Here is a 57,671-nt window from a genome sequence, read left to right as displayed (position 1 = left end):
GGAGTTGTTGATCATGATGAAAAGAACAACATATGCTGGTCTAGTTGACGAGCAATACTTGGATCAAGAAATTGTGTTAAAGGGATGGGTACAAAAGCGTCGTGACCTCGGTGGTTTAATTTTCATTGACCTTCGTGACCGTGAAGGTATCGTCCAATTAGTTTTCAGTGAAGAATACAGCGAATCCGCTTTGGCGGTTGCTGACCAACTTCGTAACGAATATGTCATTGAAGTGAAAGGCCAAGTTGTTCGTCGTTCCGAAAAGGAAGTTAACAACAACATGCGTACGGGTAAGATTGAAGTTCGTGTGACTGAAATCAACCTGCTTAACAAGGCTAAGAACCCACCATTTTACATTCAAGACGACATCAATGTCTCAGACGAATTACGTTTGAAGTACCGCTACTTGGACTTGCGTCGTCCAGAAATGCAAAGAAGTTTGAAAATTCGGAATCGGATCACTCAATCAGTTCATAGTTACTTGGATTCTGAAGGATTCTTAGATATCGAAACGCCTAACTTGACGAAGTCGACGCCTGAAGGTGCCCGTGATTACTTAGTTCCTTCCCGAGTATACCCAGGCCACTTCTACGCTTTACCACAATCACCACAACTTTTTAAGCAATTATTAATGGGTTCTGGTTTCGACCGTTACTACCAAATTGCACGTTGTTTCCGTGATGAAGACTTGCGTGGTGACCGTCAACCAGAATTTACACAAATCGACTTGGAAACTTCTTTCTTAACTGCTGAAGAAATTCAGGACTTAACTGAAGGCTTGATTGCTAAGGTTATGAAAGACACGTTGGACATTGACGTGAAGTTACCATTCCAACGGATGGACTGGGACGAATCTATGGATCGTTTCGGTACAGACCAACCCGACGTTCGTTTCGGTATGGAATTGAAGAACCTGTCTGACATTATGAAGAACGTGGACTTCAAGGTCTTCTCAAACGTTATTGAAAATGGAGGCCAAGTGAAGGCCATTGCCGTTCCCGGTGGTGCTGATAAGTACTCACGTAAGGACATTGATGGCTACACGCAATACGTTGAACGTTTTGGCGCTAAGGGATTAGCTTGGTTAAAGGTCACTGAAGAGGGCTTCAACGGTCCAATCGCTAAATTCTTTACAGACGAAGCTATTAACCAACAAATCTTAACTGCAATGGATGCCAAGGTAGGCGACTTAATTCTCTTTGCCGCTGACAACAAGAACGTTGTGGCTGATACATTGGGTTACTTGCGTGTGGCAATTGCCAAGGAACAAAACATGATTGACGAATCTCAATTTGCCTTTCTCTGGGTTGTGAACTGGCCACTATTCCACTACGATGTTGACTTGAAGCGTTACGTTGCAGCGCACCATCCATTCACTATGCCAAACGAAGAAGACGTCCACTACCTTGACGAAGGCGAAGATCCACATAAGGCTTACGCTCAAAGTTATGACATCATCTTGAATGGTCTTGAATTGGGTGGAGGTTCAATCCGTATTCACACTCGTGAAATCCAAGAAAAGATGCTTAAGGCATTAGGTTTCACTAAAGAAAAGGCCCAAGAACAATTTGGCTTCCTCCTAGATGCACTTGACTACGGTTTTCCACCTCATGGCGGTTTAGCAATCGGTCTCGACCGTTTTGCTAGATTATTAGCTGGTCGTGAAAACATTCGTGATGTGATTGCGTTCCCTAAGAACTCTAAGGCAACTGAACCAATGACCGAAGCACCATCAACTGTTTCAGACAAGCAATTACAAGAATTAGATTTGTTTGTCACTAAAACAGATGAAGATTAAACATTAAATTTAATTTGTCTCGAAAGGACGTGACCAGCTTGGCTGGTCCGTCCTTTTTTGTCCTGATTTCAGGTGGTTCAGTCCGTCACAAAATGGTATTCTATTAGTGATAAATAACGGGGGCAAGATTTAAATGGATGATGTTCAAAAGTTACTTCGGCGACACCAATCAATTACAAAAGTATCAACGGCATTTATTTATGCGATTTTAGTTTCAATTGCGATGAATTTTTTCTGGACGCCAGGGCATATTTATTCCTCTGGGATCACGGGGTTGGCACAATTGCTGACCACGGTGTCTAGTCACTCATTTCCGTTTACGATTTCGACGGCGCTAGGGTTAGTTCTGTTGAATTTACCTTTGTTCTTGTTGGCTTGGCGCTCGATTGGCCGAAACTTCACGATTTTTACAATTATTTCGGTTGTATTGGCCAGTTTAATGATGAAATGGTTGAATCCGATTCATTTAACGTCAGATCCCATTATTTGTGCGATTTTTGGTGGGGCAGTGAATGGATTTGGAACAGGGACTGCCCTGAAAAATGGTATTTCGACGGGTGGTCTTGATATTTTAGGTCTCGTCATTCGTCGTAAAACGGGGCGTTCTATCGGAACGATTAATATTATTTTTAACTCCTTTATCGTGGTCGCTGCTGGATTTGAATATGGTTGGCCATATGCCTTTTATTCTGCACTGGGATTGGTGGTTAATGCCCGAATTATGGACATGGTTTATACCCGTCAACAACGGATGCAGGTGATGATTATTACGGATCGTCCTAAGACGGTGATCGATTCTGTCCAAAATCATATTCGGCGGGGGATTACGATCGTCCATGATGCAGAGGGAGCCTATCATCACGATACCAAGACAATTCTCTTTACGGTTATTTCTCGTTATGAAATGTCGGAACTTGAAGAGGCAATGGAAGAATCAGATCCAAGTGCGTTTGTCAGTATTTCAGATACCGTCAAAATTTTGGGCCGTTTTTACGAACCTAAGTTATAGTAATTAAGGTCTCCTAAAAACCCGTGGTACGGTAATACTTATGTGGTATAATACCAAAAGTGTCTTGAAGAATAGAAGAACTGGTGGTTTGTTGTGAAAGTCCTGTATCTATGGTTAATTCGTTTTGTTTCTAATTTAAGTCGGTTTAAACGTAAAAAGTTGATGATCTTTTTTGTGAGCTTTGACAATAATTTGGATTTAATTAAAGCTATGGCAAAGAAAATGCCTAACAAGAAACACCTTATTGTCTTTTACGAGCCTAGCATTGAAGCCGCAGCAACTGATCTTGCTGCCCGGGGAATCCGGACAATCCAATTTCGGAATAATTTAAGCTTCGTGTTTAAATACATTCCGCTGGTAATGCAAGCTCGCGTTTTGTTTTGCGATAATTACTACGCCTTTTTGGGTGGTTTGGCTCATCCGAATAGTATGAAGATTGTGCAACTTTGGCACGCAAACGGTGCCATCAAGCGATTTGGCTGGGAAGATAAAGCAACAGACAAACGTTCAAATGCTGATAAACGTCGCTTTCAAGCCGTCTATGATCATTTTGATGACTTTGTTGTGGCATCTGAAGCCATGGGGCAAGTCTTCCAAAATAGTTATCATATTGCGGATAACCACATTAAATTGCTTGGCTATCCACGTTCGGATCGGTTTTTACACGAAACCTGGATCAAACGGGCTCGAAATCGAGTTCAACGAGTGGCACCGGAACTGCTTGGACGACGTGTTATCTTTTATGCACCGACGTATCGGGAGGGCATTAAGTTCGAACTGCCTGATGGGATTATGGATGCTTTCAATGCAGACCCAGAAGCAATTGTGGTGATTAAACTACACCCGGTACTTAAGCAACAAGAGGCGCAGTTACGTCATTATAGTAATTCACGCATCAAGTTTTATGACCAGCTTTCGACCGCTGATATCCTAACGGTGACGGATACGTTGATTACGGACTACTCGTCTGTGGCGTTTGACTTTGCCTTGCTGAAAAACGCTAAGTCAATAATTTTCTTTATGTTTGATTTACCGGCATATGAGCAGAATCCTGGCATTCAAACTGACTTATTAGCAGGATTGCCAACGGAACCAGTTCAAACTGTCACCGGCTTAACTGCAGCTATTAAGGCAAATTCAACAACTGATTTTACTCGATTTAACGAGACTTGGAACACCTACAACGATGGGTTAGCAACCGGGCGGGTTGTCGACCATTACCAGAAACTATTAAAGAAAAAATAAGTGTATTAAAACAAGGGAGTGTCAGTGGCTTGAAAGAGGTCATTACGTTATTTAAGGAACAAATTAAGAATCTGGGTATCATTTTCCGGATTTCAAAATATGAGGATATGGCGAGTTATCAAAGCCATTATCTTGGTTTAGTTTGGGAATACTTATACCCATTAATTCAAATTGGAATTTACTGGTTAGTCTTTGGGGTTGGCCTAAAACACGGTGGATCATCTATGCATGGTATTTCATATTTGCCATGGATGATGATTGGAATTACGCCATGGTTCTTCATGAACCGGGCGATTTTAGATGCCTCGAAGAGTATTTTTCAACGAGTTGGAATGGTTTCAAAAATGAAGTTTCCAGTTTCAATTTTGCCAACAATTAAGATTGTCGGCAATTTGAACTCTTTCTGGACCATGCTAGTGATTTCTATTGTGGTAGGCCTGATGAATCACGTCACGCCATCAATCTATTGGCTCCAATTTGTCTATTACTTCTTTAGCATGATTATGCTGATGTTGGCCTTGAGCATTTTTAACTCAGCAGTTTCAATTTTAGTACGAGATTTCCACGTTTTACTTCAATCATTCATGAGAATGCTTTTCTACATGTCTGGTGTGCTGTTCAATTTTGAAACGGATTCTTTCCCAGCTATTTTCGTTCGAATCCTACAGTTAAACCCATTCTTCTACATCGTGTCTGGTTTTAGACAATCAATGGTGGGGAAGGTTTGGTTCTGGGAACAACCAACACTGACAATCGTCTTTTGGCTAATTGTCTTGTTCTTCCTACTAGTAGGTTCACACTTGCACTACAAGTTCAGATCTCGATTTGTTGACTTAATTTAGTAAGATCCAGTTGGAGGCCCTCAAATGCGGATGCAAAAATTAATTAACTTCATTAAAATAATCATTCGGGGCGGACTCATCGTTTTAAACGATGGGTTTATTTGTTTGCCCGTTAAAAAAGGTACCGTCATTTTTGAAAGCTTCAATGGCAAGGATATTAGCGATAATCCCGCCGCCATTTACCGCGCATTGGCCAGTCGACCAGAGGTAAAAGCGACACAACTTTACTTTGGAGTTAAGCCTCGGGTTTTTGCTAAGGTGCATCAAGAGTTTCCAGAGGTTCAGCTTCTTAAACGATTCTCGTTAAAGTGGATTTGGGTGATTGCCAGAGCAGAGTTTTGGGTATTTAACAGTCGGATGCCGTTGTGGTGGCATAAGAATCGGGGCACCACGTATATTCAAACCTGGCATGGCACACCCCTTAAGAAACTTGGAATCGATATTGAAGATGTCAATATTCCAGGGACAACAACTGCTAAGTACAAGCAACAATTTGCGGCCGAAGCAGGGCGTTGGCAATACTTGATTGCGCCGAACCAATACTCCAAGGAAATCTTTGCACGTGCGTTTGCATTCCAAGGCCAGTTTCTCGAAGTTGGCTATCCCAGAAATGATTATTTGTATCACACAAGTTCCAATGAAGTCAGTCAAATTAAAAAGCGACTAATCGGTAATACCACGACAAAAGTCATCGTTTATGCGCCGACTTGGCGTGATGACCAAGCGATTAAAACCGGGCAATATCAGTTCGAATTACCATTCAATTTGAAAGCTTTTTTTGAAACAGTTAGTTCGGATTATCATCTGATTATCCGCCCACATTATTTGGTAAAGGATTTAATCGATATTACTGGATTTGAGGATCGGGTCTCAATTGAAGCGGATATTGACATCAGCGAGTTGTATTTGATTGCCGATTTACTCATAACCGATTATTCATCTGTTATGTTTGACTTTGCAAATTTGAAGAAACCAATGTTATTTTACGCTTATGATTTGGCACATTATCGTGATCAGTTACGAGGCTTTTATTTCGATTATCAAACTGAAATTCCAGGGCCTTTAGTGACCGAGCAATCTGCATTTTATGAGTCATTGCGACAGTTTGCTGAACAGGGACGATTCCCGGAATACGAGCAAAAATATGCTGCTTTTTATGATAAATTCTGTAGTTTTGAAAATGGTGAAGCCAGTGAAAAATTGGCAGATTTGATATTAGGGAGGAATCAAAATGAGTCAGTTATTAATCGGATCACACGTTAGCATGAAGATGCCTAAGCAGTTTTTAGGCTCAGTAGAACAAGCTTTAGATTTTGGGGAAAACACGTTTATGATTTATACGGGCGCCCCACAAAATACACGACGTAAACCAATTGAAGAACTTAAAATTACTGAGGGGAAAGCTTTAGCCAAAAAAAATAGTATTTCGCCAGTGGTCGTTCACGCACCTTACGTGGTGAACCTGGGAAATACTACTAAACCGGAAAGCTTTGAATTTGCGGTGGCCTTTTTACGAGAAGAGGTTAAACGGGCTGAGGCACTCGGGGCAACACAAATTGTGCTGCATCCTGGAGCGCACGTGGGTGCCGGAGAAGAAGCAGCCATCGCTCAAATTGCAAAAGGTTTGAATCAAATCATTGATCCTGACCAAAATGTCCAAATCGCACTCGAAACGATGGCGGGTAAGGGAACTGAGGTCGGCACATCCTTTGAACAACTTAAGGCGATTATTGACCAAGTTGACCATGATGAAAAACTTTCAGTGTGTTTTGATACCTGCCATACTAGTGATGCGGGCTACGATATTAAAACAGATTTCAATGGCGTACTTGATCACTTTGATGAGGTCATTGGCTTGAATCGGCTAAAAGTGGTGCATTTGAATGATTCAAAGAACGAGCAAGGCGCCCATAAAGACCGTCACGAAGTTATTGGCTATGGCTTTTTAGGCTTTGACGTCTTAAATGAAATTGCCCATTCCGAGAGATTAGCGACTGTTCCCAAAATCATGGAAACACCATTTGTTGGTCCTGACAAGAAGCATCAATACTCGCCACATCCATATGAAGTCGCCATGTTTAAAGCTGGTCAATTCAATGAGAACTTAATGGATGATATTTTAAATCAAGCACCTATTAAGTGAAATCTTGATTATCAATATTTAGACTCTCCATAATGAGCGAAGCAGTTTCTTCGATGGACTTGTTTGCCACATTAATGATTAAGCAATTTAATTTCTTGTAGAGCTTTAAGGCGTAATCGAGTTCTTGCTTAATTTCTTCAGTATCAGAATAAGCACTTTCAGCTGGCAGCCCATACGAAATCATCCGTTCCTTTCGAATTTTACGCAGGGTGCCAGGATCATTTGTCAGACCGATGATCTTGCTAGAATCGACCTCCCAGAGCTCATCTGGTAATTGGGTTTTGGGTGCCAGTGGTAAGTTGGCTACCTTGAGCCCACGGTTAGCTAAAAAGAGTGAAAGTGGGGTCTTTGAGGTTCTAGACACACCTAAAAGTACGATATCGGCTTTTGCCAGTCCGGCGGGGTCTTTGCCATCATCATAGGTGACTGCAAATTCCATTGCGGCAATACGATCAAAGTAAGTTTCGGTCAAGTTATGATTTAGACTTGGAACCTCCATTGGTTCCTCTTCGGTTCGCCGTGCCACAGCGTTCAATGCGGGCTGGATACAATCAAAGTGGTCAATGTCGTTTGCGTCTGCGAAAGCATCCACAATGTTACTCAATTTTTGGGTGACTAGGGTGTGAAAAATGATGGCTTGCTTTTTTTGTGCAAGGTTTAAAATACTATGGAGTATCGACTCCGTTTGAATAAACGGAAAGCGTTGATATACGGGATGAACGCCGGGAAATTGGGCCATTGCCGTTTGAGCGATGGTGAGCGCGGTTTCACCAGATGAATCGGAAACAATAAACACGTCTAGATTTTTCATGAGGGCCTCCAGTAGGATTAGTTTTACTATTCTCTATTCTAACATGAGTCAAAATGAAAAATAATTCAAAATAACCTGAATAAATTCGTGCGTAACCGTTGACGAGTATAAGCTCATTATGTATAATTAATAAGAACTGTTAGGTGACGAACCGATAACAGTATACTAGAGCTCGGAGGGAGGGATTTTCATATGTCAAAGACAGTTGTTCGTAAAAACGAGTCTCTTGATGATGCTCTTCGACGCTTTAAACGTACAGTTTCTAAAAGCGGTACATTACAGGAATATCGTAAGCGTGAGTTCTACGAGAAGCCAAGTGTCAAAAAGAAGCTGAAATCAGAAGCAGCACGTAAACGTAAGAACAAGAAGCGATTCTAAGACAAAGCTCCTGGATACCAGGGGCTTTTTTGTTACTAAAAACCTAGGAGGCACGGACACAATGGCATTACAAGATCAATTAACGGCAGACTTAAAAACGGCGATGAAGGCAAAAGATAAAATCTCATTGAACGTTATTCGTTCAATCAAGACATCTTTGACTAACGAACGCGTCAAGCTCGAACATGATTTAACTGAAGATGATGAAATTGCTGTTCTTTCACGTGAGTTAAAGCAACGTAAAGAGTCTTTAGCTGAGTTTGACAAGGCGGGTCGTGAAGACTTGGTAGAACCTTTAAAGGAAGAAATCAAGATCGTTGAAAAGTATGCGCCGGCGCAAATGAGCCAAGAAGAAGTCGAAGCAATCGTTAAGCAAGCAATTGCTGATACGAATGCAGCGGGCATGGGCGATTTTGGTAAGGTCATGGGTAAAGTGATGGCTGCTGTTAAGGGCCGTGCCAATGGTAACGTTGTTAATCAAACAGTTAAGGATTTATTGAAATAACCCGTTATAAAGTCGTGATGCGTAAAGCGTATCGCGACTTTTTTGTGACAAAAAACCTTAACTTTCCTAAACTATCCAACGATTTAATTGCACCTTTTGGCCTAGTTAGATACAATTAACCATGTAAATAGAATGGCAATTTGTCTGTTTTTAACTAATACAAATAAAAGGAGCTCCCTATTTTTGGCAGATAATCCAAGCATTGAAAAAGAATATATATTAGAAAAGCCGGAGCAAAGTGTGGCACTTCTGGGGACGCAAGATATGTACGTCGCTATCCTAGAAGAGGGTATGCATGTTGAGATTAAGCCGTTTGGCGCCTCAATCAAGGTTTCCGGTTCTGAAACAGAAGTTCAACTCGTGTTAGAAATTTTAAAGAATCTGACCCATCTGATTGATCAGGGAATTCAGTTGAATAGCACTGACATCGTGAGTGCCATGAAAATGGCTGAACGCGGCACCTTGGAATACTTTAAGGATCTTTATACAGAGACCTTAATTAAGGATAACAAAGGTAAAGCGGTTCGCGTGAAGAACTACGGTCAACGTCAGTACGTGCACGCGGTCAAAGATAATGATATTACCTTTGGTATTGGTCCGGCGGGTACAGGTAAGACTTATTTGGCAGTTGTTATGGCCGTTGCCGCATTAAAACGTGGCGACGTTGATAAGATTATCTTGACTCGTCCGGCTGTTGAAGCCGGCGAAAGTCTTGGCTTCTTACCTGGAGATTTAAAAGAAAAGGTCGATCCATACCTACGTCCAGTTTATGATGCCCTTTACGCGATTTTGGGTGCTGAACATACTGCGCGTTTGATGGATCGTGGCGTTATTGAAATCGCACCGCTTGCCTACATGCGTGGTCGGACGCTTGATACAGCTTTTGTCATTCTCGATGAGGCACAAAACACCACCAACTCACAAATGAAGATGTTCTTAACTCGACTTGGATTTGGTTCAAAAATGATTGTGAATGGTGATGTAACTCAGATTGATTTACCTAGCAATGCCAGAAGTGGCTTGATTCAGGCACAGCACATTTTAAAGGGCGTTAGTCACATAGAATTCGTTCAATTTAGTTCGGATGATGTTGTGCGTCACCCTGTTGTGGCAAGTATTATTAATGCTTATGAAGCAACAGAAACTAACGGAAGTAGGGCGTAATTTTAATGGATCTAGAAATTTATGATAAAACTGCAAATGGTGTCTCAGAAGAACATGTTTCGTTAATCAAAAATGTGTTGGAATATGCTGGCAAGTACATTGAGTTGCCAGAAAACACTGAAATGTCAGTAACTTTGACCAACAACCAAGAAATTCAGGCCATCAACAAGGAATACCGTGGCGTAGACCGTGCTACGGATGTGATTAGTTTTGCTATTGAAGATGGTGAAGACGACTTTCCAATCAATTTTGATGATGAGTTAAGTGAAGAAATCCCAAAGAATATCGGTGATATCTTTGTTTCGATGGACAAAGTTGGTGAGCAAGCCGAATTTTTGGAGCACTCGTTTGAACGGGAATTAGGCTTCTTGGTGGTTCATGGTTTCCTGCATTTGAACGGATACGATCACATGGAACCAGAGGACGAAAAAGTCATGTTCAAACTACAGAGGGATATACTGGATGCTTATGGGCTTAAACGATAAACAAACCACTAAAAATAAAAATTTTCTACAGTCGTTCGGTCACGCGATGAACGGTATCTATTGTTTGGTCACAACGGAACGGAATTTTCGTAAGCATCTAGTTTTTGCTACGCTTGCGGTGATTTTAGGCTTTTTACTTCAGATTAATCTGGACCAATGGCTGTGGGTGATTTTTGCATTATTTGCGGTCATTTCGGCGGAATCTTTGAATACGATTGTTGAAGCAGTTGTTGATTTGATTGTGGACCACAAGTACGATCCGCTCGCTAAACGCGCTAAAGATGTCGCGGCCGGTGGCGTTTTGCTATCAGCCTTGTTTGCTGTGATTATCGGACTCATTGTGTTTGGACAGGCACTATTAGCATTTATCAAATAAGAAGAGGAGATTTAACTATTGGACAATCCAAATTTTAAATCAGGATTCGTAGCTATCATTGGTCGACCAAACGTCGGCAAATCAACATTTTTAAACCGTGTCGTAGGCCAAAAAGTGGCCATTATGTCGGACAAAGCTCAGACAACTCGAAACAAGATTCAAGGAATTTATACCACTGATGAGGCTCAAATCGTCTTTATCGATACGCCTGGTGTCCATAAGCCACAAAACCGCTTGGGTGATTTCATGGTGAAATCAGCGCTATCTTCTCTTAATGAGGTCGATGCTGTGTTATTCATGGTGAACGCCGATGAGAAGCGTGGTGCCGGAGACAACTTCATCATCGATCGCTTAAAAGAGGTTAAAAAGCCAATTTACTTGGTTATCAACAAAATTGATCAAATCCATCCGGATGACTTATTAGTCGTGATGGACCAGTATAAGAACGCCTTGGACTGGAAAGAGGTTTACCCAATTTCAGCTCTTGAGGGAAACAACGTGGACGAATTGCTTGATAATTTGGTTGGCAATTTACCACAAGGTCCTCAATATTACCCTGAAGACCAAATTACCGATCACCCGGAACGTTTCGTTGTGGCGGAACTGATTCGGGAAAAGGTCTTACAACTTACTCGTCAAGAAATTCCTCATTCAGTTGCGGTTGTAATTGAAAAAATGGCCCGTCAAGATGAAGAAAAAATTCATATTCAGGCCACAATTGTTGTCGACCGACCAACTCAAAAAGGTATTTTAATTGGTAAGGGTGGCTCGATGCTGAAGAAAATCGGGACGCTTGCTCGGAAAGACATCGAACATTTATTGGGTGACAAGGTTTACCTTGAGCTTTGGGTTAAGGTTGTTCCTGGCTGGCGTGACAAGGCATCTGCATTACAATCATACGGTTATCGTAAGGATGACTATTAGAGGGTGAATGCTTGTGGCACAGCGTCATAAAGTGACGGATTTTCATGGAATTATCATGTACCGGAAAGACTACCAAGAACGCGATTTGTTGGTTAAAATGCTGACCCTTGAACATGGTAAGAAAATGTTCTTTGTTCGTGGCGCTAAAAAGCGGGGCTTCAAGCTGACGGGGGATATTCTACCTTTTACGTATGGTCACTATGTTGGCGATATACGTGAAGAGGGCTTGTCATACGTCAATGCCAGCAAAGCGACTGAACACTTCAGCCACATTTCTGAGGATATTTTCAAAAATGCTTACGCGACCTACATCATGAGTCTTCTTGATTTTGCGTTTCCAGATTCGGAACCCATACCCGAGTGGTACGATAAGCTTCACGCTGGAATGGGATTAATCGATCAAGGACTGGATGCCGCGGTCATTGCCAATATTTTTGAAGTCCAATTGTTACCCGTTTTTGGTGTGCAACCGGAATTACGAGGGTGTGTGATTTGCGGTGAGTCCAAGCCACCGCTCGATTACTCGGAATCGTATGGTGGCTTGTTGTGTCCACGACACTATCATATGGATCCCCGTCGTCTGCATTTGGATCAGCGAACCGTTTTTTATCTTCGCCAGTTTTCGGTGCTTGATTTGGCAACTTTGAACTCAATTGCCGTGAAAACCGAGACTAAGAAGCATTTACGCCGTTTTCTGGACCAGATTTATAATGATACGGTAGGGGTGCATCCCAAGAGTAAACGGTTTATTGATCAAATGAACGAGTGGGAAAGCCCACTCACACCGGATTCGGATTGACAACTTAGTCATGATTGACTATGATTAAACAGTATTGATTCACGCAACGATGAAAGAATAACGTGAGTAAGAGAAGTAGCGAGGCTTCGTCAGTGAAAGGAAGCCATAATGCTCGACGTTTGGCACTTTCGGAGCACTTAAGTTAAATAATGAAGCTGCTGGAGTTTCTCCAGAAGTAGGGTGGAACCGCGATACCTATCGTCCCTACGTAGACTTTTCGAGTCTGCGTGGGGATTTTTTATTTGAAAAGGAGAATAGTGATGACAAAGAAGTTAACGTTACAAGAGATTATTTTGAAGTTACAGCAGTATTGGTCTGCACAAGGTTGTATGCTGATGCAAGCGTACGATACCGAAAAAGGGGCCGGAACTATGAGTCCCTATACTTTTTTACGAGCAATCGGTCCAGAGCCATGGAATGCGGCTTATGTGGAACCTTCTCGACGTCCAGCTGATGGTCGTTATGCTGAAAACCCTAATCGTCTTTACCAACATCATCAATTTCAAGTTGTGATGAAACCAGCGCCCAAAAATATCCAAGATTTATACCTGGGTAGTTTGAAGGAATTAGGTATTAACCCTCTCGAACATGATATTCGGTTTGTCGAAGACAACTGGGAAAACCCTTCAATGGGTTGTGCCGGTGTTGGTTGGGAAGTTTGGCTTGATGGCATGGAAATTACGCAATTCACGTATTTCCAAGTTGTTGGTGGTTTAGAAGTTGATCCTGTTACTTCAGAAATTACGTACGGTCTCGAACGACTCGCATCATACATTCAAGACGTAAACTCTGTCTTTGATTTGCAATGGGGCGACGGCGTTCAATATGGCGACATTTTCCGTGAACCTGAAGTGGAACACTCAACCTACAGTTTTGAAAAGAGTAACCAGGAAATGCTTCTGAACTTATTTGACGTCTACGAAAAGGAAGCAAAGGCTCAAATCGAAAATGGGCTTGTGCATCCTGCTTACGACTATGTTTTAAAGTGTTCACATACCTTTAACTTACTCGATGCGCGTGGTGCGGTTTCTGTTACTGAACGTGCCGGTTACCTCTCACGTATCCGGAACATGGCGCGGATGATTGCCCGAGCATTTGTTGCTGAGCGCAAGAAATTTGGCTTCCCATTGATTAAGGACGAAGAAAAACGGCTGGCTTTACTAGCTGATGAGGAGGAGAAATAATGGCACACACATTTTTATTAGAAGTTGGTCTAGAAGAAATGCCAGCTCACGTTGTAACGCCAAGTATTAAGCAACTACACACTAAGATTAGTAAGTTTTTGAAAGAAAACCGAATTGAATTCGATGATATTCGGGACTTTTCAACTCCTCGTCGTTTAGCCGTTAGCATTTCGGGCTTGAGTGACAAGCAACCGGATATTTCTGAAACAGTGAAAGGCCCAGCTAAGAAAATTGCGTTAGACGAAGATGGTAACTGGACAAAAGCAGCTATTGGATTTACAAAGGGTCAAGGCGTTTCGACAGATGACATCACTTTCAAAGAATTAAAGGGAACTGAATACGTTTTTGTTGAAAAGCATGTTGTGGGTAAGCCCGTTGTGGAAGTCCTTCAAGGGTTAAAAGACGTGATTATGTCCATGACCTTCCCAACAATGATGAAGTGGGGCTCATATCACTTTGAATTCGTTCGACCAATCAAATGGTTAGTTGCCTTGTTAGATCAAGATGTTGTTCCGTTCGAAATTTTAGACGTTAAGACGGCTAATCATTCAACTGGTCACCGATTCTTAGGCCATGACTTTGATCTGAAGAATGCCACCGATTATGAAGCAGCATTAGAAAAAGAATTTGTGATTGCTGACGCTCAAAAGCGGAAGGATCTGATTCGTAACCAAATCCAAACGATTGCCACTGACAATAACTGGATTATCAACATTGATGAGAGTTTGCTTGAAGAAGTTAACAACTTGGTCGAATGGCCAACTGCTTTTGCCGGTAGCTTTGACCAAAAGTACCTGACCATTCCGGATGAAGTTTTAATCACTTCCATGAAGGATCATCAACGATTCTTCTATGTTTTGGATCAAAAAGGGACGCTATTGCCTAACTTTGTTTCGGTTCGAAACGGAAACAGTGAATTCATTGATAATGTGATTGCCGGAAACGAAAAGGTTTTAACCGCTAGACTTTCAGATGCCATGTTCTTCTATGAAGAGGATCAAAAGAACAAGATTGCTGACTATGTGGACCGTCTAAAGGAAGTTTCATTCCACGACAAGATCAGTACGATGGCTGAAAAAATGGCTCGTGTACAACAAATTGCGAAGATCTTGGGCGAACGAGTTGGTTTATCAGCTGACGAACTTGCACATTTAGACCGGGCAAGTCAGATTTACAAGTTTGATTTAGTTACTGGTATGGTGGGTGAATTTGCTGAATTACAAGGTATCATGGGCGAAAAGTACGCCTTGTTGCAAGGTGAGGATGCCGAAACAGCCACAGCAATTCGTGAACACTATATGCCAATTTCCGCTGAAGGAGATTTGCCTGAAACGAAGGTAGGCTCTGTGCTTGCTATTGCTGATAAGTTGGACAGTATTTTGACCTTCTTTGCAGCCGGAATGATCCCTAGCGGCTCTAATGACCCATACGCCTTGAGACGTCAAGCTTACGGAATTGTTCGAATCTTGAAGCACCTAGACTGGCACTTACCAGTTGCTGAATGGGCAGCGGACTTTATCGAAGCTGAAGATAAGGCTGGGGTCGCACCAAAGCTAGATCAGTCAGTTCAACTCAATGAAATTGTGGCCTTTATTAAAGACCGAGTTAAGGCAGTTCTCCAAGCTAACAAGGTGCGTCACGACATCATTGATGCTGTGATTGCTGGTTCCAATGATGATATTTTTGACCTATTCCATTCCGCAGCGGTATTAGATGCTCAAAAAGATGAGGCAAACTTTAAACCTGTTATCGAAGCGATTGATCGGGTCATTCGTATTTCAAAGAAGGCCGATTCAGCACAGACTGTTGAAGTCGATCCAGCCCTTTTTGAAAATGATGCCGAAAAGCAGTTGTTTGATGCTGTTTCAGCCATTCATTTTGATTCAGTTTCAGCGTTATATGATCAATTGGCCGGCTTACAACCAGCTATTGAAGCATACTTCGATGCCACAATGGTGATGGCAGATGATGAAAAAATTAAGAATAACCGAATTAGCCAATTAAGTGTCATTGCTGACTTGGCTGCTCATCTTGGTGACTTGGATCAAGTCATCGTCAAATAGTTTTACTCCCTTGAGACCTTAAAGTTGAAATCAACCACAATTGTGGTATCATATATTTTGTGTTAATACGCGGTTTAAGCCATTTAGTATCCAGATTACTAAATGGCTTTCACTGGTTTATCAAGGTTGGAGGTGATCAATTGGCAAGTATACCTGAAGAAGTGATTGAACAAGTTCGGAAAGATACCAATATTGCTGATGTCATTGGTCAATACGTCCAATTAAAGAAGTCGGGGAACAACCTATTTGGCTTGTGTCCCTTCCAAGAAGAACGAACACCGTCGTTTTCCGTTTCAGAAAGCAAACAGATTTATCATTGTTTCAGCTGTGGACGTGGTGGGAGTGTTTTCAACTTCTTAATGGAGTTGGAGGGACTGTCCTTCAAGGAAGCGGTCGTTAAGGTCGCCGATTTTAGTCATATTCAGTTACCAGAAAATATCCAAAACACTGGTAATGAAGGTGAGAGCAAAGAATCAACTGCTAATCAGCAATTGATTGAACTGCATGAGCAAGCTGCCAAGTTGTATCATCACATTTTAGTTAATACTGAAATGGGGGAACAGGCGCTTGACTACCTTCACGACCGTGGGTTGGATGACGAGATTATCTCGACTTACAATTTGGGATTTGCCCCAGACAAACGACTGTTACTGCCGTTCTTTCAAGAAAGAAAGTCTGATTTTCAGTTACTACGCCAGTCTGGGCTGTTCATTGAAAATCAGGAAGGCCAATTGCGGGATCGCTTTGCAGGACGTGTTATGTTTCCCATTCGCAATCAAAGTGGTAAAACGATTGCCTTTTCCGGTCGAATGTTGGTTAAGGCTGATAATTCACCAAAATATTTGAATAGTCCTGAAACCACTATTTTTAATAAACGGAAGGTCCTTTTTAATTTTGATATCGCACGAGGCGCTAGTCGCCAGACGGGTTCTGTTACGCTATTCGAAGGATTTATGGATGTCATTGCGGCATATCGAGCTGGAATTAAAAACGGTATTGCGTCTATGGGAACCAGTTTAACGTCCGAGCAGATTTATGCGATTGAACGGATTACTCAGAAATTAGTGATTTGCTATGATGGGGATGATCCTGGTCAAGAGGCGACTAACCGAGCAATTAGTTTGTTTAGCAATCAACAGCGTTTGACGTTAAATATCGTGCAAATTCCTGAGAAATTGGATCCTGATGAATTTTTGAAAAAATATGGGGCTGAGAAATTTCAAGAGCTCGTGACCTCGGCAATTGAAACACCAATCAGCTTCAAGATGCGTTTTTTGAAGCGTAATCGTAACCTTGAAAATGAGAGTGATCAACTCGAATATATCAATGATGTGCTTCAGGTTCTAGCAACCGTCTCATCGCCTGTCGAGCAAGATTTATATCTGAATCAGCTTGCCAATAATTTTGGGCTGGATAAGTCAACGTTGAAACGGCAACTTGCTTCAATTGTTCCTGCTAAGGCGCAACCTGAGCGGCAGCAACGCCAGGTTGCACCGGTTACACCTGAAGTCACTTATGAGCAACCTCGAAAACTAGACAAAGTCGAGCGAGCCGAACGCAACCTGCTATACCGGATGCTTCATGATCAAAGTGTTTGGCTGAAGGTGACGGGGATGAGTGAGTTTCATTTTATCCATGATGATTATCAATCAATCTTCCTCTTAGCTGAGGGGTATTTCGCCAAACATCAGAATCAATATGACTCAGCTAGCTTTATCGACTTCATCAGAGAAAAGAAACTTCAACAGCTCATAGTTGCGTTGGAGCTTTCTCAGATGAATGTTGAAAGCGATGAATCTGAGATTGATGACTATCTTCACGTTATCATGAAGCAAGCGCCTTTAGAGCATCAATTGGCGGAGTTGCAACGACAATTAGCCGATGCGGTACGACTAGGAGATACCAGTCGTGAACGGGAGCTAACTTTCCAAATTATTAAGGTGCAACAGCAAAAGCAGCGCGAAAAACAAGCTTAAACGGAGGCATTTAAATGGCAGAAAAAAAGACAACAGAGAAAAAAGCAACAGTTAAGTTTGATAAGAAGACCTATGATAAAGAACTTAAGCAGTTACTAAAGGATTACAAAAAAGAAGGACACATCACTTATGATGAATTGACAGATAAAATTGCCGGTCCTTTGAGCCTTGACGAGAAGCACATGGATAAGTTGCTTGAAGCTGTTGAAGATGGCGGTATCAGTGTTGTCGATGGCAATGGCGATCCAGATCTTCGGGCATTAAAAGCGGCTCGTAAAGTGACTGCTAAGGAACTAAAGGATACTTCAGCGCCTTCAGGTGTGAAAATCAACGATCCTGTTCGGATGTACTTGAAGGAAATTGGTCGTGTTAGCTTGCTAACGGCCGACCAAGAAGTTGAATTAGCCTTGAAGATTGAACAAGGCGATGAAGAAGCTAAGCAACAATTAGCCGAAGCTAACCTCCGTTTGGTTGTTTCGATTGCTAAGCGTTACGTGGGTCGTGGGATGCAATTCTTGGATCTAATCCAAGAAGGTAACATGGGTCTCATGAAGGCCGTTGAAAAGTTCGATTACCGCAAGGGATTTAAGTTTTCAACTTACGCCACTTGGTGGATTCGTCAGGCGATTACGCGTGCGATTGCTGACCAAGCCCGGACAATTCGGATTCCAGTTCACATGGTTGAAACGATTAACAAGTTAATCCGAATTCAACGTCAACTTCTTCAAGACTTAGGTCGTGAACCAACGCCTGAAGAAATTGGGGCCGAAATGGATATGCCAACTGAAAAGGTTCGTGAAATCTTGAAGATTGCACAAGAACCTGTTTCGTTGGAAACGCCAATTGGTGAAGAGGATGATTCTCACTTAGGTGATTTCATCGAAGATAACGATGCAACCAGTCCTGCAGATCACGCCGCCTATGAGTTACTCAAGGAGCAACTTGAAGGTGTACTTGATACGTTGACTGATCGTGAAGAGAACGTACTTCGTTTGCGTTTTGGGCTGGATGATGGCCGTACACGCACGCTTGAAGAGGTTGGTCGGGTATTTGGTGTGACGCGTGAAAGAATTCGTCAGATCGAAGCTAAGGCGCTCAGAAAGCTACGCCACCCATCACGTTCAAAACAACTTAAAGATTTCCTTGAATAATCTCGGCTGTAAAGAGCCCATCAAATGATGGGTTCTTTTTTTGTGACTTTAAGCGGATTACCGTTTTGATTCACACTGCTAATTAACGTATACTAGTTTCATAAGATTGATAGAGAACGGAGACACGATATGGACGGAAATCATTTATCTGAAAGATTAAAACGGGTGGCAGAATCGGTTCCTGAGGGGGCTAGGTTGGCTGATATTGGCTCGGATCATGCTTACTTGCCAGTTTATTTAGCAAAAAAGGGGCTCATTTCTTACGCAGTAGCCGGTGAAGTCGTGAAGGGGCCTTATGAGAATGCTAAGACGGAAATCGAGGGTGAACAACTTGAAACCACGATTCATCCACGCTTGGCTGATGGGTTAGCAGCCGTAGAACCCAGCGACCAAATTGACACTGTTGCAATTGCTGGAATGGGTGGCGCCCTGATTAGCAGTATCCTCGAAAGTGGTAAAGCCGCCTTAAAAGGTGTGACTCGATTAATCCTTCAGCCGAATATTGGCGAGGAGAATGTTCGTCGATGGCTGCAGCAAAATCATTACCAAATTGTGGAAGAGGCCATTTTATTCGAAGATGGTCATTACTATGAAATTATTGTGGCAGATTTCGTCACAGATACGCCACAGTATAATCAGTCGCAATTGCTATTTGGTCCGTTTTTAAAAGAGAGTAAGTCAGCAGTCTTCGTTGATAAATGGACTGCCGAGCTGAACCGGTTACGTGGCGTTGAGAAACAGATTAGACAGTCTACGACACCACCGGAAGATAAACTGGCTCAGGTCACGCACAAAATGAAACTAATTGAGGAGGCCTTAGCTTGAAAGCCAGAATCCTAATTGAAAAGTTTGAAGCTTTTGCACCAAAGTCAATTGCTGAACCCAACGATCCAGTTGGCCTTCAGATTGGTTCTTTGAACCAAGACGTTAAAAAAGTGATGGTGACATTGGATGTGCGCCCTGAAGTTGTTGCCGAAGCAATTGAAAATCAGGTCGATTTTATCTTCTCGCATCATCCCCTGATGTTTCGTCCCGCCAAGAATTTAGACTTAGCAAATCCCCAAAACCAAATGTATGCGGATTTGCTGAAGCATGATATTGTGGTTTATTCAGCGCACACTAATTTGGACAACGCCCCCGGTGGGATGAATGATTGGCTAGCACAAGTAATTAGCTTGCGTCATACAAGTGGGCTAGTTTTCAGGCAAAATGAGCCAGAGTATCTCCTCTCCATTCAAGTCCCTAGTAATGATATTGATGCAGTTCGTTTGGCACTTGCCGCCTATAGACGAGCGGGAGATAGTGTGAGTGATGCCAGTTTTCAGACATCTGGAATTAGTTGGTTCACCCCGACGGATGATCAAGCTGGCATGAACGGTGTCGTCGGTGAACGCACTTGGGCCGACATGGTTTCCTTGAAGTTAAAAGTTCGTCAAGCGGACTTGGCGGAGACGGTTGCTTTAATGAAAGAAGTTCATCCCCTAGCAAATCCTAGTTATGAAGTCGTTCAGCTGCATAATGAGGGCCGGTCGATTTGGATGGGCCGAGTTGGCGAATTAGAAAAACCGATGACGATCCGAGAATTCGCTGAAAGTTGCAAGACGGCGTTTGATGTTAAAGGGTTGCGCTTAATTAGTCACACACCAGATAAATTAGTGCACCGCGTTGCGATTCTTGGCGGCTCCGGTGGCCGGTTTTATCCAGACGTTTTAAAGCAGCAAGCAGACGTTTATGTGACGGGCGATATTTCCTATCATCCTGCGCATGATATGTTAGCGGCTGGGCTCTCAGTCGTTGACCCAGGTCATCATATCGAGAGTGTTTGCAAACCGCGTCTTAAGCATCTCTTTAATCAATGGCGATTAGAAAACAATTGGGACATCGACATCACGATGTCGGAATTGAACACAGATCCATTTACATTTATTTAGGAAAGAGGCAGTTGGCCATGACAAAATATGAAAACTTGATTCCTAGATTCTTAAAGTACGTTGAACGTGACACCCAATCCGATGAAACAACGGGGACGGTGCCATCAACTCCTGCTCAGGCAGAATTTGCGAAGGACTTAGCCGAAGAACTTAAACAACTTGGCGTATCGGATGTCCATATTAATGTGCAGAGTGGGTATGTCATTGGGACAATTCCATCTAATTTGGATCATGAAGTCCCAACCATCGGCTTTATTTCTCATATTGATACGGCGGACTTCACCGCCAAAAATGTAGCACCCCAAATTGTTGAAGACTATGATGGCGAATCAGTCATCAAGTTGGATCAAGCTGGCCAATACGTGTTGGACCCCAAAGTCTTTCCTAATTTAAAGCACTACCAAGGTGACACGTTAATCACCACGGATGGGTCAACACTCTTAGGTGCCGATGACAAAGCTGGCGTGGCTGAAATTGTGACTTTTGCGGAGTATTTAATGACGCATCCAGAAGTGAAGCACGGTAAGTTGATGGTTGGCTTGGGACCTGATGAGGAAATTGGCACGGGTGCCGATCATTTTGACGTTGACGATTTCAAGGTGGATATGGCCTATACGGTTGATGGTGGCCCATTAGGACAGCTGGAATACGAAACCTTTAACGCTGCTGATGGCCAAGTGGTCATCACCGGAACCAACGTCCATCCTGGGGAAGCTAAGGACGTCATGGTAAACGCACTCCAATTGGCTATGGATTTCCATGCTCAGTTGCCAGAAAACGAACGTCCAGAGAAAACCGATGGGCGCGAAGGGTTCTTCCACTTATATCGCATGACGGGAACGACTGATAGTGCAACGATGGGCTACATCATTCGGGATCATGATAAAGCCAAGTTTGAAGCACAAAAGGCCCTCTTTAAAGCAATCGCGGATAAGATGAATGCGGCCTATGGTTCTGAACGCGTGAAGGTTACCATTCGTGACCAGTACTACAACATGCGTGAGGTCATTGAACAGGATATGACGGTTGTGAACCTGGCAGAGCAAGCCATGAAGGATTTAAACATTAAACCTGATATTGCACCCGTTCGTGGTGGAACGGATGGCTCTAAGATTTCCTTCATGGGCATCCCCACACCTAACTTGTTCGCCGGTGGGGAAAACATGCATGGCCGCTTTGAATATGTTTCCGAGCAGACAATGGCAAAAGCCACTGATGTGCTTCTGAAAATTAACGAACTAAATAGCAAATAAGCGCAGAGGACGGGGGACCGTCCTTTTTTATTAAAAAAAGGTCAAGAAAGGTCAAATTTTAACACCTGACCTTTTTCCTATGTTAAAATCACGGTATCGTAAGAATTTGAATAAATGGAGGGTGAAAGTTTAATGAATCCAGATCAAATGACACAAGCAGTTGTGGATGTGATTAACGAGGCTCGACAGGTTGCGGTAACTCGAAAGCACCAGGCTATTAATGTTTCACACCTGTTTAAACTGATGTTGCAACCAGGTGAACTAGTTCGAGAAATTTTTAGCAAAGCTGGTGTCGACTTAAAAGCCACTGAAACCGAAATTGATCGAGAACTTGATGAAATTAGTGTGGTCGAAGGCGACAACGTCACATATGGTCAAACGTTATCGCCAAACGCCTTATCGCTGTTCCAAAAGGCGGAGCAAATTCAACGTGATTTTCACGACGATTATATTGCCACCGACACCCTCGCGATTGCGTTGATGCAATTGAATGGTGAGAAGCTGACTAGTTTCATTAAGTCGGCTGGCGTGACGGAGCAAATGATGCGAAATGCCGTTGAATCTATTCGAAGTGGCGAACGCGTCACATCTAAGAACCAAGAGGATAATTACCAAGCTCTGGAGAAGTATGGCACAGATTTAGTTAAAGCAATGCGCTCCGGTAAAATGGATCCCATCATTGGTCGAGACGAAGAAATCTTATCCGTCATCCGGATTCTCTCTCGGAAAACCAAAAATAATCCAATTTTAATTGGGGAACCTGGTGTCGGTAAAACGGCTATCATTGAAGGATTGGCCCAACGAATTGTGAAGGGTGACGTCCCCGAAAACTTGAAAAACAAAACCATTTTCTCGTTAGATATGGGATCATTAATTGCCGGGGCGAAGTACCGTGGTGAATTTGAAGAACGTTTGAAGTCGGTTCTAAAAGAAGTTAAAAAGAGCGATGGCAGTATCATCATGTTCATCGATGAAATTCATAATATCGTCGGCGCTGGGAAGACGGAAGGCAGCATGGATGCTGGCAACCTGTTGAAACCAATGTTGGCGCGAGGGGAGCTTCACTTGATTGGGGCAACAACCCTAGATGAATATCGCCAATACCTTGAAAAGGATCAGGCACTCGAGCGACGGTTCCAACGGGTCCTTGTTTCTGAGCCTAGCGTGGAAGATACAGTGACCATCTTGCGTGGACTACGTGAACGATTTGAAATTCACCATGGTGTTCGGATTCACGATAACGCGTTGATTGCAGCAGCCAAGTTATCCGATCGCTATATCACCGATCGCTTCTTACCTGATAAGGCGATTGACTTAATTGATGAGGCTTCGGCCACAATTCGGGTTGCCATGAACTCTGCGCCAACGGAATTAGACCAAGCGCGTCGGAAGTTGATGCGGATGGAAGTCGAAGAACGCGCCCTCAAGCAAGAAACGGATGCTGAGTCGAAAGCACGTTTGGAGAAATTACAAAAAGAATTAGCGGATACCAAAGAAACCGTGACTAATTTGGCAGCGCGTTGGGATCAAGAAAAGAAGTCTCTGGATGCCTTGTCACAAAAGAAGGCCGAGCTGGACAAAGCACAACATGATTTGGAAGACGCAGAAAGTCGCTACGACTTGGATAAAGCTGCGGTGCTCCAACACGGTACGATTCCTAAACTTCAAAAGGAACTCGCTGATATGGAGGCCACTGATCATTCCGGTGAGTGGTTGGTGGAAGAGTCAGTCACTGAAAACGAAATTGCGGCGGCGGTTGCTCGAATTACTGGCATTCCGGTCGCTAAGTTAGTTCAGAGTGAACGAGATAAGTTACTGCATTTAGCAGATAACCTACATCAACGCGTGGTTGGTCAAGACCAAGCCGTGACCGCGGTTGCGGATGCCGTTCTCCGTTCACGAGCAGGATTGCAAAACCCAAGTCGGCCACTGGGCTCCTTCCTCTTCCTTGGTCCGACCGGGGTTGGTAAGACTGAATTAGCTAAGGCGCTGGCTGAAGACCTCTTTGATTCTGAACAGGAAATGGTTCGAATCGACATGAGTGAATATATGGAAAAAGAATCAGTTTCCCGGCTAGTCGGTGCGGCGCCCGGATACGTTGGTTACGAAGAGGGCGGACAACTGACGGAAGCCGTTCGTCGTCATCCCTATGCCATTGTCTTGTTTGACGAGGTAGAAAAGGCGCACCCCGATGTGTTCAACGTCTTACTTCAGGTCTTGGATGATGGTCGATTGACGGATGGTCAAGGACACACTGTCGATTTCAAGAATACAATCTTGATCATGACCTCCAACCTGGGCTCCGAGATTTTACTGGATGGCACCGATGAACACGGCATCATTTCGACGGAAGCCAAGGATAAGGTTGACCAAGTGCTCAAGCAAACGTTCCGACCAGAATTCTTAAACCGAATCGACGATACCATCATGTTCACGCCACTCTCAATTTCAGAAGTGACGCAAATTGTCGGTAAATTGATTGAAGGATTGTCCAAGCGATTGGCAGATCAAAACATTCAATTAACCATTACCGAAGCGGCTGAGAAGTGGATAGCCGAAGCAGGGTATGAACCTGCATATGGTGCCCGACCATTAAGCCGTTTGATTACCAACGAGGTTGAAACGCCACTGGCACGCCTATTAATTGGCAATAAAATTAAGCCAAACGATTCAGTTGTCATTGATGTGGCTGATGATCAGCTTATCTTTAACGTTAAGTAAATAAAAAAGAACCAAAACTCAGTTAATGAGTTTCGGTTCTTTTTGTTTGTTCTAATTGTTTTAATCTGCGCGTCCTAATAGCTTTAAGCCATTTGTGAAGACGAGGCCGACGATAACGGCAACAATACCAATGGTTAATGGACTGTACGTCATCACTTCAAGCTTACTACCGATATAACCGATAACTTCACCGAAAATGAATGCCCAGAAAATAACAACGAGATTTGCTTCAATAATTTTCATCGAGTTGCACCTCTCAATCATTAAAATTTTAGCACAGAAACTTAAAAATGCAATTCTATATTTACCAAAACGTTTGGGGATGGGTTTGGTATAATGGCAACAGAAAGGATGAGGGAAATGAGCTTTGTTCCATTGCAAGTTATTAGCACCTTTAGTTTACTCCAAAGTACCACCACAATCGACCAATTGGTGAGCACCGCTAAAGCCCGGGGCTACCAGGCCATCGCCTTGACCGATAATCAAGTCATGTACGGGGCCGTCGATTTTTATAACGCCTGTTTAAAAAATGGAATTAAGCCACTCATCGGTCTTCGCCTAACGCTGCAGGGCAGCCTTAATTTTGATAAAACTTATTCAACAATTTTAATTGCCAAAACCAATGTCGGTTACCAGAACTTAATGAAGCTGACGACGCTCAAAAATACGATTGGCGACACACTAACCTTTAAGCAAATTGCACCTTATTTGACTGGGTTATTCTACATTATGCCTAATGATTCAGAATTAAACGATCTGGTGATGAACCGCAATACCGAGCAGATCGACCAGCTCATAACAGAGATAAAAGCCGTGATTGATACCGATAGCCTCTATGCTGGCGTTGATGTGACTGATTCATTGGCTTATCGTGATTTGCTTGCTAAAATCGCCGCAGACTATCGCATTCAACTAGTTGCCTTACCACGGGTCAATTACCTTGATGCGACCGATCACTTTAGTATTGAAGTGCTACGGGCAATTAAGGATGGCGAAACAATTAGCAACATTGGTCAACTTACTCAAAAAAATGGGGAACATTGGCTTAAGCCCGCTGCGGAGTTTGAATCAGCGTTTGTTGAAGCTAACTTGCGTGAAGCAGCGCAAAACACCAGCAAAATCGCTGAAGCTAGTAACGTCACACTAAAGTTCCAACAACCACGATTACCTAAGTTTCAAACGTCAAACGGGACATCTAGCCAAGCCTTTTTGCTAGAACAGTGCCAAATTGGCTTGAAAAAACGCCTTGCGGACCGGCCTCATCAGCACAAAACGGCTGATTATGAGCAACGGTTATCACGAGAGCTGGGAGTCATTAATAAAATGGGCTTCGACGATTATTTCCTTATTATTTGGGATGTTATTCGTCACGCACACGAAACTGGTGTCACTACCGGACCTGGTCGGGGGTCTGCTGCCGGGTCGCTGGTCGCGTACGTTTTGAATATCACGGATGTTGATCCGTTAGAGTACGACTTACTGTTCGAACGGTTTTTGAACGAAGAGCGCGCTCAGATGCCGGATATTGATCTGGACATCCCCGACAATCGTCGGGAGGAGATTCTGGAATACGTTCACCAAAAATACGGGCACCAAAAAGTGGCCCAAATTATTACCTTTGGGACGTTGGCGGCTAAACAAGCTATTCGAGACGTTGGCCGAGTCTTTGGTTTATCGACAACTGAGCTAGCCGAGTGGAGCCGGGCAATTCCAAGTGTCCTCCACGTTAGTTTGAAAGAAGCGCTCAACCAGTCGCAAAAATTGAAGAATCTAATTAGTGATAGTGAAGTCAATAAGACGCTGTTTGAAACGGCTAGTAAGCTGGAAGGCTTACCTCGTCACTATTCGACTCATGCGGCTGGAATTGTGTTAAGCGATGAACCACTCGTTGATCTAGTGCCACTGCAAAGTGGTTCCGAAACCATGATGATGACCCAATACGCTAAGGACATTGTCGAGCGGGTGGGACTGCTGAAGATGGATTTTCTAGGGCTACGTAACCTTGGTATCATGGCGGATGCCCTGCAAACGATTAAGCGACAGGGGTATCCTGCTTTTAACGTTCAAAATGTTGATCTCAGCGATTCTGCAACGTTAGCTGCGTTTGCAAAGGGAGATACGAACGGCGTTTTCCAATTTGAATCGAACGGAATTAAGGGCGTCTTAAAACGACTAAAACCGGACAGCTTTGAACTGGTTGCGGCCGTGAACGCGTTGTATCGTCCCGGCCCAATGGATAATATCGATAACTTTATTAAGCGTAAAAATGGTCAGGAACCCGTCACTTATCCAGATGATTCGTTGAAACCCATTTTAGCTAATACTTACGGCATCATTGTCTACCAAGAACAAGTTATGCAGGTGGCGTCTAAGATGGCCGGCTTCAGTCTTGGAGAAGCTGATTTGCTCCGCCGAGCTATGAGTAAGAAAAAGAAAGCCACGATGGATGCCATGAAGGAAAAGTTCATGGCGGGGGCTGCCAAGCTGGGTTATTCGTCTGCAGTTGCTGAGAAAACGTTTGATTATATTGACCGATTTGCTAATTATGGGTTTAACCGGTCGCATGCGGTCGCCTATAGTAAAATGGCGTTTGAGATGGCCTACTTGAAAGTCCACTATCAAACGGCTTTCTATGCCGCACTGTTGAATTCGGTGATGAATAATCCAGCCAAAACTAAAGTTTATTTGATGGAAGCTAAACAGCATGAGGTCCAGGTGGTGTCACCCGACATTAATCAAAGTAGCGCCTACTATCAAGCTAAGGATGACCAAATTCGCTTTGGTTTGGCTTCAATCAAAGGAGTTCGCCGTGATTTTCTTCGGGACCTGCTGGAGGAACGGCGGGAAAAAGGCAGATTCAATAGTTTTTACGAGTTCTTGATGCGCATCGGTAGTAAGTGGCAAAAGCAGGAGTTAATTGAAAATTTGATTTATGCGGGAGTGTTTGACTCATTGGGGGCCAACCGAGCCGAGCTGATTAACGCTTTACCCGAGTTCTTAAGTAGTGTTGAACTTAGTGGGGGAAGCCTTGAACTCTTTGAAGAGTTAGCGCCTAAGGTTCGACCATTACCCGATTTATCACTTTCTGAAAAATTAGATAAAGAAGAACAGGTGTTAGGCGCCTACTTATCTGGCCATCCTGTTGAAGAGTATCGAGATTTAGCTAAAGCACTAAACGTGACCGCGGTGAGCGACCTTTTTTTGAATAAACCATGCACCATTCTCGTATATGTCAAACGAGTCAAAGTGATCCGGACCAAGCGTGGTGATCAAATGGCGTTCGTGACCGGTGAAGATTTGACTGGCGAAATTAGTATCACCATTTTTCCGAATACGTATCGGAACCTGGCGGATTGGCTGACTAAGGAACAGGTAATCGTTGTACGTGGAAAGGTCGAAAAGCAACGAGAGATTCAAATCGTGGCCGACCAAGTTCAATTAGCTAGTGAAGTTCAGCTGCCGAGTCAATCGGTTACGAAACCAGCTGAGAAAAAATCAACCTCTCGCTGGTTTATCCGGATGGATGAGGTCCATGATAATCAAGAGGTGAGGGATGAGATGATTGCTATTTTACGGCAGTTTCCGGGATCAATACCGGTCATTCTTTACCGGCCGGTCACCGAAGAGAAGCAGCTTTTGAACCAAAAACTGTGGCTATCCGATGCTTCGGACCTCAAGGACCAACTTGTGACGCTTTTGGGTGCCAACAATGTCGTGTTACAGGAAAAATAATCAACAATTCAATCCACATTCGTTAGAAAATAATGTGGATTTTTTATTTTTCTGAAATGAAACCGGTTACTTGAGAAATATCAGACAAAGGGTAAAGACAACCCATTTTAAAAGTGCTAGAATACTAACGGAATCAAAAAAGTATGACCTCCTACTTATCGTTCCTACAAGTGGGATGTAATACTTAACTTAAAGGAGAGATAATTCTTATGAAGAAAACCAAGATCGTAAGTACCCTTGGTCCTGCCAGCACCGATGTTAACATTATTGTTAAGTTAATCGAATCTGGTGCAAATGTTTTCCGTTTTAACTTTTCACATGGTGATCACGCAGAACACCTAGACCGTATTGAAAAGGTACACGAAGCAGAAAAGATTACTGGTAAGACAGTTGGTCTTATGCTCGATACTAAAGGTGCAGAAATTCGGACGACCGTTCAAAAAGAAGGTAAGATCCAATTCAACACTGGTGACCAACTTCGGATTTCAATGGACGAATCATTAGAAGGAACTAAGGAAAAGATTGCTGTTACTTATCCTGGCCTTTTTGATGACGTTCAAGTTGGTGGACACGTTTTATTCGATGATGGCTTGCTTGACATGCTTATCGACGAAAAGGACGAAGCCAACCGCGAATTAGTTGTTACTGTTCAAAACGATGGTCGTTTAGGTTCACGTAAGGGTGTTAACGCACCTGGTGTTTCTATCAACCTTCCTGGTATCACTGAAAAAGACTCAAGCGATATTCGTTTTGGTTTGGATCATGACATCAACTTCATCGCTGCGTCATTCGTACGTAAGCCACAAGATGTGCTTGATATTCATAAGTTATTAGAGGAAAAGAACATGGAACATGTTCAAATCTTCCCTAAGATTGAATCACAAGAAGGTATCAACAACTTTGATGATATCATCAAGGTTTCAGATGGTTTGATGGTTGCTCGTGGTGACATGGGTGTTGAAATTCCAACTGAAAACGTGCCTTTGGTACAAAAGACATTGATCCGTAAGTGTAACCAATTAGGTAAGCCAGTTATTACTGCTACCCAAATGTTAGACTCAATGCAAGAAAACCCACGTCCTACACGTGCCGAAGCTTCTGACGTTGCCAACGCCGTATTTGACGGTACTGACGCTACGATGCTTTCTGGTGAAAGTGCTAACGGTGAATACCCAGTTGAAGCCGTTGCAACTATGGCTCGTATCGATGTTAAGGCTGAAAACGCACTTCGTAACTTCGGTGTTGCTGACATCGCTGAAATCAACGGTGACGTGACTGAATCAATCGGTGCTTCTGTAGCCCGTGTTGCTAAGTCATTGGGCGTTAAGACAATCGTTGCAGCTACTTCTTCTGGTTACACTGCTCGTATGATTTCTAAGTACCGTCCAGATGCTGACATTCTTGCCATTACATTTGATGACCGTACTCGTCGTGGTTTGATGGTCAACTGGGGTGTTTACCCAATGGTTGTTGAAAAGCCATCAAACACTGATGAAATGTTTGATTTAGCTGCTGCTAAGGCTGTTGAGTCTGGCTTAGCTAAAGAAGGCGACTTGATCTTGATTACTGCCGGTGTGCCTGTTGGCGAACGCGGTACAACTAACTTGATGAAGATCCAATTGATCGGTTCAAAGTTGGTTCAAGGCCAAGGTGTCGGCGACCAAACTGTCATTGGTAAAGCCGTTATTGCTAACTCAGCTGACGAAGCTAACAGCAAAGCCGTTGAAGGTGGCATTTTGATCACTAAGAACACTGACAAGGATTACTTGCCAGCTATTGAAAAGTCTAGTGCCGTTGTTGTTGAAAACGGTGGCTTGACTTCACACGCTGCGGTTGTTGGCATTTCAATGGGAATTCCAGTTATCGTTGGCGCTACATCAGCTACTGAAAAGATTTCTGACGGTGAATTGATTACGGTTGACTCACGTCGCGGTATCGTTTATCACGGTGCTTCAAACGCCCTTTAATCTTTAAACAATTGACGAAAAGTCTGTGACAAAATTTCGATTTTGCTCATGGGCTTTTTTTCGTGCCGTCAATTGTCCTTACAATTAGGCCTTCTCCCATTTCCCACTCGCTTATTCGAGTGAATACGTGTAAAATAAGGCACTGCAAGAACTAACCGAGAAGATAAGAAACGAGGAATCTAGATGAACGAGTTATTAGGTCGGATTATTCAGGGTAAGGTAACCGACGAGAACGAGAAGTATTACTTCGTCCAAGTGAATGGGGAAACCTTCCAGTTGGATAAAACCGAAATCTTAAAACCACTGAAATTAGGGAGCCAATTTTCTGGCTTTACGTACGAAAATGAATCCCATAAATTTCAAATCACCAGAAACGCACCCAAGGTCCAAGTGGGCCATTACGATTTTGGGACGGTTGTCCGCTCCCAACGTCGCCTAGGAGTTTTCGTCGATATTGGGTTACCAAACAAAGACATTGCCGTTTCACTGGATGACTTACCCACGATTAACACGCTCTGGCCTCAAACCGGTGACCGTTTGTTAATTTCACTAAAAGTAGATAAGAAAAACCGAATCTGGGGTGAATTAGCCGATGAAACAATTTTTGATGCTATTTCGCAACCGGCCGATAAGCGGATGACGAACAAGGACGTGACCGCTACGGTTTACCGTTTGAAGTTAGCGGGAACTAAGGTGATCACGAGTGATTACCACCTGGGCTTCGTTCATCCAAATGAGCGGGATGAAGAACCTCGTTTGGGTCAGGAAGTTCATGCGCGTGTCATTGGTATTCATCCAGACGGCTCATTGAACCTATCGATGAAACCCCGAGCCTATGAAGCTATTGGTGAAGATGCCGAAATGATTTTAGCTTCCCTGAAGCACGCAGATGACCATCAGCTGCCATTTACTGATAAGAGTGACCCGGCTGAGATTAAGGCCTACTTTGGTATCAGTAAGGGGCAATTTAAGCGGGCACTCGGACGCCTTTTGAAGCAACGGTTAGTGTCACAAAGCGAATTAAACATTGTTCTCCTCGAAGCAGGAGAACAACACGAGTAACGTGAGGTGCATCACCTATGGAAATCGAAACACAAATTGCGGATTACCTCCACTACAGTCAAGTTGAGCGGGGCTTATCTCGCAATACGATTATTAGTTACCGGCAAGATTTAAAAGAATTCGTTGCCTTTTTAACTCAGAAAAATATTTCGGACCTTCACGACGTCGATCGATTCGTGATATTGGATTTTTTGCAATCCAAGAATCAACAACATCAGGCCCGAAATTCGGTGATTCATGCCGTCTCGACGTTGAGACGGTTTTTTCGTTATCTAATGCAAGAAAAGCAGCTGACCGAAAATCCGATGGCACAAGTGGATGCACCGAAACATGCTCAAACACTGCCTCAAGTCCTAACCGTCGATGAAGTCGATCGGTTATTGGCAGCACCAGATGTGAGCACGAAGTACGGTTGCCGCGATCGTGCCATTTTGGAAACGATGTACGCAACTGGTTTACGGGTTAGCGAGCTGGTTCATTTGAAAATGGACGACTTACACCTCGAAATGGGTTTAATTCAAACGGTGGGTAAGGGAAACAAAGAACGGATTATGCCGATTGGTGATGTCGCAATTGAGTGGTTAAATCGCTACATCAGTGAAAGTCGCCCACAATTGCTGAAGAATCGTCAGGCGGTCGAAGTGTTCCTTAATGCTCATGGGTCAGGCCTCAGTCGTCAAAGTATTTGGAAAAAGCTCAAGCAATATGTCGCTTTGGCGGGAATTAAAAAGGATGTCACTCCTCATACGCTGAGGCATTCATTTGCAACGCATATTTTAGAAAATGGAGCGGATTTACGAATCCTACAAGAGCTACTGGGCCATGCCGATATTTCGACGACCCAGATTTATACGCATATCTCGAAAAAGCGAATGACGGATGTTTACCGAAAGTACCATCCCCGTGCTTAATTCGCGTTATAATGGGATATTGACAAAAGTATTTGGGAACAATTATGATGTGATTACGTTTACACGGTCAAAACGCAGTTAGATAGTTTTGATTGTGCTAAGAGGAGGAAGTTGAAATGCTCTTAAAATATCGTAGTGACTACGAGAAAGTGGCGATGGGATTACTCTCATTGATTCCTGATTTTAAGGACATTCATCAGGTTACCGCAGAACTCGAGTGGTATAAGCAAGCGGACAGCCGGGAGCTATTTTTATATAAAGATGAAGACAACGACATCATTGGCATTGCAGGTGTCGAGCAGAAGACCAATTTTTTAATTCTGCGCCTGATTGCCTTGGCACCTCAAGCTCGTCAGCAAGCGAACTCCTTGAAAATGCTGGACGAATTAAACCGCGCGTTTCCAGAGAACCGCATCATGGGGACTTTAGAGACGACAGCAATCGTTGAGAAGTGGGAGAAGCAATATGGCAGATAACGAACTCACCATTAAAATTAATGACTTTGAGGGCCCACTGGATTTACTCTTACACCTCATTCGGGTGTCGGAGGTTTCCATCTATGACATCCCCATCGTCGATATTACTTCACAGTACATGACCTACCTCAACCAAATGGAGGCCAATCAATTGGACGTGGCGGGTGAATACTTTGTCATGGCAGCAACCTTAATGAAGATTAAGGCGCGTACCTTGTTACCATCACGGGTAGAACCAGAAGCGGCTGAGGTCGAGGTTGAAGATCCCCGAGATGACTTGGTGAACCAATTGATTGAGTATAAGAAGTACAAGGAAGCGGCTGAGAAGCTTCGAGAGTACGAAGCAGTGCGTCAGCAGCAGTTTACACGTTCAGAATCAGAGTTACCGGCTGATGCGGATACGATGAAGCTAGCGCCTGGCTTAACAACCACTGACTTGCAAAAAGCCCTGCTTAAATTACTCAGTAAGCGGACCGAAGCAAATGAAGTACAACAAATTCATGCTGATCGGTATACGGTAGAGGAACAAATGAAATTTGTGATGTCGGTACTGACACCTAGCTCTGGGCCAATGTACTTTGAGGACCTATTTGTCGATCATCGTCAGGTGGGTGAGCTAGTTGCGACGTTCCTGTCGATTCTTGAACTGGCTAAGCATCGTGATTTGCGAATTGATCAGCGGTATCAATTCGATGCAATTAAGCTCGTTTATAATAATAATAAGCAATTGGAGGAAGCCGCGTTATGACGTCGAATTTACAACAGGTGGCCGGTCTGCTCTTTGTGAGTGGAGATGAGGGCATTGATTTAGGCGAATTAGCCAGTTTAACCAATTTCATGAAGCCAGCCATTCATGAAATGATTGCAACACTGAAAGAACAGTATGAGCAAGATAATGACTGTCCGTTCACGATTATGGTCAACGGGGATGTTTACCGTTTGGCGACGAAGACCGATTTGGCTCCAACGCTCAAGAAGTATTTTGAATCGCCATACACGACCAGTTTATCGCGGGCATCTTTAGAGGTATTAGCCATCATTGCTTATAAACAACCGATCACTCGAATTGAAGTGGATGAAATCCGCGGCGTTCAAAGCTCGTCGACAATCCAAAAGCTGGTACTACGCCAGTTGATTGAGGATGCTGGTCGGGCGGATGAACCGGGACGTCCCATTATTTATAAGACCACTGCAGAATTTTTAAATTATTTTGGCTTAAAGACGCTTAAAGAATTACCACCGCTCAAAACCGAATCAGAGGAATCCGACGCGGCAAATAGCGATATGCTACTAAATCTGTTTAACAAACAATGGGAATCAGGAGAAAAATAGTTCATGGAAAGACTACAAAAAGTAATTGCACACGCCGGGATTGCGTCACGCCGTAAATCAGAGGAATTAATCGCTTCTGGCCGGGTCCAAGTCAACGGTGAAACGGTTGTCGAGTTGGGGACCAAGGTTTCCGTTCACGATATTATCGTGGTGGATGGCGTGCCACTCTCAAACGAGGCACCAGTCTATATTTTGATGTATAAGCCAAAAAACGTCATCTCAACGGTCTCTGACGATAAGTCACGGGATACGGTGGTGGATTTACTCGATGAAGAGATCAAGGAACGCGTTTACCCGGTTGGTCGACTTGATTATGATACGACGGGGGCCTTATTACTCACTAACGACGGTGAATTAGCTAATCGCTTAACGCACCCCAAGTATGAAGTTGAAAAAACTTATGTGGCTAAGGTCTCGGGTATTCCAACTAACGATGAGCTCAAGCAAATTCGGATGGGGGTTAAAGTCGACAATGACTTTACTGCCTCACCAGCAAAGGTGAAGGTCCTTTCCGTTGATAAACCAAAGCAACGGGCCATTGTTTCCTTAACCATTCACGAAGGTAAGAATCATCAAGTGAAGAAGATGCTCCAAGCGATTAATCATCCAGTTGAAAAACTGAAACGGGAGACTTATGCCTTTCTACAACTTGAAGGCTTACAACCTGGTGAATGGCGTCGCTTGAAACCAGAAGAGGTTAAGCGCCTTAAGAAGGAAGTTGCACTCTAAATATTTTTAGTTGATTTTTAGTAAGTTGTCCGCTATGATAATAGGGTAATAAAAATTTAATAGGTTCATCTTCAGGGCAGGGTGAAATTCCCGACCGGTGGTTAAAGTCCGCGACCTAGCATTAGCTAGTTGAACTGGTGTAATTCCAGTACCGACAGTACAGTCTGGTATATAGAAGATTAGTTATTTAAGTCGCATTTTAAAGACCATACCAATCTTCCTATTGGTGTGGTCTATTTTGTTGCTTGAGTAATGCTCGCTGCAAGATGACCAACTACAGGAGGCTTCCATCATGGAACGTAGTCAGTCACATTACAACATTCGGCAAATTGCCGGCATGTCACTTTTTTCGGGGATTTCATTTGTTCTGATGTACATCTCATTTCCCATCATCCCGTTCGCACCGTGGATGAAAATTGATTTTTCAGATTTACCAATTTTGATTGGTGCCATTATCTTTGGCCCAGTTGGTGGGATTTTAATTGCCGCCATAAAGGGGTTCCTTTATTGGTTACTCACCGGGGTCGACGTCATCAATTTGATTGGCATTCTGGCATCCTTTGCGGCTAGTGTTGGCTTCTTATTACCAATTGCTGCAGTATTACGTCATATGCAGCATGCTTCAATTGCCAAGAAATTGCCATTAGCTATTTTAGCCGGCACGGTTTCACTTACTATTATCATGTCGGTTGCCAACCTATTCGTGTTGCTGCCAGTTTATACGCAGTTACTAGGGATGACGATGCCAATGTCCTTCGCTAAGCTCGTCTTGATCGGTGTTGTACCATTTAACTTGATCAAAGGGGTCGTTGTCGGCGCTGTTTTCTGGATTATCGTCGCTCAAATGAAGCGTTGGTTGAACAAGCAAGGCAACATTAACCTTTAATTTCGTAATTTATTTCAAAGAGGCCGCATGCATTGGGTCTCTTTTTTAGTGGTTCCGTATTATAATGATGATTAACGAAAACTAAGGTGGGAAATGATTTGGATGAATTCCGGCTCCTAAGCTTGCTGTCTGCTGAGCAGCCACGTAGGCAACGTGTCATTGAAAATGTATTAAAAGGCCGCCGTACCGTCTCGACACTGTTCTGGGGGATGCGTTATGGCATCTTAGACTGGTTAGGTTATGAAAAACGACTCTCCCGTCAGTACTATGATGGCCTCTTTCACCAATTACTGGCCGAAGAGAAGCTGGCACCCGCTAATCAGCAATTTGTTTTGACATCAGCGGGACAAAGCCGACTGACTGAACTGGCACCGATGCACTATCGGCCACGATTTCTGGGTGTGGGCCGCCAATTTGACGGTCAGCGCTTTAAAGAGCGCCTCCTTTTGATGATTCAGGTAGTCTCGGAATTTTCCTATGGTAATCGGCGCTATTACCCGTTACAGGTATCACAAGATAATCTCCAATTTGTCCGCAGCTGGTTTCGGTGGTTCAAGCAAAATAATTATACGGTTGAAGCCTTTCAGTCAGAGCTAGAGACCTATTTGAGTAATTTAGGGGATGACCAATTGGCTTTGATGCTGGCACAGCGATTTGTGGGCCACGACACGGTGGGGGAAACCACCGAGCAGTTGGCGCTACAGTTTGAACGACCGGCGTCACAGATTGCGGAAATCCAGGATGACTTGCTATTGGGGATGATTCCCGTGATTCAAGCAAATGAGGAGAGTGTCCTTTATCCGATTTTATCCGGGTTAGCCATTAATCCACTGTCTGAAAGCGCGTATCAAACGCTGACGGAAATTAAGCGGGGGCTGACGTTTGACCAAATTATTCGGGCACGCCGATTAAAGGAAAGTACGGTACGGGAACATGTGCTCGAGGCTGCAATTTTGTTGCCGATTGAGGACGTTCCCTATGACCGATTGCTCAATGAAGAAACCCAAGCATCTTTGAATAAAATCTTTGAAAGTCAGGCGTTGGACGATTGGGACTTTGAACGCGCCCACAGCAAAATGCCCGCCCTCAGTTTTTTTGAATTTCGACTCTACCAAATTTTAAGGAGTAAGACGAATTGATAACGCATGAGCAGCTATTAGCAGAATTAGAAAAGCAGACCGGCTTTACTGAATTCCGTGCAGGACAAGCAGAATCGCTCACGGCCTTGTTTCATGAAAAAAATACGTTGGCCATTTTGCCGACTGGTGCCGGAAAATCTTTGATTTATGAGCTGTATGGCAAAATCTCGCAGCGGCTCGTCGTGGTGGTTTCGCCACTGTTATCATTGATGCAAGATCAAGTTGCCAGTCTCAACTTTCGCGGCGAGAAGCGGGCGGTAGCTTTTACGTCAATGCTTTCGGCTCAGGACAAGGCATATGTTGAATCCCACTTAATGGACTATCAATACCTATTCATTTCACCGGAAATGCTGACGAATCCCGGCCTTTTCGCTCGAATCAAAAGCTTGAACCCGGGGTTACTGGTTGTCGATGAGGCGCACTGTATTTCCACCTGGGGCCCTGATTTTCGACCCGAGTACCTTTTACTGGGCAAGCTACGGACGGCGTTAGGCAGCCCGTTAACCCTCATGTTAACTGCGACGGCAACTCCGGAGATTAAAGCGGATATCAAGGCTAAGATGGGCTTAACGGATGCCTATGAAGTGGTGACGAGCATCGATCGTGATAATTTATTCTTGGGCACGAAGACGGTTGAGTCACAGGCAGAAAAATTAACGACGCTGAAAACTTTTGTCAAGGCACTGCCGAAACCTGGTATTGTCTACTTCTCCAGCAAGAAAATGGCCAACGAGGTCGCTGAGGTTTTGAATCAAACCTTTCCGTTTGGCGTGGCGGCGTATCACGCAGATCTTTCTAGTGACGATCGTTTTAAAACTCAGCAACAGTTTATGAGCAATAAATTGCAAGTCATTTGTGCGACGAGCGCGTTTGGCATGGGAATCGATAAAAATGATATTCGGTTCGTGATTCACTTCCACGTACCGGCAACCTTAGAGGATTACTGGCAGGAAATTGGTCGGGCGGGGCGTGATGGGAAACCCGGAATTGCCATTTTGTTGTATCAAAAGCATGACGAACAAATTCAGTTAGCGTTATCTGAAAATTCCATTCCAACCCGTGATGAGGTGCAGCTGTTTTATCGTAGTCCCAAACGGTTTGAAGTCGTAGAGGACGATAAATTTCAATTGGTGAAGTTTTATCACGATCACGGCTATCCGGAGACGGAACTGGCCAACTACTTTGACCAGCGGCGGATGAGTCGAGAGCGTGCCATTCGAGAAATGGTGAGCTACACGACATTGTCCAGTTGTAAGCGGGAAATGATTGGCAGCCACTTTGCGGCAAAGATGAAACCGCATGATGAGACTTGTTGTAGTAACGATTTGACCCTTGACCAGATTGAACAGTTGCAGTTACCTGAAAATTCGGTTGCACAAGATAATCAGGAATCGACAACTGACTGGCAAACGGTTCTATCTCAACTCTTCTTACTTAAAAATTAAACAATTCAATTAGACCGTATGGTACAATAATTGCTGAAAGATTTTGGGAGGTAACGAAATGAGTCAAAAGAACGACGATCACTCATCTAATCATGAAAGTAAGCCTTGGGATCAGACTTTTACTGATGATCTGGATGACCAGGGTAACTTATCACGGACCAAGCGCCACAAGCGAAATCATAACAATACGTTAATCACGGTCATTTTGGTCACCATTATCATCTTGATTGCGGTCATTTCCTTGGTCATTGGCTTGGCCAGACAGAATGCTATGAATAAGCCCCAAACGGTTGATTCAGCGGATAATACCGCTCAAGTTGCTTCTTCGAGCAGCTCTAGCAAGAAGGCCGCTTCTTCTAGCTCTAAAGCCGTTAGTTCAAAGACTTCCAGCACTAAGGCTGCAAGTTCTACGAAGGTGGCAAGCTCGACAAAAAAAGCAACGTCCAGCTCTGAAAGCACAAAGGCAGCTGAGTCTTCTACTGCTGCTTCGGAAAAGCAATCAAGCACGAAAAAGACAACTTCAAGTGCTAAAAAGTATGCCACTGTGGAAGCTGGACAGGGAATTTACCGGGTGGCTGTGAATAATGGCATCACCGTTCAAAAGTTATTAGAGCTAAACGGATTATCATCAAATGCCACTTTGGCACCGGGTCAACGTTTAAGAGTTAAATAGAAATTCAGTTTAGGAGCTTCGATAGAAATGGCAAATAGTAAGATTCAAATCGCAATTGATGGACCTGCATCTGCAGGTAAGAGTACGGTAGCAAAATTAGTGGCTAAACACTTTAATTTTATCTACTGTGATACGGGAGCAATGTACCGCGTTTTAACCTTAAAGGCTTTAAAAGCCAACGTTGACTTTGCTGATGAAGACGCCTTAATGACGTTATTGGCAGATACGCAAATTGGTTTTGAGCCTGGCGAACCCGTTCAAAAGGTTTTCTTGGATGGTCAAGAAGTTACCAACGACATTCGTCAACCAGAAGTGACCAATAACGTTTCGACAGTCGCCGCTTTGGGTCGTGTTCGTGAGGAATTGACGAACCGCCAACGCGAAATTGCCAGCAAGGGTGGCATTGTGATGGATGGTCGTGATATTGGGACAACGGTTTTACCAAATGCCGAAGTCAAAATTTTCTTGATTGCAAGTGTCGATGAACGTGCAAGAAGACGATTTGCTGATAATGAAGCTAAGGGGATTCACACACCGTTAGACGTTCTCAAACAAGAAATTGAGACTCGCGACTACAAAGATTCACACCGTAAGATTGCACCGTTGACTCAGGCAAAAGACGCCGTTAAAGTTGATACAACACCAATGTCAATCGAACAAGTGGTTGATGAAATCATTGAAATCGCATCCAAAAAAATAAAATAATTAAGAGATAAAGGCATACCACTAGCTTTTATCCGTTTTTTCGGATAAAATAGTGTGTAGAGTTGTCGCGAGGAGGAAATAGTCACATGAGTGAAAACAATGAAAATGCAGACTTATTAAATGCATTAAACAGCGTGGAAGAAGTAAAAATTGGCGATGTCGTTAAGGGTGAAGTTCTTGCCATTGATGATGACAAGCAAGCTATCGTCGGAATTGAAGGCGCCGGTATCGAAGGTGTCGTTCCACAAAAAGAAATTTCAACTAAGCCAGTTGATGACATCAAGGATGTCGTTAAAGTTGGTGACAAGCTTGATTTAGTTGTTATTTCAAGAATTGGTAACGATAAGGAAGGCGGAAGCTACCTTCTCTCAGTACGTCGTCTTGCAGCACGTAAGATCTGGGACGATATTCAAAAAGAATTCGAAGCAGGCCACACATTAACTGCACCAGTTACTCAAGTTGTTAAGGGTGGTTTAGTTGTTGACGCCGGTGTACGCGGTTTCGTACCTGCATCAATGATTACTGATCACTTCGTAGAAGACTTGAACCAATTCAAGGATCAAACACTTGAATTTAAGATCGTTGAAATCGAACCAAGCGAGAACCGTTTGATTCTTTCTCACCGTGCGATTGTTGAAGCTCAAAAGGCTGAGAGTCGCGAAAAGATCATGGAAACCTTGAAGGTTGGCGAAGTTGTTGAAGGTACAGTTGCTCGTTTAACTGACTTCGGTGCTTTCGTTGATCTTGGCGGTGTTGACGGTCTTGTCCACGTTTCTGAGATTTCATTCGAACGTGTTGCTAAGCCTTCTAACGTCTTGAAGGTCGGCGAAAAGGTTAACGTTAAGGTTCTTTCAATTGATGAAGAACGTAACCGTATTTCACTTTCAATCAAGCAAACCCTTCCAGAACCATGGGATGGTATTGAAGAAAAGGCTCCTGAAGGTGCTGTGCTCGAAGGAACTGTTAAGCGTTTGACGAGCTTTGGTGCTTTCGTTGAAGTCTTCCCAGGTGTGGAAGGTCTTGTGCACATTTCTCAAATCGCGCACGAACACATTGCAACGCCTAACGATGTACTTAAGACAGGCCAAACGGTTAACGTCAAAGTTCTTGAAGTACACCCAGAGGAACACCGTCTTGCACTTTCAATCAAAGCCTTGATTGAAAAGCCAGCTGGTTCTGAAGATAACGAAGCTCCTAAGAGCAACAAGTCTTCACGTCGCAACAACAACGAAGTGAATGAACGCTCAACTGCCAATGCTCCTGAAGAAGATACTGGTTTTACTTTAGGTGATTTGATTGGTGATCAACTTAAAAATGATGATGATTCTGAAAAATAGGCGTTAATTCGCCACGAAGGCCGAGACGAAGTCATTTTTCGCCTCGCCTTTTTTATTGCAACGCGAAAGGAGTGTATTAAATGGCCAAACCTGTAGTTGCCATTGTTGGGCGTCCGAATGTTGGAAAATCCACTATTTTTAACCGGATTGCGGGAGATCGAATCTCCATTGTTGAAGATACCCCCGGTGTTACTCGGGATCGGATTTATGCCAATTCTGAATGGATGGGAACCCAATTTAGTTTAATTGATACTGGTGGTATCGATATTGGGGACGAACCCTTCGTAAAACAAATTAAAGAACAAGCTGAAGTCGCAATTGACGAAGCTGATGTCATTATTTTCCTAGTGAGTGGTAAAGAAGGGGTGACGGATGCTGATGAGCGCGTTGCTCACTTGCTTTACAAGAGTGACAAACCCGTCATTTTAGCCGTTAACAAAGTCGATAATCCTGAAATGCGGTCAGAAATTTTTGATTTTTACGCACTTGGATTTGGCGATCCATTCCCAATTTCTGGCTCGCATGGTATCGGATTAGGTGACTTACTCGATGCCGTAGTAAAGGCTTTTCCAGCGATTGATAATGAAGAAGACGATAAGACCATTCGTTTCAGTTTAATCGGTCGTCCTAATGTTGGAAAGTCTTCAATCGTCAATGCGTTATTAGGTGATGATCGTGTGATTGTTTCGGGAATTGCCGGAACCACCCGTGACGCCATCGATACGCCATTCACCACCCCAGAAGGCGATGAGTTCACGATGGTGGATACCGCCGGAATTCGGAAGCGGGGTAAAGTTTACGAAAACACTGAACGTTATAGTGTGATGCGAGCTATGAAGGCCATCGATAACTCGGATGTCGTCCTGTTTGTTCTGAATGCCGAAGAAGGAATTCGTGAGCAAGACAAGAAGGTGGCGGGTTACGCCCATGAAGCCGGCCGGGGAATTATCATTGTGGTCAACAAATGGGATACCCTTAAAAAGGACAACCACACGTTGCACGACTTTGAAGTACACGTTCGCGAAGAGTTCCAGTATTTGGCTTACGCACCCATGATTTTTGTTTCGGCGAAGACCGGCCAACGATTGGAAAAGTTACCAGAACTGATCAAACAAGTTGCGGCTAACCACTCTAAACGAGTTCAATCTGCAACTTTGAACGATGTCATTACGGATGCCGTGGCTATGAATCCAACGCCAACGGTTAATCAAAAACGACTTCGAATTTACTACACGACCCAAGTGGCAGTTCAGCCACCAACATTTGTGGTTTTCGTCAATGATCCAGAATTGATGCATTTCTCTTATGAGCGATTTTTGGAAAACCAAATTCGGGCGCATTTCGATTTTACCGGAACACCAATCCGAATTATCGAGCGCCAACGAAAATAGTATTTATACGGATAGCAGCCGCTTTGAGGCTGTTTTTTCGTATAAATATTCATAATGGTTTTTCAATTAAAAAAAACTACCCGAAAGCGCTCTTAAACCTTGTCAGACAAGCTTTCTTGTGCTATCTTTGATAAAGAATCAATGCCGGGTTAACCGCTATTGCTTCATCATTTTTGGACCACTCAAGAATGAATGCTAGATGGAATTCCATCTAATATATTCGGGGAGGTGAAATTGACATGGCAAACAAAGCACAATTAGTTAACGATGTTGCTTCAGCAACTGGTTTAACAAAGAAGGACGCAACTGCTGCAGTTGATGCAGTATTCAGTTCAGTTCAATCAACTTTAGCTAAGGGCGAAAAGGTTCAATTAATCGGCTTTGGTAACTTTGTGGTTCGTGAACGTGCAGCTCGTAAGGGCCGTAACCCACAAACTGGACAAGAAATCCAAATTCCATCAAGCAAAGTACCTGCATTCAAGCCAGGTAAAGCTTTAAAGGATGCTGTTAAATAAGCAATTATTTATCAGAAGGAAAACCAGTGCGACGTTTGTCGACTGGTTTTTTTGTGTCTTTCTTTTGCTTTTTTGAAAATCATGTTAATCTTTACTTCTATACTTTTTTACTGGAGGCAGAAAACTGTTGAGCTATTCTGAAACGGCACTTGATTTGCTCGAAAAGGGGCAACTTGAAGATTTTAAGAAGCAGTACGCGCTCGCATTGCGGCACGATGACGATGACACCCTGTATGGATTGGCCGAAGAGCTGTACTCACTAGGGTTTGTGAACCAGTCTAAAAGAATTTACGAAAAACTATTAGAAAAATACCCGGATGAAGATGAATTAAGGACACATTTGGCCGATATTTTAATCGGGGAAGACAAGACCGACGAAGCCTTGTTATTGTTAAATGAAATTAAACCTGACTCAGACGCTTATGTTCAATCCTTAATGGTGGCGGCCGATTTATACCAAACTCAGGAACTATTTGAGGTTAGTGAACAAAAACTGATCCGCGCCTTGGAACTAGCACCAGAAGAAACGGTTATTCGTTTTGCACTTGCAGAGCTTTACTTTACAATGCGTGAATTTGCTAAGGCCATTCCGCTTTATTTGGGCATCATTAAGGATGGTTTCCTGAACTATTCAGCAGTAAACATCGTTGAACGGATTGGAGTGGCTTACGCTAACGAAGGTAAATTCGAGCAGGCTGTGGGTTACCTTGAACAGGTCCATTCGGGTGAAATGACACCAGATGTGAAGTTTGAACTCGGTTTTACCTACCTCCAACTAGGTGAGACCAAAAAAGCCATCACTACCCTGTCAGAGCTTCAGGACACGGATCCACAGTACACGTCACTATATCCTTACCTCGGTCACGCGTACGAGGAAGAGAATCAAAATGAAGATGCTTTGAAGGTTCTCCAAGAAGGATTAGCCGTCGATGAGTTTAATGAAAAATTGTGGCTTCAAAGCGCTAAAATTGCACTTAAACTCAACGATGAAGAACTTGCTGAGACTTACTTGAATCACGGTCGTGAACTTGACCCTGAAGATTTGGAAATTGCGATCCAACTGTCTAACTTGTTGATTAAACAGGAGCGTTGGCAAGATAACATTGATCTCGTTTCCAAGTACCTGGACCAGGATAACCTGGATCCACAACTATATTGGAACTTAGCCGTTTCTTATGATGCGCTGGAAAATCTCGACCAGGCTCAAAAAGCCTACGAAAGTGCGCAACCATTCTTCATGGATCAGCCCGATTTCTTAAAACCGGCTGTCTACTTTTTCCGAAAAGTCGGGCAGTTAGAATTGGCAGAGCGATTGCTGGCAAGGTATCTGGAACTGGTTCCTGAAGACGACGAAATGGTCTTACTGCAAGACGATTTTCATCAATTAGGCTACTAAAATAAAATACGCCTCAATGCTGGACAACCAACATTGAGGCGTATTTTTTATTCGGAATGGCTTTTACGCCTGAGTAATCGTCTTTCAGGTTTCTTGAAACTGAATCCTTCTCCGGTAGCTTGGCTCACATCTAGAACGGAGACAAAGGCTTGTTTGTCATACTCGTCAATTAATAATTCTAGTCGGTGAAGCTCACTAGGACTCACAACGACATAGAGAATTGGCCGATCTTCGTATGAGTAACCACCTTTGCCAGAAATAATGCTGACACCACGTTGGAGCTGTCGCATAATCGCGTCGGTGATGGGTTTGGATTCGGTACTGATGATTAGCACACCCTTTGCCGAATTAGCCCCGCTCAAAATGACGTTGACAATTCTTGAGAAAATGTAAGCCATCAGTAGCGTATAGGCCATGTGTTGAATATCGATGTACACGAGTGAGGCAAGGAGGACAACGACGTCCAACCACAAAAGTGTCTGGCCCATGGGAACGCCACGAAATCGTTCAAAGATTCGCGCAATAATATCGGTCCCACCAGTCGTACCACCATACCGGTAAACTAAGCCACTACCGGCACCACCCAGCAAACCGGCGCCCAATGAGGCGAGCAGCAAGTCATGATGGATGTTGATGCTAATTGCTGTCCGTTGCCAAATCCATAGGAAGAAGGCCAACATGGCAGTGCCAAATAACGTGTAAATAAGCGATTGGCGACCCAGGAACCGGTAACCAATTAAAATAAGGGGAATATTGATAATCAGCGTGGTATAGGCGGGATCAAATTGAAATAGGGAGCGTAAAATCAACGTTACCCCGCTAATACCGCCATCTGCCAATTGATTAGCGATGTTAAATTTAACCAATCCAAAGGCATAGGCCGCACAACCAATTGAAATCATGATTAAATCGATTAATCTTACTTTTTCACTTTTTTCTGGATTCATTCCGTTAGCCCCTTTAGCATAAGCGTTATGCCTTTAATCATAGCACATAAATTAAGGGTTTTCGGCATTTTAAACTTTATGGGGAATCTGTTAAGATAGTTATTGATATCTAGAAAGAGAACTCGAGGAATTAGTCATGAAAATTGAAAAAATACCAACTGAATTTGAACAAGCCCGGCCAATCATGCAAACGATTGAGGCGGCCGGCTATGAGGCCTACTTTGTCGGCGGCTCTGTGCGGGACACCTTGTTGCATAAGCCGATTCATGATGTTGATATTGCTACGAGCGCTTTTCCTGAAGAGGTGAAGCAACTGTTCCATAAAACAGTGGATACTGGTATTGAGCATGGCACCGTGATGATTTTGGATCATGGGATTGGCTACGAAACCACGACGTTTAGAACGGAATCAACTTATCAAGATTACCGCCGCCCCGATTCAGTGACTTTTGTCAGATCACTCGCAGAGGACCTGAAACGACGGGATTTCACCATTAATGCGTTGGCAATGCATGAAGACGGTGAGATTATTGACTTATTTTCGGGACTGCAGGATCTGGACAATGGTGTGATTCGCGCGGTAGGGAATCCTGAGGAACGCTTTAATGAAGACGCCTTACGAATGATGCGTGCGGTTCGGTTCGCAAGTCAATTGAACTTTACGATTGAAACTAAGACAACGGCAGCTATTGCTAGTCATGCCGAATTACTCGAGAAGATTGCAATTGAGCGGATTCAAGTGGAATTCGTCAAAATGCTGATGGGGCAAGCACCCCAAATGGGATTGACCGATTTCTTGGAAACGGGACTGTATCGTTACTGTCCAGGATTAGCTGATGGACAGGACTTAATCGAACGATTACGCCGTCTTGATCATTTGCAACTAGCAAGTGAGGTGGCCGTGTGGACCGTCATGGTTTACTTGCTCGATTTAGACCATGTCAAAACGACTAAATTTCTGAAGGCTTGGAAAAACTCGAATCAAATCATTGATGCCACACACCGCGCGAATGCAGCACTACACGGTATCATGCAGGATAGTTTGGATAATTGGTTGTGCTACGAAACTGGTGAAGAAGACTTAATGACGGCTGCTGACCTTGCCGCCTTATTGGGTAAAACAGTCGATCAGTCAGCCCTCATGGCCCAATATCAGGCACTCCAAATTAAGGCTAAGGGTGACCTGGAAATTACAGGGCAAGACTTGATGGCAGCTGGCGTACAGCCTGGTCCAATGATGGGTAAGCTACTGGCACAAATCGAGAGAAAAGTCGTCAATAACGAGTTAACGAATGAAAAAGAACAATTATTAAGATTTGTCCGAGACAATAAATAACGGTGAAAGAGTGAGAGCATGCAAACGCTAAGAGCAGAGCATTTGGTTAGTACCTACGGCGAAAAAACGCTGTTTGATAACATTGACTTCATTATTAATGAAAAGGATCGTATTGGTCTAATTGGCACCAACGGGAGTGGGAAGACCTCTCTTTTGAATAGCTTGGCTGGTTTAAGCCAGATGAGTTCAGGAGAAATTGTCACCCCTAACGACTATGAAATTGGTTACCTGATGCAAGAACCCCAATTGGACGAAACCAAGACCATTCTAGAAGCTGTTTTTGAGGGCTCCCAATCGGTTTTCTCGGCAATCCGGGATTACGAGCAACAACTTGAGGCCTACAGCCAACATCCTGACGATACCACGATAGAAGAGCGTTATTTAGCAGCCGAAGCCAGAATGAATGAGGAAGACGCCTGGACCGCTGAAAGCGATGTGAAGGCCATTCTAACTCAATTGCATATTACAGACATGACTCAAAAGGTTAGTACGTTGTCCGGTGGTCAAAGAAAACGGGTGGGCCTGGCACAGGTCCTCATTCAATCACCTGACTTACTACTACTGGATGAGCCAACCAACCATTTGGACTTTGATTCAATTGAATGGTTGCAAAAGTATCTTGCTAGTTACAAGGGTGCGTTACTGGTTGTGACCCATGATCGCTACTTCTTGGATCAAATTGCTAACCAAATCTGGGAACTCTCATTTGGTAAGCTGTATACCTACGATGGGAACTATCAAGACTACGTTGCCCAAAAGGCAGAACGGGTTGAACGTGAGGCAACCGCCGAACATAAGCAACAACAGCTCTACAAGCAGGAATTGGAGTGGATGAAGGCGGGTGCGAAAGCCCGTTCAACGAAGCAACAAGCTCGGATTAATCGGTTTAACGATATCAAAGACAATCTTGGCACACGTCAAGTGGAAAACCAGGTTGATATTAGCCTAGGCCAACAACGTTTGGGTAAAAAAGTGATTCAACTTAAAGATGCTAGTCTCAAGCTTGGCGACCATCAATTGCTGAAGGATTTCAGCTATTTGATTCAGGCGGGCGAACGAATTGGAATTAGTGGCCAAAATGGGGCCGGTAAATCGACGCTTCTGAACGTTATTGCCGAGAAGCTCCCATTAGACTCCGGCACACTTGAAATCGGTGAGACGGTCAAAATGGCCTATTATACGCAACAAACTGAGCCAATCCCAGAAGATAAGCGCATGATTACTTACTTGAACGAAGTCGGTAAGAGTGTGACCGACCGCGACGGTAATCATATTGCGGTTTCCGAATTGCTAGAGCAGTTCCTGTTCCCAAGCTTCATGCACGGTACGCTGATTCGTAAGCTGTCCGGTGGCGAAAAGCGACGGTTGTACTTGCTAAAACTATTGATGGAACAGCCTAACGTTTTACTATTGGATGAGCCAACTAATGACTTAGACATTGGAACGTTAACGGTTTTGGAAAACTACATTTCATCCTTCAATGGAACCGTTATTACGGTTTCCCATGACCGTTACTTCCTCGACAAGGTTGCTGACCGCCTACTGATTTTCAACGGTGACGCTCAGATTGACGAAGAGGTTGGCCGCTTTACGGATTACCTAAATGAAAAACTGGCGCCGACACCAAAGGCGACAACGAAATCTAAACCAGCTAAGACGGATTCAGCTGTTGAAAACGATACACCTAAAGCAAAAACTAAGCTGACTTACACCGAGCAAAAAGAATGGGAGACCATCGAAGCAGAAATTGATGCCTTAGAAGCTAAAAAGACCGATTTTCAGTCCCAGATGAATGATTCTGGAGACGATTATGGTAAATTAGCGGACCTACAGGCGAAGGTCGATGAAACGGACAAGCAACTGGATGAAAAAATGGCTCGTTGGGAATACTTGAGTCAATACACAGACTAATATCAAAGGGGATTGATAAGAGATGCTAGAAGATGCTTACCTAGATTTGGCTCGCTACGTTTTGGAAAACGGCCACAAAAAGACTGACCGAACTGGGACAGGGACCCTCAGTACGTTTGGCTATCAAATGCGATTTGACTTGAGCAAGGGCTTTCCGATTCTTTCCACTAAAAAGGTACCCTTTGGTTTAATCAAGAGCGAACTATTGTGGTTTTTAAAAGGGGATACCAACATTCAATTCCTGTTGAAACATAAGAACCATATTTGGGACGAGTGGGCATTTGAAAAGTACGTGAAGTCCGCAGAGTATCATGGCCCTGACATGACCGATTTTGGTCGACGAGCTGCGTCTGATCCCGATTTTGATGCGATTTACCAAGTAGAGAAGCAAAAGTTTTGTGAGGCCATTGTTAACGATGACGCCTTCGCTAAACGGTTTGGTGATTTAGGCCAAGTCTATGGGAGTCAATGGCGCGCTTGGCGCACTAGCAACGGTGACACAATTGATCAAATTCAAAATGTCATCGATCAAATCAAAGTCCACCCGGATTCTCGGCGGCTCATCGTGACCGCTTGGAACCCAGAAGACGTACCAACGGTTGCTTTACCACCTTGCCACACCATGTTTCAATTTTACGTGGCGGATGGCAAATTAAGCTGTCAGCTATACCAACGTTCTGCAGACATTTTCTTGGGTGTGCCGTTTAATATTGCTAGCTACGCATTATTGACCTCTTTAATTGCAAAGCAAGTCGGTCTCGAAGTCGGTGAGTTCGTGCACACCCTCGGCGACGCACACATTTATAGCAATCATATTGATCAGATTAAGGAACAATTGACGCGGACGCCAAACGCTGCCCCTAAGCTGATTTTAAATCCGGATAAGGACAACATCTTTGATTACGATATGAAGGACATTAAGCTGGAAGGGTATGATCCTCAACCAGCTATCAAGGCGCCAGTCGCCGTTTAATGGGGGAATGACCATGTTTAAATTTGTCTGGGCGGAAGATCAGAATCACGCCATCGGGTTCGAGGGTCATCTACCATGGCACTTACCCGCCGATATGAAATTTTTCAAGGAAACCACGATTGATCACACCTTAGTTTCGGGGAGTCGGACTTTCGCTAGTTACGGCCGACCACTTCCACGACGCAAGAATATCGTACTGACTTTAAATCCAGTGGAACAGTATCCAGAGGGTGTCATTGAACTTCATTCGTTGGATGAGTTACTGGACTACGCTAAGAATCACAAGGATGAAGAAATTTACGTGAGTGGTGGTGCCAGCATCTTTAAACTATTGCTGCCATACGCCTCTGATTTGTACGTGACTAAGTTGGACGGGCAATTTCCCGCGGACACCTACATGCCTGAGGTTGACTACAGCCAGTTTGAACTGGTTAGCAGTCGCGAAGGCATCCTTGATGAGAAGAATACGATTCCACACCGATTTGAACACTATAGGCGGAAATAGAAAAGTGCTTGGACAAGGTCCAAGCACTTTTATTGTTTAAGCATATAAGTAAATTGAAAAGAACATCAAGATGGTGCCCAGTAACACAAAAAGGTGCCAGATGACGTGGCCAAACTTTATCCCTTTAAAGCTGTAGAGGACGGCGCCTAATGTGAAGGCAACGCCACCAGCAACCAACAGGTAAAAGCCAACCTTACCAAGGCCTACGTACAACGAGTGGAAACCTAAGATACACATCCAGCCCATCACCACGTAGATGACTGTCGACAACGTTTGAAATTTACCGAGCCAAATTGATTTGTAGATGATACCTAGAATGGCCATCACCCAAATGATACTGAGAATTGTCCAACCTAGTGCGCCTTTGATAACGACTAAACAGTACGGCGTGTACGTTCCGGCAATCAGCAAGTAGATAGCCGAATGGTCGAAAATCTGGAAAACGTGGCTGGCACGGGTGAAGACGAGACTGTGAAACAGGGTGGAGGCTAAGTAAAAGAGAATCAGGATGGCACCGTAAATGCTGAAGGATGTAATCCGCATGGCATCGTGAGTTCCAGCAGCCTTAATTACTAATAGGACTAAAGCGGCAATGCTCAGGCCGACGCCCAAACCGTGAGTAATTGAATTAAAAACTTCATTTAAAATTAAATAGCGGCGTTCGCGTTTTGATAATGTTTGCAAAAAAGTCACCTCACTAGAATTTTAACCGTGTTGGAAACCAATGGCAAGCTGATATTTCCGATGAAAAAGTTGATTAAGTCTGCTATACTATTAGCGAACCTGCGCTAGAATAGAAAGAACCAGATTAATTTACCTTCGGGGCAGAAAGAGTGGTAGTTGACTAAATGGCAAGCATTAAGATCGTAACTGATTCGTCCGCTGGATTGACGGATCAGGAAGTTAAAGACTTAGATATTACGATTGTGCCACTATCGGTAATGATTGATGACACGATTTATATTGAACAAGAAACAATTACAAACGATGAATTTTTCCAGAAAATGATTCATTCAAAGGCTTTACCAAAGACGAGTCAACCGCCATTGGGCAATTTTGTTGAAACATTTGACCGACTCGGCGAAGATGGTAGCCAAGTTATTTGCTTCAATATGCTGGAAGCAATCAGTGGAACGGTACACACAGCTGAGCAGGCAGCGACGTTAAGTAAGACGGACGTGACCGTTATTGATAGTACAACCACTGACCGTTCATTGGCTTTCCAAGTCATTGAGGCAGCCAAATTAGCACAACAAGGTGCGGATAAAGAAACCATCATCAAACGCGCCGAATACGTGCGTGATCACAGCAAGCTTTACATGGGTGTTGTGTCACTTGATAACCTAGTTAAGGGTGGCCGTTTAGGTCGTATGACCGGGGCCATTTCATCACTATTGAACATCAAGATTGTGCTTGAAGTAACCAACGGTGAGCTCAAAGTCAAAACCAAGGGTCGTGGTATGAAGACCATCGATAAGTTCTTCGAAAAGGTTTACGAGCAAATGGGCACGATTAAGCACATGAAGGGCATCGGAATTTCCCATGTTGGTGCGCTTGATACGGCTAACGCCATCAAGGATCGGGTTCAACCGATGTTTCCTGATGTACCCGTTTTAGTTCGTGAAACAGTGCCGATTATCGCCACTCATGGTGGACCAGGTGCATTTGCACTGATGTACTATTACGAAGATGAAGACTAATAATTGTCAGGCGGAGGCGGGATATTGTCCCACCTCTTTTGTGTAAAAGGGAGAAAATGTATGAGGAGAAGCGATCGAAAGAAACAACATCATTTTAAAGGCTGGTGGATTGGGTTACTTGTTGTGGTTGTATTGGCAGGAATTGGCGGGGCCTTTTTCGCCTTTAATGGTCATCATAGTCTAACCACCTCAAAGCCCCAACACATTAACTTGGTGGCTTTAGGCGACTCACTGACGGAAGGCGTGGGTGACGAGAAGAAGCAGGGCGGCTACGTCTCCCAAATCAAGTCGAAGCTCGAGTCGAAACAAAACGTCAAAGTTTCAACGGCTAATTATGGGGTTGCGGGTAACCGCTCTGATCAAATTGAAAAGCGGTTGAAGACACAGCCTAAATTTCAAAAAACATTGAAGAATGCTGATGTGATTGTAATGACGGTGGGTGGAAATGACTTATTCCAACGTCTCCAACAAGAAATGTTTGTGAGCTCTACGACTACCGTTAAAAAGGATATGTCCACGGCCTTAGATACGTATCAGGATAAACTGACTAGTTTAATGACTGAGATTCGAAAGGTTAATCCTAAGGCACCATTGTTCCTGTACAGCATCTATAACCCGGTTTACGTTTACTTTGCAAATGTATCGCTGATTAGCCAGTCAGTTGCAGACTACAATGAAGCGGCCAAAAAGACTGCCCAGGCAGACGGCCACGCCTATTTTGTCGATATCAATCATGACTTGTCTGATGGCCAGTACAATACAAAGGCTAAGCGGGCCAAACTGGTTAAGCAGAATAAGAACGTTAACGGTCAGGGGCTCAACCTGGCCAGGTATAATGACGTCATGAGCGAGCAACATAAGAATTCAAATATTTACATTTCAAACGATGACCATTTTCACCCGAACCATAAAGGCTATGGCATCATGACCAATCACCTGTACAAAGTGATGATGGCTCATCGCGACCAGTGGGAAAGGTAGGAGTAGGATAGTATGAGAAACAGATCAGAACAACCGCAAAAACGAGATGGCTGGAAAACAGCTTTCTGGGCACTAGTTATTGTTTTAGTCGGTGCCATTGTCATCGTTGGGGCTCAAGCCTTGATGCCAGTTAAACAGACCGCCTCCTCGGGCAGCTCAGTTGCCAGTAACAACAGCTTTGACGTGAGTCTTAACAAGGACCAACTCAATTCACTTTCTAACTTCTACCTCAACAAGGTTCAAAAGAATCAAAAAATGAAGTATGAATTTACAGTTAATGACGAAGCCGTCTTGGGTGGCAGCACCAAAATTCTTGGTGCCAACGTTAACTTTGCTTTGGCACTGCAGCCCGTTGTCTTAAAAAACGGTAACGTGCGCCTCGATGCAAACCGCCTGTCCGTTGGAAGTTTGCGGTTGCCAATTAGTTTCGTCATGAACTATGCAGCCAAGAACTACAAATTCCCAGAGTGGATTCGTTTAGATTCCAAAAAGAAGACAATCACGTTAGACTTAAATAATATGAACAAGTCAAAAGGCTTGTCCTACAAAGCTAAGAAAATTGATATGACGGGGGACGGCCAGTTCGCTTTCCAAGTCAACATTCCAAAATCAGGTAAGATTGGAGGATTTTAATGTATAAATCATTCTATGAGTACCTCATGACTCAGCGAAATCCGAATAGCTACGAATCCGTGGCAGAGTTCGCCAATAATGCGTTTTATGATCAAAGTTTTCCAAAGCAGGAAACCTCATTTGATCGATTATCGAAGTACCTGGAAGAAAATGCTAGTTACTTACCATCAATGACCATTTTTGATGAAGCATGGTCGATGTATTTGGCGTCGATGAGTTAAAAGTTAATATTGAAATAATGTTAGCCGTTTTATACCCAATCAGTGACATGATTGGACTAGAAAGCGGCTTTTTTTATTGGTCATACAAAAAAGCCCCAAACTGTTTAAAGTTCGGGGTAAGATCGTGGAAAAGATTATGATAGTTGCAAAGGCTTGATTTGGTCATAGCTATCCTTATTATTCAGATTAGCATTACGGATATCAATATCGTTTTGAAGGTTCAAAAAGTAACGGTCGGAGACACCAAAGAATCGGCCTAAACGAACGGAAGTGTCAACAGTAACTTGGCGACGATCGTGTAAGATGTCTTGAATCCGGGAAGTAGGAACGCCAATCTGCTTAGCAAGGGCATAAGCTGATAGATTTAATGGTTCTAGAAATTCTTCGCGGAGAATTTCGCTTAATTTGGGGGTGGGAATAGTTGGCATTTAAAACATCTCCAGTGTAAATGGGTTATCAAATTCAGTATATCTTGTGTAAGTAGCCATGTAAATTATTGAAATAAATTGTACGTCATTTTATCCGGTTTATACTCACTATATGGTATACTTTGAGTATAAAACGGATATTTTGTATCGAGGTGAATTAAATGAGTCAGCAAGACGAGATCATTACGTATTTAAATACCAACGGCGGACAAATTACGGCTAAGGCTGTTGATGACATGGGAATTTCGCCTAGAGTGTTACGCAATATGTTCGCTCACGGTCAACTAGAAAAATTAGCCCCGGGCGTTTATATTGATCCACTTGAATTTGGCGATGATATTGCCGCATTGCAGTATCGGCTTTCTAAAGGGGTTTTCTTTAAAGATACCGCACTATTTCTCTTTGGAATGATTGATCGCACACCCAGCACGTATGAAATGAATTTCCCTTTACCATATGCGTATAGTAAGAAAACGGATGCGCCAATTAAAATTTATCGGCAAAAAAAGGAACTTTATGATATTGGCATCTCAACTACTAAAACACCCGGGGGGCATGAAGTTAAGGTTTACGATGTTGAACGTACCTTGTGCGATATTTTACGTACCCGCGATCGGTCTGATGCTGAAACCATTAAACAGGCAATGAACTCTTATGCACATTCGAAGGCAAAGAATCTGCATAAATTAATGACTTACGCAAAAACGTTTAAAGTGGAAGAAGAAATTAGAAAGTACATGGGGGTTTTACTGTGAGGATTGATTTCATTGACAAGAAACAATTCCTAGCTAAAATTAAACAATTAGCAAAAGAACGCAACATCACACCACAGATTATGTTGCAAGAGGTGGTTTTGGATGCTCTAATTGATCGTATCGCACATTCTCGTTATAAAAATAATCTTGTGTTGAAAGGCGGATTTTTAATTGCGTCACTAATTGGTACTGACACACGCTCAACACGGGATATCGATACATCAATCGTTGGTATCCCGGTCAACGAAAATGAAATGTTGACTGTTTTCCGAGAAGTCTGTGGCATCGATTTACCTCATGATCCTGTTAACTTATCAATCTTAAAAATCGAAGAAATTAGAGATGAAGACGAATATTCAGGCTATCGATTACATGTTCGTGCACAAATTTTCAGTACGCAAATTCACGTTAAAGTTGATATTTCAACAGGTGATGTTATCACTGAGCGTGCAATTGAATATGGTCATAAAATGATACTTGAAGATCGAGTTGTTCAAATCATGGCCTATACGGTTGAAACAATTGTTGCAGAAAAGCTCGAGACGATAGTCAGTCGAGCTGATACAAATACCAGACTAAAAGATTTTTATGACTTATATCTATTTGATCACCTAAGTAAAACCAATATTATTAGGTTCAATATTCTAAACCAAGCCATTCATGCAACGGCCAAAAAGCGGGAGACAACCAGACAATTAGGGATGTATATTCCCGTACTTACAGAGCTTGAAACGAGTCAAAATCTTCAAAACCTATGGCTTAACTATCAAAAGGCTAACGAGTATGCACGTGGTATCGACTTCGCTGAAACGTGTCGGGCAGCAATTAACCTGGTTCAAAAGGCTGGTCTGCAGTAGTGCTGATAACATTTGAAAAAAGTTCAAATCTCTCTCAAACATGTTAAACTAGACATTGCATGTAAAGATGCACCATGAAAGGCTTTACAGAAGAATTCAAACTAAAAACTAGATAAATTTCAACGAAGTAGGGGCTTGAAAGTCTCTGCTACGAAAGGAGTTACACCTCATGGCAACTATTCAATGGTTTCCCGGTCACATGGCCAAGGCTATCCGCCAAGTAGAAGAAAAACTGCCACTTGTCGACATCGTATTCGAATTAGTGGACGCACGGTTACCCCTGTCCTCACGAAATCCAGAAATTAAACGACTAATCAAGGACAAGCCACATTTGATCATTTTGACTAAGAAGGACTTGGCCGATCCAGAAATGACCAAAGAGTGGATTAAGTACTTCAAACGGGTGGTAGGCGTCAGAGCCATCGCCATCGACTCGAAGGCCAACATCACGACTAAGGAAGTGACTCGCATCAGCGAGGAAATCCTGGCAGGTAAGCTCACTCGTGAAGCCGAAAAAGGCCTCAAAGAACGGGCGATTCGGGCAATGACTGTTGGAATTCCTAACGTCGGTAAATCGACGCTTCTCAACCGGTTAGTCAACAGACGAGTTGCCCAAGTCGGCGATACGCCCGGTGTTACCAAGGGGCAACAATGGCTCCGTTCATCTGCCAAACTAGAGCTTTTAGACACGCCCGGAATCCTATGGCCTAAGTTTGAGGATCCAGAAACTGGCCAAAAGCTCGCCTTAACTGGTGCTATTAAGGATCAACGTTTCGCTAGTGATGACGTGGCACTGTATGCCATTCACTATTTCAAGGCGTTCCACCTTAAAGCCCTTCAAGATCGTTATCATTTAACGGATGACGACATGACGTTATCTGACGTGGACCTTTTACTAACCATCACCAGGAAAATTGGTATGAAGGACGATTATGATAAGGCCAGCGAACGCATCATCTTGGATATTCGAAAAGAAAAACTCGGTCGCTACACGCTAGACATTAATTTTGAAGGTGACAAGGTCGATGACTGATTCAAAACAACCCATTCGTGAAATTAAGGCGCTATTGCAAAACGTCACTCAACTAGATGACTCGAACTTAGCCCTTTACCAAAATGATGAACGAGTTGGTGTCCAAAAGTTAATCGTGCAAACTCAAAAACGAATCCAAGCTGCTGCTTTATTGGAACAGCAGTTTCAGGAACGGCTCCGTTACGAACGTCACTTCTGGGAAAATGGAATTGAGTTCGTTGCGGGTGTCGACGAAGTGGGACGAGGACCATTAGCTGGCCCGGTTGTGACCGGAGCGGTCATTTTACCTCACGATTTCGATATTCCGTTAGTCAACGATTCTAAGCAGTTGACCCATGCCGAGCGTGAGCGTCTCTTTCCACTAATTTTGGAACAGGCGGTAAGTGTCAGCATTGGTGTCGCTTCTAGTCAGCTAATTGATGACATCAACATTTACGAGGCCACTCGCGTTGCAATGAAGCAGGTAGTAGAACGCTTATCCGTTCAACCTCAGCAAATCATTGTCGATGCGATGCAAATCGACGTGCCCATTCAGCAGACTCGGTTAATCAAGGGTGATGCTAAAAGTGCGAGCGTTTCTGCCGCCAGCATCGTTGCCAAGGTTTATCGGGACCATTTGATGGCACTGTACGATGTTATTTATCCGGGCTACGCGTTTGCCGCGAATGCCGGATATGGCACCAAAGATCACCTTAGCGGCTTAGCCAGTTTGGGCGTCACACCCATTCACAGAAAAAGTTTTTCACCCGTTAGTAAACAACTCAACGTTTCTCGTAGTTAGTAATAGACACTACGAGGAGCGTTTTTTATTATGGCAAATTACAAGTTTAATCCGAACAAGCCCGGAATCTTTCAATGGCAGTCTGTTGATGATGTATTTTTAATGGTCGTTGATTAATTAGTTCAAGTGCTGCTAGGATCTCATCAGTCGTTACTT

The 57,671-nt window shown here is 43.5% G+C and carries 56 protein-coding genes, 1 pseudogene and 1 riboswitch (1 of these 58 running past the window's edge); of the genes and pseudogenes, 51 read left to right on the top strand and 6 right to left on the bottom strand.

Going from position 1 to position 57,671, the window contains the following annotated elements; all coding sequences use genetic code 11:
- The 7 genes from hisS to LOSG293_RS02740 all read left to right on the top strand — a co-directional run.
- Position 1, top strand: partial view of a histidine--tRNA ligase gene (gene hisS / locus LOSG293_RS02770; RefSeq protein ID WP_034526761.1) — a 1-nt sliver only. It extends 1,292 nt beyond the left edge of the window; just 1 of its 1,293 coding nucleotides falls inside the window; the start codon falls outside the window, past its left edge; only part of the stop codon is in view: it crosses the left edge, with 1 base visible at position 1.
- Between the two features lie 15 nt (positions 2-16).
- Entirely contained in the window at positions 17-1,798 is a 1,782-nt protein-coding gene (gene aspS, locus LOSG293_RS02765; RefSeq protein WP_034526779.1) for an aspartate--tRNA ligase, read from the top strand.
- Positions 1,799-1,931: 133 nt separating this feature from the next.
- On the top strand, positions 1,932-2,807 hold the full coding sequence (locus LOSG293_RS02760) for a YitT family protein (RefSeq protein ID WP_034526759.1): 876 nt from the start codon (positions 1,932-1,934) through the stop codon (positions 2,805-2,807).
- Positions 2,808-2,900: 93 nt separating this feature from the next.
- A complete protein-coding gene (locus LOSG293_RS02755) occupies positions 2,901-4,052 on the top strand; it encodes a CDP-glycerol glycerophosphotransferase family protein (RefSeq protein WP_034526757.1) in 1,152 nt (383 codons plus the stop codon).
- A 29-nt stretch (positions 4,053-4,081) separates the two neighbouring features.
- On the top strand, positions 4,082-4,894 hold the full coding sequence (locus tag LOSG293_RS02750) for an ABC transporter permease (protein WP_034526754.1): 813 nt from the start codon (positions 4,082-4,084) through the stop codon (positions 4,892-4,894).
- A gap of 30 nt (positions 4,895-4,924) precedes the next feature.
- Positions 4,925-6,157 carry a CDP-glycerol glycerophosphotransferase family protein gene (locus tag LOSG293_RS02745; protein ID WP_034526777.1) on the top strand — a complete coding sequence of 411 codons (1,233 nt, stop codon included), beginning with the start codon at positions 4,925-4,927 and terminating at the stop codon, positions 6,155-6,157.
- Positions 6,126-7,037, top strand: a complete 912-nt coding sequence (locus tag LOSG293_RS02740; protein ID WP_034526752.1) for a deoxyribonuclease IV — start codon at positions 6,126-6,128, stop codon at positions 7,035-7,037. Before LOSG293_RS02745 ends, LOSG293_RS02740 begins: the two co-directional genes overlap by 32 nt.
- Here the strand turns inward: LOSG293_RS02740 and LOSG293_RS02735 are convergent.
- Positions 7,030-7,848: a pyruvate, water dikinase regulatory protein gene (locus LOSG293_RS02735; RefSeq protein ID WP_034526750.1), complete on the bottom strand. Its 819-nt coding sequence runs from the start codon at positions 7,846-7,848 to the stop codon at positions 7,030-7,032. The two genes, LOSG293_RS02740 and LOSG293_RS02735, sit on opposite strands and share 8 nt — an antisense overlap.
- A 192-nt stretch (positions 7,849-8,040) precedes the next feature.
- On the opposite strand from LOSG293_RS02735, the gene rpsU reads away from it, so the two are divergent.
- The 15 genes from rpsU (at position 8,041) to clpB (ending at position 24,758) form a co-directional block, all read left to right on the top strand.
- Positions 8,041-8,226, top strand: coding sequence for a 30S ribosomal protein S21 (rpsU, locus tag LOSG293_RS02730; RefSeq protein ID WP_010619747.1), 186 nt, complete (start codon positions 8,041-8,043; stop codon positions 8,224-8,226).
- A 61-nt stretch (positions 8,227-8,287) separates the two neighbouring features.
- On the top strand, positions 8,288-8,731 hold the full coding sequence (locus tag LOSG293_RS02725) for a GatB/YqeY domain-containing protein (protein WP_034526747.1): 444 nt from the start codon (positions 8,288-8,290) through the stop codon (positions 8,729-8,731).
- A gap of 183 nt (positions 8,732-8,914) precedes the next feature.
- The gene (locus LOSG293_RS02720) at positions 8,915-9,895 is read left to right on the top strand and encodes a PhoH family protein (protein ID WP_034526745.1); all 981 of its coding nucleotides are present in this window, start codon (positions 8,915-8,917) and stop codon (positions 9,893-9,895) included.
- Positions 9,896-9,900: 5 nt separating this feature from the next.
- The gene (gene ybeY / locus LOSG293_RS02715) at positions 9,901-10,380 is read left to right on the top strand and encodes an rRNA maturation RNase YbeY (protein ID WP_034526743.1); all 480 of its coding nucleotides are present in this window, start codon (positions 9,901-9,903) and stop codon (positions 10,378-10,380) included.
- Entirely contained in the window at positions 10,364-10,756 is a 393-nt protein-coding gene (locus tag LOSG293_RS02710; RefSeq protein WP_034526775.1) for a diacylglycerol kinase family protein, read from the top strand. The genes ybeY and LOSG293_RS02710 overlap by 17 nt, the downstream gene beginning before the upstream one ends.
- A gap of 18 nt (positions 10,757-10,774) precedes the next feature.
- Positions 10,775-11,680: a GTPase Era gene (era, locus tag LOSG293_RS02705; RefSeq protein WP_034526741.1), complete on the top strand. Its 906-nt coding sequence runs from the start codon at positions 10,775-10,777 to the stop codon at positions 11,678-11,680.
- A gap of 7 nt (positions 11,681-11,687) precedes the next feature.
- A complete protein-coding gene (gene recO / locus LOSG293_RS02700) occupies positions 11,688-12,479 on the top strand; it encodes a DNA repair protein RecO (RefSeq protein ID WP_034526739.1) in 792 nt (263 codons plus the stop codon).
- A 260-nt stretch (positions 12,480-12,739) separates the two neighbouring features.
- Positions 12,740-13,663, top strand: coding sequence for a glycine--tRNA ligase subunit alpha (gene glyQ, locus LOSG293_RS02695; RefSeq protein WP_034526738.1), 924 nt, complete (start codon positions 12,740-12,742; stop codon positions 13,661-13,663).
- A complete protein-coding gene (gene glyS, locus LOSG293_RS02690) occupies positions 13,663-15,726 on the top strand; it encodes a glycine--tRNA ligase subunit beta (RefSeq protein ID WP_034526736.1) in 2,064 nt (687 codons plus the stop codon). The genes glyQ and glyS overlap by 1 nt, the downstream gene beginning before the upstream one ends.
- A gap of 140 nt (positions 15,727-15,866) precedes the next feature.
- Positions 15,867-17,702, top strand: a complete 1,836-nt coding sequence (gene dnaG, locus LOSG293_RS02685; RefSeq protein ID WP_034526734.1) for a DNA primase — start codon at positions 15,867-15,869, stop codon at positions 17,700-17,702.
- A 14-nt stretch (positions 17,703-17,716) separates the two neighbouring features.
- Entirely contained in the window at positions 17,717-18,853 is a 1,137-nt protein-coding gene (rpoD, locus tag LOSG293_RS02680) for an RNA polymerase sigma factor RpoD (RefSeq protein ID WP_034526732.1), read from the top strand.
- A 129-nt stretch (positions 18,854-18,982) separates the two neighbouring features.
- Complete coding sequence (locus LOSG293_RS02675; protein ID WP_034526730.1) at positions 18,983-19,678, top strand: tRNA (adenine(22)-N(1))-methyltransferase; 696 nt, start codon at positions 18,983-18,985, stop codon at positions 19,676-19,678.
- Complete coding sequence (locus LOSG293_RS02670; RefSeq protein WP_034526728.1) at positions 19,675-20,784, top strand: Nif3-like dinuclear metal center hexameric protein; 1,110 nt, start codon at positions 19,675-19,677, stop codon at positions 20,782-20,784. Before LOSG293_RS02675 ends, LOSG293_RS02670 begins: the two co-directional genes overlap by 4 nt.
- Positions 20,785-20,801: 17 nt before the next feature.
- A complete protein-coding gene (pepT, locus tag LOSG293_RS02665; protein WP_034526726.1) occupies positions 20,802-22,037 on the top strand; it encodes a peptidase T in 1,236 nt (411 codons plus the stop codon).
- Between the two features lie 132 nt (positions 22,038-22,169).
- The gene (gene clpB / locus LOSG293_RS02660) at positions 22,170-24,758 is read left to right on the top strand and encodes an ATP-dependent chaperone ClpB (protein WP_034526725.1); all 2,589 of its coding nucleotides are present in this window, start codon (positions 22,170-22,172) and stop codon (positions 24,756-24,758) included.
- A gap of 60 nt (positions 24,759-24,818) precedes the next feature.
- On the opposite strand, the gene LOSG293_RS02655 is transcribed toward clpB, so the two are convergent.
- Entirely contained in the window at positions 24,819-25,001 is a 183-nt protein-coding gene (locus LOSG293_RS02655; RefSeq protein WP_152551076.1) for a YjzD family protein, read from the bottom strand.
- Positions 25,002-25,118: 117 nt separating this feature from the next.
- Here LOSG293_RS02655 and dnaE point away from each other — a divergent pair, with 117 nt between their 5' ends.
- The 17 genes from dnaE (at position 25,119) to LOSG293_RS02570 (ending at position 44,454) form a co-directional block, all read left to right on the top strand.
- A complete protein-coding gene (gene dnaE, locus LOSG293_RS02650; protein ID WP_034526723.1) occupies positions 25,119-28,490 on the top strand; it encodes a DNA polymerase III subunit alpha in 3,372 nt (1,123 codons plus the stop codon).
- A gap of 209 nt (positions 28,491-28,699) precedes the next feature.
- On the top strand, positions 28,700-30,457 hold the full coding sequence (pyk, locus tag LOSG293_RS02645) for a pyruvate kinase (protein ID WP_034526721.1): 1,758 nt from the start codon (positions 28,700-28,702) through the stop codon (positions 30,455-30,457).
- A gap of 183 nt (positions 30,458-30,640) precedes the next feature.
- Positions 30,641-31,519 (top strand): CvfB family protein, encoded by an 879-nt coding sequence (locus LOSG293_RS02640; RefSeq protein WP_034526719.1) that lies wholly within the window; start codon positions 30,641-30,643, stop codon positions 31,517-31,519.
- Between the two features lie 17 nt (positions 31,520-31,536).
- Positions 31,537-32,430, top strand: coding sequence for a site-specific tyrosine recombinase XerD (gene xerD, locus LOSG293_RS02635; RefSeq protein ID WP_034526717.1), 894 nt, complete (start codon positions 31,537-31,539; stop codon positions 32,428-32,430).
- Between the two features lie 116 nt (positions 32,431-32,546).
- Positions 32,547-32,906: a hypothetical protein gene (locus LOSG293_RS02630; RefSeq protein WP_034526715.1), complete on the top strand. Its 360-nt coding sequence runs from the start codon at positions 32,547-32,549 to the stop codon at positions 32,904-32,906.
- On the top strand, positions 32,896-33,654 hold the full coding sequence (locus tag LOSG293_RS02625; RefSeq protein WP_034526714.1) for a segregation and condensation protein A: 759 nt from the start codon (positions 32,896-32,898) through the stop codon (positions 33,652-33,654). The genes LOSG293_RS02630 and LOSG293_RS02625 overlap by 11 nt, the downstream gene beginning before the upstream one ends.
- Positions 33,651-34,238, top strand: a complete 588-nt coding sequence (scpB, locus tag LOSG293_RS02620) for an SMC-Scp complex subunit ScpB (protein WP_034526711.1) — start codon at positions 33,651-33,653, stop codon at positions 34,236-34,238. The genes LOSG293_RS02625 and scpB overlap by 4 nt, the downstream gene beginning before the upstream one ends.
- A gap of 3 nt (positions 34,239-34,241) precedes the next feature.
- The gene (locus LOSG293_RS02615; protein ID WP_034526709.1) at positions 34,242-34,967 is read left to right on the top strand and encodes a pseudouridine synthase; all 726 of its coding nucleotides are present in this window, start codon (positions 34,242-34,244) and stop codon (positions 34,965-34,967) included.
- A 63-nt stretch (positions 34,968-35,030) separates the two neighbouring features.
- Positions 35,031-35,151: riboswitch (FMN riboswitch) on the top strand.
- Between the two features lie 108 nt (positions 35,152-35,259).
- A complete protein-coding gene (locus LOSG293_RS02610; protein ID WP_034526707.1) occupies positions 35,260-35,853 on the top strand; it encodes an ECF transporter S component in 594 nt (197 codons plus the stop codon).
- A gap of 98 nt (positions 35,854-35,951) precedes the next feature.
- Entirely contained in the window at positions 35,952-36,992 is a 1,041-nt protein-coding gene (locus tag LOSG293_RS02605; protein WP_034526705.1) for a helix-turn-helix domain-containing protein, read from the top strand.
- On the top strand, positions 36,989-38,437 hold the full coding sequence (locus LOSG293_RS02600) for a RecQ family ATP-dependent DNA helicase (protein WP_034526704.1): 1,449 nt from the start codon (positions 36,989-36,991) through the stop codon (positions 38,435-38,437). Before LOSG293_RS02605 ends, LOSG293_RS02600 begins: the two co-directional genes overlap by 4 nt.
- Before the next feature lie 58 nt (positions 38,438-38,495).
- Positions 38,496-39,110: a LysM peptidoglycan-binding domain-containing protein gene (locus LOSG293_RS02595; RefSeq protein ID WP_034526702.1), complete on the top strand. Its 615-nt coding sequence runs from the start codon at positions 38,496-38,498 to the stop codon at positions 39,108-39,110.
- A gap of 27 nt (positions 39,111-39,137) precedes the next feature.
- Complete coding sequence (gene cmk / locus LOSG293_RS02590; RefSeq protein WP_034526699.1) at positions 39,138-39,815, top strand: (d)CMP kinase; 678 nt, start codon at positions 39,138-39,140, stop codon at positions 39,813-39,815.
- An 86-nt stretch (positions 39,816-39,901) separates the two neighbouring features.
- Positions 39,902-41,152 (top strand): 30S ribosomal protein S1, encoded by a 1,251-nt coding sequence (gene rpsA, locus LOSG293_RS02585; RefSeq protein ID WP_034526697.1) that lies wholly within the window; start codon positions 39,902-39,904, stop codon positions 41,150-41,152.
- 80 nt (positions 41,153-41,232) lie between these two features.
- A complete protein-coding gene (gene der, locus LOSG293_RS02580; protein ID WP_034526695.1) occupies positions 41,233-42,543 on the top strand; it encodes a ribosome biogenesis GTPase Der in 1,311 nt (436 codons plus the stop codon).
- Positions 42,544-42,782: 239 nt separating this feature from the next.
- Positions 42,783-43,058 (top strand): non-specific DNA-binding protein Hbs, encoded by a 276-nt coding sequence (hbs, locus tag LOSG293_RS02575; RefSeq protein ID WP_034526693.1) that lies wholly within the window; start codon positions 42,783-42,785, stop codon positions 43,056-43,058.
- Positions 43,059-43,185: 127 nt separating this feature from the next.
- On the top strand, positions 43,186-44,454 hold the full coding sequence (locus tag LOSG293_RS02570) for a tetratricopeptide repeat protein (RefSeq protein ID WP_034526691.1): 1,269 nt from the start codon (positions 43,186-43,188) through the stop codon (positions 44,452-44,454).
- 47 nt (positions 44,455-44,501) lie between these two features.
- Here the strand turns inward: LOSG293_RS02570 and LOSG293_RS02565 are convergent, their stop codons facing one another.
- Positions 44,502-45,401, bottom strand: a complete 900-nt coding sequence (locus LOSG293_RS02565) for a YitT family protein (protein WP_034526690.1) — start codon at positions 45,399-45,401, stop codon at positions 44,502-44,504.
- Between the two features lie 136 nt (positions 45,402-45,537).
- On the opposite strand from LOSG293_RS02565, the gene LOSG293_RS02560 reads away from it, so the two are divergent.
- The 4 genes from LOSG293_RS02560 to LOSG293_RS02545 are packed head-to-tail and all read left to right on the top strand — an operon-like array spanning position 45,538 to position 50,126.
- Positions 45,538-46,737: a CCA tRNA nucleotidyltransferase gene (locus LOSG293_RS02560; protein WP_034526687.1), complete on the top strand. Its 1,200-nt coding sequence runs from the start codon at positions 45,538-45,540 to the stop codon at positions 46,735-46,737.
- 18 nt (positions 46,738-46,755) lie between these two features.
- Positions 46,756-48,648, top strand: a complete 1,893-nt coding sequence (locus LOSG293_RS02555; protein ID WP_034526685.1) for an ABC-F family ATP-binding cassette domain-containing protein — start codon at positions 46,756-46,758, stop codon at positions 48,646-48,648.
- Between the two features lie 22 nt (positions 48,649-48,670).
- Complete coding sequence (locus tag LOSG293_RS02550) at positions 48,671-49,621, top strand: thymidylate synthase (protein ID WP_034526682.1); 951 nt, start codon at positions 48,671-48,673, stop codon at positions 49,619-49,621.
- Between the two features lie 13 nt (positions 49,622-49,634).
- Positions 49,635-50,126, top strand: a complete 492-nt coding sequence (locus tag LOSG293_RS02545) for a dihydrofolate reductase (RefSeq protein WP_034526680.1) — start codon at positions 49,635-49,637, stop codon at positions 50,124-50,126.
- Between the two features lie 36 nt (positions 50,127-50,162).
- On the opposite strand, the gene trhA is transcribed toward LOSG293_RS02545, so the two are convergent.
- The gene (gene trhA, locus LOSG293_RS02540; RefSeq protein ID WP_034526678.1) at positions 50,163-50,810 is read right to left on the bottom strand and encodes a PAQR family membrane homeostasis protein TrhA; all 648 of its coding nucleotides are present in this window, start codon (positions 50,808-50,810) and stop codon (positions 50,163-50,165) included.
- A 164-nt stretch (positions 50,811-50,974) separates the two neighbouring features.
- On the opposite strand from trhA, the gene LOSG293_RS02535 reads away from it, so the two are divergent.
- Genes LOSG293_RS02535 through LOSG293_RS02520 form a run of 4 tightly spaced genes read left to right on the top strand, consistent with a single transcriptional unit; the run spans position 50,975 to position 53,661 of the window.
- The gene (locus tag LOSG293_RS02535) at positions 50,975-51,826 is read left to right on the top strand and encodes a DegV family protein (RefSeq protein ID WP_034526674.1); all 852 of its coding nucleotides are present in this window, start codon (positions 50,975-50,977) and stop codon (positions 51,824-51,826) included.
- Positions 51,827-51,886: 60 nt separating this feature from the next.
- Complete coding sequence (locus LOSG293_RS02530; RefSeq protein WP_051907174.1) at positions 51,887-52,807, top strand: SGNH/GDSL hydrolase family protein; 921 nt, start codon at positions 51,887-51,889, stop codon at positions 52,805-52,807.
- A gap of 12 nt (positions 52,808-52,819) precedes the next feature.
- A complete protein-coding gene (locus LOSG293_RS02525; RefSeq protein WP_034526672.1) occupies positions 52,820-53,440 on the top strand; it encodes a YpmS family protein in 621 nt (206 codons plus the stop codon).
- Positions 53,440-53,661 (top strand): YozE family protein, encoded by a 222-nt coding sequence (locus LOSG293_RS02520; RefSeq protein WP_034526671.1) that lies wholly within the window; start codon positions 53,440-53,442, stop codon positions 53,659-53,661. The genes LOSG293_RS02525 and LOSG293_RS02520 overlap by 1 nt, the downstream gene beginning before the upstream one ends.
- Before the next feature lie 134 nt (positions 53,662-53,795).
- Here the strand turns inward: LOSG293_RS02520 and LOSG293_RS02515 are convergent, their stop codons facing one another.
- Complete coding sequence (locus tag LOSG293_RS02515) at positions 53,796-54,089, bottom strand: HigA family addiction module antitoxin (RefSeq protein ID WP_034526668.1); 294 nt, start codon at positions 54,087-54,089, stop codon at positions 53,796-53,798.
- Positions 54,090-54,250: 161 nt separating this feature from the next.
- Here LOSG293_RS02515 and LOSG293_RS02510 point away from each other — a divergent pair, with 161 nt between their 5' ends.
- The 4 genes from LOSG293_RS02510 to rnhB all read left to right on the top strand — a co-directional run bounded on the left by LOSG293_RS02510 (position 54,251) and on the right by rnhB (position 57,515).
- Positions 54,251-54,844, top strand: a complete 594-nt coding sequence (locus LOSG293_RS02510) for a type IV toxin-antitoxin system AbiEi family antitoxin domain-containing protein (protein WP_034526664.1) — start codon at positions 54,251-54,253, stop codon at positions 54,842-54,844.
- On the top strand, positions 54,841-55,701 hold the full coding sequence (locus LOSG293_RS02505; RefSeq protein WP_034526661.1) for a nucleotidyl transferase AbiEii/AbiGii toxin family protein: 861 nt from the start codon (positions 54,841-54,843) through the stop codon (positions 55,699-55,701). The genes LOSG293_RS02510 and LOSG293_RS02505 overlap by 4 nt, the downstream gene beginning before the upstream one ends.
- Positions 55,702-55,870: 169 nt before the next feature.
- Positions 55,871-56,734 carry a ribosome biogenesis GTPase YlqF gene (gene ylqF, locus LOSG293_RS02500; RefSeq protein ID WP_034526659.1) on the top strand — a complete coding sequence of 288 codons (864 nt, stop codon included), beginning with the start codon at positions 55,871-55,873 and terminating at the stop codon, positions 56,732-56,734.
- A complete protein-coding gene (gene rnhB, locus LOSG293_RS02495) occupies positions 56,727-57,515 on the top strand; it encodes a ribonuclease HII (RefSeq protein ID WP_034526656.1) in 789 nt (262 codons plus the stop codon). The genes ylqF and rnhB overlap by 8 nt, the downstream gene beginning before the upstream one ends.
- 46 nt (positions 57,516-57,561) lie before the next feature.
- Here the strand turns inward: rnhB and LOSG293_RS02490 are convergent.
- Positions 57,562-57,671: pseudogene (locus LOSG293_RS02490) on the bottom strand (IS30 family transposase); the annotation flags it as partial.

The organism is Secundilactobacillus oryzae JCM 18671 (genome assembly GCF_000740055.1).
Lineage (GTDB): Bacteria > Bacillota > Bacilli > Lactobacillales > Lactobacillaceae > Secundilactobacillus > Secundilactobacillus oryzae.
Note: the sequence above shows the minus strand (reverse complement) of the source record. Positions and strands in the feature narration are given on the sequence as shown.

Bases quoted from the DNA above. Each gene is read 5' to 3' on its own strand.
- aspS (WP_034526779.1), top strand. From the start codon at position 17: ATGAAAAGAACAACATATGCTGGTCTAGTTGACGAGCAATACTTGGAT.
- LOSG293_RS02760 (WP_034526759.1), top strand. From the start codon at position 1,932: ATGGATGATGTTCAAAAGTTACTTCGGCGACACCAATCAATTACAAAA.
- LOSG293_RS02745 (WP_034526777.1), top strand. From the start codon at position 4,925: ATGCAAAAATTAATTAACTTCATTAAAATAATCATTCGGGGCGGACTC.
- LOSG293_RS02740 (WP_034526752.1), top strand. From the start codon at position 6,126: ATGAGTCAGTTATTAATCGGATCACACGTTAGCATGAAGATGCCTAAG.
- LOSG293_RS02735 (WP_034526750.1), bottom strand. From the start codon at position 7,848: ATGAAAAATCTAGACGTGTTTATTGTTTCCGATTCATCTGGTGAAACC.
- rpsU (WP_010619747.1), top strand. From the start codon at position 8,041: ATGTCAAAGACAGTTGTTCGTAAAAACGAGTCTCTTGATGATGCTCTT.
- LOSG293_RS02725 (WP_034526747.1), top strand. From the start codon at position 8,288: ATGGCATTACAAGATCAATTAACGGCAGACTTAAAAACGGCGATGAAG.
- ybeY (WP_034526743.1), top strand. From the start codon at position 9,901: ATGGATCTAGAAATTTATGATAAAACTGCAAATGGTGTCTCAGAAGAA.
- LOSG293_RS02710 (WP_034526775.1), top strand. From the start codon at position 10,364: ATGGGCTTAAACGATAAACAAACCACTAAAAATAAAAATTTTCTACAG.
- recO (WP_034526739.1), top strand. From the start codon at position 11,688: ATGCTTGTGGCACAGCGTCATAAAGTGACGGATTTTCATGGAATTATC.
- glyQ (WP_034526738.1), top strand. From the start codon at position 12,740: ATGACAAAGAAGTTAACGTTACAAGAGATTATTTTGAAGTTACAGCAG.
- glyS (WP_034526736.1), top strand. From the start codon at position 13,663: ATGGCACACACATTTTTATTAGAAGTTGGTCTAGAAGAAATGCCAGCT.
- rpoD (WP_034526732.1), top strand. From the start codon at position 17,717: ATGGCAGAAAAAAAGACAACAGAGAAAAAAGCAACAGTTAAGTTTGAT.
- LOSG293_RS02675 (WP_034526730.1), top strand. From the start codon at position 18,983: ATGGACGGAAATCATTTATCTGAAAGATTAAAACGGGTGGCAGAATCG.
- pepT (WP_034526726.1), top strand. From the start codon at position 20,802: ATGACAAAATATGAAAACTTGATTCCTAGATTCTTAAAGTACGTTGAA.
- clpB (WP_034526725.1), top strand. From the start codon at position 22,170: ATGAATCCAGATCAAATGACACAAGCAGTTGTGGATGTGATTAACGAG.
- LOSG293_RS02655 (WP_152551076.1), bottom strand. From the start codon at position 25,001: ATGAAAATTATTGAAGCAAATCTCGTTGTTATTTTCTGGGCATTCATT.
- dnaE (WP_034526723.1), top strand. From the start codon at position 25,119: ATGAGCTTTGTTCCATTGCAAGTTATTAGCACCTTTAGTTTACTCCAA.
- pyk (WP_034526721.1), top strand. From the start codon at position 28,700: ATGAAGAAAACCAAGATCGTAAGTACCCTTGGTCCTGCCAGCACCGAT.
- LOSG293_RS02640 (WP_034526719.1), top strand. From the start codon at position 30,641: ATGAACGAGTTATTAGGTCGGATTATTCAGGGTAAGGTAACCGACGAG.
- xerD (WP_034526717.1), top strand. From the start codon at position 31,537: ATGGAAATCGAAACACAAATTGCGGATTACCTCCACTACAGTCAAGTT.
- LOSG293_RS02630 (WP_034526715.1), top strand. From the start codon at position 32,547: ATGCTCTTAAAATATCGTAGTGACTACGAGAAAGTGGCGATGGGATTA.
- LOSG293_RS02625 (WP_034526714.1), top strand. From the start codon at position 32,896: ATGGCAGATAACGAACTCACCATTAAAATTAATGACTTTGAGGGCCCA.
- scpB (WP_034526711.1), top strand. From the start codon at position 33,651: ATGACGTCGAATTTACAACAGGTGGCCGGTCTGCTCTTTGTGAGTGGA.
- LOSG293_RS02615 (WP_034526709.1), top strand. From the start codon at position 34,242: ATGGAAAGACTACAAAAAGTAATTGCACACGCCGGGATTGCGTCACGC.
- LOSG293_RS02610 (WP_034526707.1), top strand. From the start codon at position 35,260: ATGGAACGTAGTCAGTCACATTACAACATTCGGCAAATTGCCGGCATG.
- LOSG293_RS02595 (WP_034526702.1), top strand. From the start codon at position 38,496: ATGAGTCAAAAGAACGACGATCACTCATCTAATCATGAAAGTAAGCCT.
- cmk (WP_034526699.1), top strand. From the start codon at position 39,138: ATGGCAAATAGTAAGATTCAAATCGCAATTGATGGACCTGCATCTGCA.
- rpsA (WP_034526697.1), top strand. From the start codon at position 39,902: ATGAGTGAAAACAATGAAAATGCAGACTTATTAAATGCATTAAACAGC.
- der (WP_034526695.1), top strand. From the start codon at position 41,233: ATGGCCAAACCTGTAGTTGCCATTGTTGGGCGTCCGAATGTTGGAAAA.
- hbs (WP_034526693.1), top strand. From the start codon at position 42,783: ATGGCAAACAAAGCACAATTAGTTAACGATGTTGCTTCAGCAACTGGT.
- LOSG293_RS02565 (WP_034526690.1), bottom strand. From the start codon at position 45,401: ATGAATCCAGAAAAAAGTGAAAAAGTAAGATTAATCGATTTAATCATG.
- LOSG293_RS02560 (WP_034526687.1), top strand. From the start codon at position 45,538: ATGAAAATTGAAAAAATACCAACTGAATTTGAACAAGCCCGGCCAATC.
- LOSG293_RS02555 (WP_034526685.1), top strand. From the start codon at position 46,756: ATGCAAACGCTAAGAGCAGAGCATTTGGTTAGTACCTACGGCGAAAAA.
- LOSG293_RS02550 (WP_034526682.1), top strand. From the start codon at position 48,671: ATGCTAGAAGATGCTTACCTAGATTTGGCTCGCTACGTTTTGGAAAAC.
- LOSG293_RS02545 (WP_034526680.1), top strand. From the start codon at position 49,635: ATGTTTAAATTTGTCTGGGCGGAAGATCAGAATCACGCCATCGGGTTC.
- LOSG293_RS02535 (WP_034526674.1), top strand. From the start codon at position 50,975: ATGGCAAGCATTAAGATCGTAACTGATTCGTCCGCTGGATTGACGGAT.
- LOSG293_RS02530 (WP_051907174.1), top strand. From the start codon at position 51,887: ATGAGGAGAAGCGATCGAAAGAAACAACATCATTTTAAAGGCTGGTGG.
- LOSG293_RS02525 (WP_034526672.1), top strand. From the start codon at position 52,820: ATGAGAAACAGATCAGAACAACCGCAAAAACGAGATGGCTGGAAAACA.
- LOSG293_RS02520 (WP_034526671.1), top strand. From the start codon at position 53,440: ATGTATAAATCATTCTATGAGTACCTCATGACTCAGCGAAATCCGAAT.
- LOSG293_RS02515 (WP_034526668.1), bottom strand. From the start codon at position 54,089: ATGCCAACTATTCCCACCCCCAAATTAAGCGAAATTCTCCGCGAAGAA.
- LOSG293_RS02510 (WP_034526664.1), top strand. From the start codon at position 54,251: ATGAGTCAGCAAGACGAGATCATTACGTATTTAAATACCAACGGCGGA.
- ylqF (WP_034526659.1), top strand. From the start codon at position 55,871: ATGGCAACTATTCAATGGTTTCCCGGTCACATGGCCAAGGCTATCCGC.
- rnhB (WP_034526656.1), top strand. From the start codon at position 56,727: ATGACTGATTCAAAACAACCCATTCGTGAAATTAAGGCGCTATTGCAA.